This window comes from Planotetraspora sp. A-T 1434, from assembly GCF_025420585.1.
Lineage (GTDB): Bacteria > Actinomycetota > Actinomycetes > Streptosporangiales > Streptosporangiaceae > JAOEGB01.
This window is the reverse complement of sequence record NZ_JAOEGB010000028.1, coordinates 1-57,671: the sequence shown is the minus strand read 5'-3', so window position 1 is coordinate 57,671 and position 57,671 is coordinate 1. Positions and strand designations below refer to the sequence as shown.

Here is a 57,671-nt window from a genome sequence, read left to right as displayed (position 1 = left end):
CCGGCGGCCATGTCGCGTGATCAGAAGGGGCGGCATGGGAAGGAGCGGCTAAACGGTTCGCCGTTTCCGGTCGGTACGGCATAGCTTTGTCCTTTGTGGAAATTCGTGACCTGACGACCGACGACCTTGACGCGGTGCTCGACAACCGGAAGCGCGCCTTCGGCCCCATCTCAGCGGCCGACGCGGAGACCTGGCGCAAGATGATCGTGCCGGTCCTGACCGAGGGTCGATACCTGGGCGTCTTTGACGGAACCAGGCTCATCGCGACCGCGCGGATCAATCAGTACACCCAGTGGTGGCACGGACGTCCCATGTCCATGGGCGGCGTCGCCAGTGTGACCGTCGCGCCCGAGGAACGAGGCCGCGGCGTGGGCCGGGCGCTCATGGCCGGCGTCATCGACCGCAGCGCGGAGTTGGGTCACGTCGTGTCCGCGCTCTACCCGGCGACCACGCCGCTCTACCGCAGCATGGGGTGGGAACACGGCGGAGCACAGCTCAAGGCCGTTCTGCCGACGGAGGCCCTCCGCACCCTCGGAGCCCGTGACAGCGCGGCCGCCGCGGTGAAGCTCCGCCGGATGGGCCCCGACGACGCGCCGGAAGTGATGGCCCTGCTGGAGCGCGTCTACGCCTCGACACGCGCCTCCGGGCCGCTCTGCTGGGACGAGCGGACCTGGCGACTCTGGCTCGAGGACGAGGACGACTTCTGCTACCTCGCCGACGATGGCTACGTGATCTACCGCTGGAGCGGCGGGGACATCGAGGTCGACAACCTCGTGGCGGGCTCGGAGGCCACCGCACGGGCGCTGTGGTCGCTCGTCGGCACGGCGTCGTCCATCGCCAAGTCGGTCAAGGCCTGCGTGGAGCCCCACGACCCGGTGCTGTGGCTCCTGCGCGAGCGATCGTCCGACGAGGTCAAGCAGGTCAGGTGGATGTTCCGTCTGATCGACCTCCCGTCCGCCATCCAGCAGCGCGGCTTTCCCATCGGCGTCTCGCTCGACACGGTCGTCGAGGTCGACGACCCGCAGCGCCCCGCTAACTCCGGCACGTGGCGGCTCCAGGTCGCTTTAGGCTCCTGTACGGCTTCCGCCGCAGGTTCTGCTGCGGAACTCCCGCCGGGACAGGGAGCGCCGTCCCGGTTCACCATCGGCGCCCTGTCCGCACTTTTCGCGGGCGTGCCCGCTGCCACACTCCGCCGGTCCGGACGGCTCACGGGCGGGTCGGCCGAGACCGACGACGCCCTCGACGCCGCCTTCAACTCCGCGGCTTACATGATCGATCACTTCTGACGCGAGCGGACGCCGACTGATCACGGTAGAGTTCGGTGCCGAACAGATGTTCGGCGGTCGCGGATGCCGCTGGGCGAGCGGGCCATAGGCGCCCAACGAGCGGATCGGAGGCCGGCCGGTGCGGTTGCCCGAGCTGCGGGTGTTGGGGGTCGATCCGGGGCTGACCCGATGCGGTCTCGGGGCCGTGGAAGGCCGCCCAGGGGCGCCGCTGAGCCTGGTGGCCGTCGGGGTCGTCCGCACACCGGCGGAGGACGACATCGGCTCCCGCCTGGTGGTGATCGAGGCCGAGATCGAGCGGTGGCTCGATGAGGTCAGACCCGACGCGGTGGCCGTTGAGAGGGTCTTCGCCCAGCACAACGTACGGACCGTCATGGGCACCGCGCAGGCCTCCGCCGTCGCCATCGTGTGCGCGGCAAGGCGGGGGCTGCCCGTGGCCATGCACACCCCGAGCGAGGTCAAGGCCGCGATCACGGGGAACGGCAACGCCGACAAGAAGCAGATCGGCGCCATGGTGACCCGGCTCCTGCGGCTCGACGCCATGCCGAAACCCGCCGACGCCGCCGACGCTCTCGCTCTGGCGATCTGCCACGTCTGGCGGGGTGGCGTCCAGAACCGTCTTGCCGAGGCCCTGTCCAAAGCCCGCGGCTCTGCCGGCTCTGTCACGCTTAACCCTGGTTATCGCCATTCGCCCGGTGCCGGCCGTACCGGCGACCTGGCGAATCCATGACCGCATGACCGCCGGATCGCCGTGCCTGCCTGACCACCGCACCGACCGGATCGCCGGAGACCCGCGACTGCGCTGCCGTACGGCTGCCGCGGTGCCGAGGGGAGCCCCATGCTTGCATCGGCTCGAGCCTCCGCGTATGCCGGGCCTCCGCGTCTGGTGGGTCGTCGCCGGATCGCCGGACAGGGCGGCGGATCGTCGGGGCGCTCTGGTAGGACTGAGGTCGGCACGCCGGCTGGGGCGTCGGACGGGCCTCGATGAGACTGGTTGTCCGGACCGTATGAGACTGGTGATCCGGACCATGGTGGGACTGGTTATGCGGGCCGTGGTGGGCGAAGGGAGCGCGGAGTGATCGCATCCGTGGCGGGGCAGGTGACGGCCATCGCGCCGGACGCCGCCGTCATCGAGGTCGGCGGAGTGGGTGTGCTCGTTCATTGCACGCCGGGCACGCTCGCCACCCTCCGCGTAGGTGAGCCCGGCCGCCTCGCGACCTCACTCGTCGTGCGCGAGGAGTCGCTCACGCTGTACGGCTTCGCCTCCGACGACGAGCGGACCGTCTTCGAGCTGCTGCAGACGGCGAGCGGCGTGGGGCCGCGCATCGCCCTCGCGATGCTGGCCGTGCACACGCCCAACGCGCTCCGCGTCGCGGTGGCCAGCGCCGATCTCAAGGCGCTGACCATGGTCCCCGGCATCGGGCAGAAGGGCGCTCAGCGCATCGTGCTGGAGCTCAAGGACAAGCTGGGCACTCCTGATCAGGCGGTGAACGCCGCCCTCAACGGTACGGCGAAGGCGCCGGTGTGGCGTGATCAGGTGCATTCGGGCTTGGTCGGCCTCGGCTACTCCGCTCGGGACGCCGACGAGGCGGTGGCGGCCGTCACTCCCGAAGCCGACGCGGAGGTGGCCGCGGGACGGACTCCCCAGGTGGCCCTGCTGCTCAAGTCGGCCCTGCGCGCGCTGAGCGTCCGATGACCCCGGCGCGCCCAGGGTGTCCGCAGGCAGCCGGCGGGTTCCGCCCGGTGGAGACGAGAGTCGGCTTGGGTGGCGGGGAGCGCCTGTGAGCTTTGAGCGGGAGTTGGTGTCGCCGGAACCGGAGGGCGACGAGCAGGCGATCGAGGCGGCACTGCGGCCCAAGCGCCTGGACGAGTTCATCGGCCAGGGGCGGGTCCGGGAGCAGCTCTCCCTCGTGCTGGAGAGCGCCCTTCGCAGGAACCGGCCGCCCGACCATGTGCTGATGAGCGGTGGCCCTGGGCTTGGAAAGACCACGCTTGCCATGATCATCGCCGCTGAGCTGGGAGCGCCTCTCCGGGTGACCTCGGGCCCCGCTCTGGAACGGGCGGGTGATCTGGCCGCGATCCTCTCGACACTGTCGGAGGGCGAGGTCCTGTTCATCGACGAGATCCACCGGATGGCCCGCCCGGCCGAAGAGATGCTCTATCTGGCGATGGAGGACTTCCGCGTCGACATCGTCGTCGGCAAGGGCCCCGGAGCCACCTCGATCCCGCTCGACATCGCGCCGTTCACCCTGGTCGGGGCCACGACCAGGGCCGGTCTGCTCCCGGCGCCGCTACGCGACCGGTTCGGCTTCACCGCGCACATGGACTTCTACGACGTCGCCGAGTTGGAGCAGGTGCTCTACCGCTCCGCCAGGCTGATGTCGGTGGACCTTCCCACGGAGGGCGCCCATGAGATCGCCCGCCGCTCGCGGGGCACGCCCCGGATCGCGAACCGGCTGCTCCGGCGGGTTCGCGACTTCTCCGAGGTCCGGGCGGAGGGCGTGATCACCAGGGAGATCGCGTCGGCCGCGCTGAACCTCTACGAGGTTGACGCCGAGGGGCTCGACCGGCTCGACCGGGCGGTGCTCGGCGTGCTGCTGCGAAAGTTCGGCGGCGGGCCGGTGGGCCTGTCCACGCTCGCCGTGGCCGTGGGGGAGGAGCCCGAGACCGTGGAGGTCGTCGCGGAACCCTTCCTCGTCCGGCAGGGGCTGCTCGCCCGGACGCCGCGCGGCCGGGTGGCGACCGCGTCCGCCTGGGCGCACCTCGGCCTGACTCCGCCTCCTGACGCCTTCGGGGCGTCGCCCATCCCCACCCTTTTCGACGGGGACTGAGATCCCCGATGGTTCGGCTTCGCCGTCGCGCATGTGAGGGGGCGGTCGTGAGATGGGCCGCCGGTCCCCGATGCTTCCCCGCGCCAGAGCCGAAAGGCGGGCGACACGTCGGAGTTCGCCCAGCCGGTCTTTTGTCGTCCGTGCATACGTGGCTGGGCCAATGCCGCGCGGCCACAGCCCGTTTCGTTGCCGGGCAGGCGTTTGTGAGTGGCCGCATTCCGGGGACGGCTCTTGCCGCCCCCACGGATTCGCGCTGAACAAGGATCGTCGTATGGATTTGTTGCTGTACGAAAACCGCGATGAATGAGAATCGCCGAATATGATTGCCTATGCGATCGCCGTTCGCGATCGCCGTACGGAACATCTCGCGTGGTGCTCGGGAGAAGGGCTCCGGTTTGCCTGATGGGCGGCGACGCGGAACAAGAGGCGGCCCGCTTCCGGGCTCGGATTGGTCCCCGGATCTCTGGCTCCGGCGGGCGGGGCAGTTCTTTCGTCAGGTGCCAGGGCGGCGATGCCGGCGCCGCAACATGTGACTTTCGGGCCACTGACCGCAGGATATGAGTGCTCGCTCGCGATGCGGTGAGGTCGGCGACGTCTGCGGGCTTCACCGGTCCGCCGCGCCGCCGGCCCGCCGCCCCAGTCCGCGCCGAGGCGCCGTCCGACCCGTCTGCCTCGCCGGGAGGGGTGCTTCCACATGCCCGCCCGCCCTCCGCGCTGGTTGCCCGTCCTCTCCGTCGTCTCCGTGCCCGTGCCCGCGCTCCCGCGTGCTTTCAGGTGGTTCGTCCGCGCAGATGACGGCGGAGGTCTTGATTGCGCTCCATAGTGAAGCCATCTGCGATGTGGAGGCCCCCGGGATTGTCCCGGGCGGCCATGCGGCGACACGAATTCACCCTCGACACTCCGTAACGCAATCTGCCCAGGCTTGCCTATGGGCGCCATTGAGGCTGTTTCTCGCCAACACGTGAGAAAAGTTCGGATCATATGGCAGAAAGGGCTTGCGTTAATCCACGCCCCGGACCGGGCCGTCCCTCGCCGCGGCGGCCGCCGCGCGCATGGCGGTGTGGTCCGCGCGCCCGCGGCCGTTCACCTGACGGGCTGAAGCGCTCGCCGGGAAGAACCCTTCCGGAACGCCCGCACCCTGAGCAGCCCCCATGTCCCGCTGCCGCGTCCCCGGTCACGATCGACCGCGAGCGCCGGTGTGAAGCAGTTGATCCCCACGTGTGATCCCCAGTGTGATCCCCATGTGCCCACGCCAGACATGCCAAGGCAAGCGGACCCAACGGGCCGGCCCAGGTTTGGGGAGTACCGTCAATTCTTTCCCAGCCTTCGTAATCCGCTTGGGAGCGGACGCCGTAGGCTTCGTTCTCCGTTAATTCCTCGCCGCTTCGGGCGGAGGTCATGAGGCCACGTGCGCTCGCCGTACGGGCTGATGGGCCGCCGCGATCTGACGCGCCACCGAGATGCCGGCCTATCGAGGCCTATCCAGATCGGGGTCTATCCAGCCTGCCGGCGGGGCCTCCCAACGCACGCATGGCGAGTCCTTGAGCGAACCCGGCCGTGTCGCGCTTCCGGGCGTCCTGGATGCCTTGCCGGGATGTCGTAGGGTTTAGCCAGGTCACAGAACCGTTTCAATACCGCGAAATAGGAAAGTTTCCCGCGTGCCAGATCGTGGGTTCGTTGCCGGGCTTCGAACGGCTCGCATACACTGCGTGGCTTGACTGGCCGCTTACGCTGACCCGCTCAGCGCCGCGGCGGGCGCGCGCACAGCGCACAAGACCTCCGGCGTCAGGCCGGTTCATCACGTAACGGAAGGGTGGCCCCCGTGGGTAACAACCCGCTTGGGACGTTCCTGCCACTGATCTTGCTGGTAGTGGTGTTCTACTTCCTCCTGATTCGCCCGCAGCGCAAGCGGCAGCAGGAAGCGCTCCAGATGCAGAGCTCCCTGACCCCTGGCGCCCGGGTCATGACGACCACGGGCCTCTTCGCGACCGTGGTCGGTTTCGAGGACGACGACGTCCTCCTCGAGATCGCACCCGGTGTGCAGACCAAGTGGGTGAAGGGGGCGATCGGGCGCGTGGTGACTCCCACCGAGGGCGCCTCGGAGGAGCCGGCCGACGACAACCCGGTGGCCGACGGTCCTGACACCACGGACGGTGATGATTCGAGTACCAAGCAGTCCTGAGTAGGCTGATCGCATACCCTTTGACGAAAGAACTGACCACCAGTGGCCCCACCGACCAGTAGCCAGAGCAAGCCGGGACGTACGCTCCTGGTGCTCCTTGCGCTCATCCTCGCCATGGGCGCGACGGTCGCCCTGCAGAAGGCGTTCGTCCCCAAGTTCGGCCTCGACCTCGCGGGTGGCACCACGGTGACGCTGACGCCGGTCCCGCCCGACGGCAAGACTCCGTCCCAGGAGAGCCTTGATCGAGCCGTCACCATCATCCGCGCTCGCGTGAACGGCACGGGCATCTCGGACGCCGAGGTCGCGAGGTCGAACGAGAACATCGTGATCTCGGTCCCCGGAGCCGGTCGGGAGGAGGCTCTCGGGCTCATCTCCACCACCGCTGAGCTGCGCATGCGCCAGGTGCTCGCGGTGGCCGCCTCAAAGGCCCAGCCTGTGCAGATGCCGACGGCGGCGCCGACGCCCAGTGGTTCCGGCGCGCCCAGTGCGACGCCGAGTGGGGCCGCAGGCGCCACTCCGGGGGCCACGGCGAGCGCGGCGCCCAGCGCCACGCCCGCAGGAAGGGCACTGTCCTCCGCGCTGACCGCTCCCTCTCCGACGCCGACCGCCAAGGCCGGCGACGCGAACGGCGCGAGCGGTGCGAACGGCGGTAAGAAGGGCCACAAAGCGGGAGCCAAGGCCGCACCTTCCCCCACACCGTCGGCATCCGCGTCGCCGACGGCCCCGCCGGCCTCGCAGGCGAGTGACGACCCGCTGGCCGGTCAGGACACCAGCGGCATCGACCCGGCGCTGCTGACGAAGTTCCGCGAGATCGACTGCTCCGCGAAAAAGCGCGGCCAGGGCGCGCAGGACGACCCGAACAAGCAGATCGTGGCCTGCAGCGACGACGGCTCCGCCCGGTACATCCTGGACAAGGCCGCCGTGCAGGGCACCGAGATCAGCGGCGCCCAGGCGGGGACCGACCCCACGACCGGCGAGTGGATCGTCCAGATCAGCTTCAAGTCCAAGGGCGCCTCGCAGTTCGCCGACATCACCCGGCGGATCACCAGCCTCTCGCCGCCGCGCAACCAGCTCGCCAACGTCCTCGACGGCGTCGTCATCGTGGCGCCGACCATCCAGGAGGCCATCCCCGGCGGAAGCGCCCGGATCTCCGGCAGCTTCAACCAGGCGAGCGCCACCGAGCTGGCGGATCAGCTCAAGTACGGCGCGCTGCCGCTGAAGTTCAACCAGAGCTCGGTGGTGTCGGTCTCCTCGACGCTCGGCCAGGACCAGCTCCGCGGCGGCCTGATCTCCGGCGCCTTGGGCCTGCTGGTGGTCGTGCTCTACCTGCTGCTCTACTACCGGGGCCTCGGCCTGATCGGTGTGGCGAGCCTCGCCGTGGCGACCGTGGTGACCTACCTCACGGTGGTCATCCTCAGCCACAACGCGGGCTTCCGGCTCTCGCTGCCGCACATCATCGGCCTCGTGGTCTCGATCGGCATCACCGCGGACTCGTTCATCGTCTACTTCGAACGAATCCGTGACGAGATCAAGGAAGGCCGCCGCACGCTGCGCGCGGCCGTGGAGGTCGCCTGGCGGCGCGCCCGGCGGACGATCCTGGTCGCCGACGCCGTCATGTTCATCGCCGCGGTGGTGCTGTTCTTCCTCGCGGTGGGCGGCGTGGCCGGATTCGCCTTCGCGATGGGCCTGACCACGCTGATCGACATCGTCGTGGTGTTCCTCTTCACCAAGCCGTTCATGTCTCTCGCGGCGCGGCTGAAGTTCTTCTCCAAGGGCCACAAGCTGTCCGGACTCGACGCGGAGCGCATGGGCCGTACGAGCCCCGCCGAGCAGACCCTGCAGGAGGCGTGATGCCGGGTGTTATCAGCCGCCTCTACCGCGGCGACATCAACATCGACTTCGTCGGCAAGCGCAAGATCTGGTACGGCCTGTCGGCCTTCCTGCTGGCCGTCTCCATCCTCGGGCTCGTGATCCACGGCCTGAACCTCGGCGTGGAGTTCAAGGGCGGGTCGGTCTTCGACTTCACCCGGACGCCGGGTTCGAGCGTGGAGAGCGTCCGGTCGGCCGTCCAGGACGCGGGTCCGCACCAGGTCATCGTGCAACAGGCTGGGCCCAACTGGCGGGTCACCACCGAGAGCCTCGACGCCAACGAGGCCACCCTGGTCCAGGGGGCGGTGGCCAAGCGGTTCGGCGTCCCGGAGAACCAGGTCAGCTCGCAGGTCATCGGCGCCACCTGGGGCGGCGAGGTCTCCCAGAAGGCATGGATCGGCCTCGCGGTCTTCATGATCGCGATCATGCTGTACCTGTCCGTGGCCTTCGAGTGGCGGATGGCGCTCGCCGCCATCGTCGCCCTCGTCCACGACCTGGTGATCACGGCCGGCGTCTACGCCTGGTCGGGCTTCGAGGTCACCCCGGCGACCATGCTGGGCTTCCTCACGATCCTCGGTTACTCGCTGTACGACGCGGTCGTCGTCTTCGACATGATCAAGGAAGTGACCGGCAAGCTCGGCACGAGCGCCAAGATGACCTACACGCAGGCGGCGAACAACGCGCTCAGCCACACCCTCATCCGGTCGCTGAACACCTCGCTCGTCGCGATCCTGCCCGTCGCGGCGATCCTGTTCATCGGCACGACGCTGCTCGGCGCCGGCACGCTGAAGGACCTGTCGCTGGCGCTCTTCGTCGGCATGATCGTCGGCACCTACTCCTCGCTGTGCGTCGCGACGCCGATCCTGGTGACGCTCAAGGAGCGGGAGCCGCATTGGCAGGCGCTCGCCAAGCGGGTGGCTCTGAAGCAGACGTCCGCCGCCAAGGCGGCCGCCACCGCGGGCGGGAGCCGTACCGTGAAGGAGACCGTCCCGGCGGCCTCCCAGAGCACGTCCCAAAGCGCGTCCCAGAGCACATCGCCCACCGTGTCGCAGAACGGCGCGGTCACGGGCGACGGCAAGCGTAAGAAGCGTTAGGCGGCCTCGCGCCGCATGGAGCGCCCCCGTGATCGGAGACGGTCACGGGGGCGTCCTGCTTTCCACGTATCGCCGGGCCGGGGGCTTCCCGCGCGGGGTGCTCTAAGGTTGGCCTCGTGACTGACTGGACCGCCCTGATCAGGGACGTACCCGACTATCCGAAGCCCGGGATCCTGTTCAAGGACATCACCCCGCTCCTGGGCGATCACGCGGCCTTCACGCAGGTCGTGGACGAGCTCGCGGACGGCCTGGTGTTCGACAAGGTCGTCGGCATCGAGGCGCGGGGCTTCATCCTCGCCGCTCCGGTGGCCTACCGCAGTGGCGCGGGATTCGTCCCGGTGCGCAAGAAGGGCAAACTGCCTGCGGAGACGCTGGAGGCGTCCTATGATCTGGAGTACGGCTCCGCGACCATCGAGGTGCACGCCGATGCCTTCGCCCCGGGCGACCGGGTTCTGATCGTGGACGACGTGCTCGCCACGGGCGGCACGGCCCACGCGACGGTGGAGCTGGTCAGGAGGGCCGGCGCCGAAGTGACCGCCGTGTCCGTACTGATGGAGCTGTCCTTCCTCTCCGGCCGTGACCGTCTACCCGGTTTGGACGTCCGTGCCCTGGTAAGCGTGTAAGCGTTGCTGGTTCCGTGGCTGTGCCGTCCCCTGTGGCGGCCGGGCGCGTGACGAGGCGACTCGGCGGAGAGTGCTGGGGCGGCGCGGATACACTGAGGAATCTGGACTCGACGTAAGGAGTCTGTGTGCCCCGTGATGTGGTCGTGCCCGACAGCGCGAGGGCTGGTCGCGGAACCGACCCGCGCGAGGCCCCCGAGCCGGTCGACGTGCCCGTTGACGCGGCGCCCGACTCATCGGGGGGTGCGGACGAAAGACCGGCGCCGGCCTCGCGAAGGAGGCTGGCCCGGTTCGGGGGGCAGTGGGGGGCTATGAATCCGGTTCTGGAGCCGCTTTTCAAGACGGTCCGGGCGACGCATCCCAAGGCCGATCTGCGCCTCATCGAGCGTGCCTACGACGTGGCGGCCTTCCACCACCGCGATCAGAAGCGCAAGAGCGGCGATCCGTACATCACGCATCCCCTCGCCGTCGCGACGATCCTGGCCGAGCTGGGCACCGACGACGAGACGCTGTGCGCCGCCCTGCTGCACGACACGGTCGAGGACACCGCCTACAGCCTCGACGAGTTACGGGCCGACTTCGGCGACAACATCGCCCTGCTGGTCGACGGCGTGACCAAGCTGGACAAGGTCAAGTTCGGCGACGCCGCGCAGGCGGAGACCGTCAGGAAGATGGTCGTCGCGATGTCCCGGGACATCCGGGTCCTGGTCATCAAGCTGGCCGACCGGCTGCACAACATGCGGACGATGCGGTACATGCCTGAGCACAAGCGGCAGCAGAAGTCCCGCGAGACGCTGGAGATCTTCGCGCCGCTGGCCCATCGGCTCGGCATGAACACCATCAAGTGGGAGCTGGAGGACCTCGCGTTCGCCATGCTGTACCCGAAGCGGTACGACGAGATCGCGCGGATGGTGTCGGAGCGGGCGCCGCGGCGCGACCTGTTCCTCCAGGACGTCATCGAGAAGGTCTCCGGCGAGCTACGCGAGGCCAAGATCAAGGCGACCGTGCGGGGGCGGCCGAAGCACTACTACTCGATCTACCAGAAGATGATCGCCAAGGACGTGGCCTTCGACGACATCTACGACCTCGTCGGCATCCGCGTGCTCGTCGACACGGTCCGCGACTGCTACGCCGCGCTCGGAACGATCCACGCCCAGTGGAGGCCGGTGCCGGGGCGGTTCAAGGACTACATCGCGATGCCCAAGTTCAACATGTACCAGTCGCTGCACACGACGGTGATGGGTCCCGAGGGCAAGACGATCGAGCTGCAGATCCGCACGCGCGCGATGCACAACCGGGCCGAGTACGGCGTGGCCGCCCACTGGAAGTACAAGGAGGAGACCACCTCGGGCGCCGCCAAGGTCAAGCAGGTCAATGACATGGCCTGGCTGCGGCAGCTGCTCGACTGGCAGAAGGAGACGTCCGACCCCGGGGAGTTCCTGGAGTCGCTCCGCTTCGACCTGTCCGTCTCCGAGGTGTTCGTCTTCACCCCCCGCGGGCAGGTGATCGCCCTGCCGGAGGGCGCGACCCCCGTGGACTTCGCGTACGCCGTGCACACCGAGGTCGGCCACCGATGTATCGGCGCCCGGGTGAACGGCAGGCTGGTCCCGCTCGAGTCACGTCTCGGCAACGGCGACACGGTGGAGATCTTCACCTCGAAGTCGCCGGACGCCGGGCCGTCCCGTGACTGGCTCAAGTTCGTCAAGAGCGGCCGCGCCCGGAACAAGATCCGCCAGTGGTTCTCCAAGGAGCGCCGCGAGACCGCGATCGAGGCCGGCAAGGAGGCCATCGGCCGGGCGATGCGCAAGCAGGGCCTGCCGCTTCAGCGCCTGATGTCGGGCGAGGCCCTTCTCGCGCTCGCGCGGGATCTGCGCTACCCGGACGTGTCCGCTCTGTACGCCGCGGTCGGCGAGGGCCACGTGGCCGCCCAGTCGGTCGTCCAGAAGCTCGTACAGGCCCTTGGCGGCGTCGAGGGGGCCGAGGAGGACATCGCCGAGGCGGCGGTCCCCACGCGGCTCAAGGGGCGTCCCAGGGCCAACTCCAACGCCGGGGTCATGGTGGCCGGCGACCCCGACGTCTGGGTACGGCTCTCGCGCTGCTGCACCCCCGTCCCGGGTGACGACATCGTCGGATTCGTCACCCGAGGGCATGGAGTCTCCGTACATCGCACGAACTGTCCCAATGTCGAGCAGTTGAACGCGCAGCCGGATCGTCTCGTCCAGGTGGCGTGGTCTCCGGGGGACGACTCGGTCTTCCTCGTCGCGATCCAGGTCGAGGCGCTTGACCGGCCCCGCCTGCTGTCGGACGTGACGCGGACGCTGTCCGACCACCACGTGAACATCCTGTCCGCGTCGGTGGCGACCACCCGGGACCGGGTGGCCGTCAGCAAGTTCACCTTCGAGATGGGCGACCCGAAGCACCTTGGGCACGTCCTCAAGGCCGTACGGACCGTCCAGGGCGTCTACGACGTCTACCGCGTGACGAACTGACCTCCTCCCCCCCCGGCGTGATCATGCACGGGTTCCGGGAGATGGCCTCTGTCCAGCCCTCATGCCATACGTGATCATGCACAGGTTCCCCGGGAGGCCGGCTGACCCGCGCCGCCTCAGTCGGTGATCATGCACCGGGCGGTGGAAGCTCGTGCATGATCACGAACAACGTTTGGGCAGATCAGTGAGAGCCTTCGGGAATCTGTGCATGATCACACATGGAGTTTGGGCAGGTCAACGCCATTCCCGGGAACTCGTGCATGATCACGCCGATGCGGGGGAGGGGTCAGGAGAACTCGGCGAGGGTGCGCTCGGCCTCCTCCAGCCACGACCGGCGGGCGGCCAGGGCCTCCTCGGCCTCCTTGACGTCCTTGTCCTTCCCGGCGGCCTGAGCCTTGGAAAGGCGCGTCTCCAGCTGCTCGATGGACTTGCGGAGCTGGTTGACCGTGTCCTGGGCGCGGGCCCGGGCCTCCGGGTTCGACCGCTTCCACTCGTTCTCCTCGGCCTTGCGGACCGCGTCGTCGACCTTCCGCAGGCCGCCCTCGAGCTTGTCCCGCATCTCGCGGGGCACCGGACCGGCCGCCTCCCAGCGCTCCAGGATGGCCCGCAGCGCGGCCCGGGCCGTCCGGGCGTCGGTCACGGGCAGCAGCCGCTCCGCCTCGGCGAGCAGCGCCTCCTTGGCCTCCGCGTTGGCCGCGAACGACGCGTCCCGCTCGGCGAAGACGGCAGACCGGGCCTGGAAGAACTGGTCCTGCGCGGCCTTGAAGCGGCCCCACAGCTCGTCCTCGGCCTCCCGGGAGGCCCGCCCGGCCGTCTTCCACTGGCGCATGAGCTCCCGGTAGGCGGCGGCCGTGGCGTTCCAGTCGGTCGAGGACGACAGCGCCTCGGCCTCGTTCACGATCCGCTCCTTGGCGCCGCGCACCGCGTCACGCTGCTCGTCCAGCGACGAAAAGTACGCCTTGCGCCGCTTGGCGAAAGCCGTACGGGCGGCCGACAGGCGCTTCCACAGCGTGGCCTCGGTGGTGCGGTCGATTCGCTCGGCCGCCTTCCACTCGTCCACGAGCTGACGCAGCCGCTCGCCGCCCGACTTCCAGTGGGTGGCGTCCTCGGCGATCCGCTCGGCCTCGGCGACGATCCGCTCCTTGGTCTCGCGCGCCTGCGCGCGGGCCTGGTCGCGGGCGGCCCTGACCTCCTCGCGGCGCTTGCCGACGAGGTCGGTCAGCGCGGCGAGGCGGTCCTGGAGGGAGCCCAGGTCGCCGATGGCGTGCGCCTCGGTGACCGCCTCCCGCAGCTTCGTGATGCTCGCCTCGGCCTGTGCGGGCGCCAGGTCGGTGCCCCTCACCCGCTGTTCGAGGAGCTGGACCTGCCCGGCCAGCTCGTCGAACTTGCGGCGGAAGTAGGCGAGCGCCTCCTCCGGCTCACCGGCCTGCCAGGACCCGACGGCCCGTTCTCCCTCAGCCGTACGCACGTAGACGGTGCCGTCATCGTCTACCCGGCCCCACGGGTCGGTGGTCACCGTGTCCTCCCGCACTTGAATCAGCCTCCAGGGCCCGATATGCCCTTGGTTGTATTACGTCAGCTCTTGCCGGTGATTGTCACGTGTTTGATTTCCACGGGCTGCTTGGGCGCACCCGTGCCGTCCCCTGTTCCGCCGGGAAGGACGCCCTGCTTGGCGACCTTGTCCAGGATTTCCAGCCCTTTGGTCACCGTACCGAAAGGTGTGTAGTCGGGGCTCAGCCCGGTGTCCCCGAACACGATGAAGAACTGGCTGCCGTTGGTGTCCGGGCCGCTGTTGGCCATGGCCAGCACGCCCCGGGTGTACTTCGCGCCCGCGAGGTTCTCGTTGACGAAGCGGTAGCCGGGTCCGCCCTGGCCGTCGGTCGGGTTCTTGCCGTCGGCCTTCGCCAGCGGGTCGCCGCACTGCAGGATCGGGAAGGTCGCCGGCCCCATCCGGTGGCACTTGCTGCCGTCGAAGTAGTTCTTCGACGCCAGGTACCGGAACGAGTTGACCGTGCACGGCGCCTTGGCGGAGTCCAGCGTGGCGACGATGTCCCCGAGGTTCGTCTTGATGGTCATCGTGGCCGGATCCGTGCTCACCTTCGCGGGCGGCAGGCCGACGTCCTTGACCTGGCCGCTGCCCTTGTCGGCGACGTAGCCGCACAGCCCCGTCGCCGGGTCGTACGGCTTGGGCTGCTCGGCCGCCGCCGCGCTGGCCGCGGCGCTCGCGGACGGCGCCGCGGACGTGGTGGCGTTGCCGTCCTCGCCGCCCAGGATGGCCGTCGCGGCCACGATGCCGCCGATCACGACCACGACCGCCGCGCTGGTCCCGACGATCGCGGCGCGCCGGGCCTTCTGCTGGCGCTCGGCGCGCGCCTGAATCTGCCGCTGGTAGTGCTCCCGGGCCAGCTGCTTCTGACGGTCTTTGCCGGTGACCACTTCGCCCTCCCGACTGTCCTGTTTTCCGATGGTCGTTCCCACGGTCGTTTCCATGGGGCGGCCGGATGCCGGCGTCGCACAGGCGGGCGGCCGCGCCGGAGAAGTGCACCGAAACGGCAGCTCGCTCTATAGCATCCGGCTCGACTGCTCCAAGAATGACTATTGAGGTGGGCGAATCGTATCGGCACACGGGTATTGGTTCGCAGCCCGCCGACCCGCACCGGTACCCTTCGGTTACATTCGCTCGCGTAATCCTTGATACATCCGCAGAGACGCAGAGGCCGCTTCCGTGCTCGTCGCCGGGTTTCCCGCAGGGTCGTTCCAGACCAACTGCTATGTCGTCGCTCCCGCCGCAGGCGAGGAGTGTGTGGTCGTCGACCCTGGTCAGGACGCTGTCGAGGGCATCGACGACCTGCTCCGCGAGCATCGGCTGAAGCCCGTCGCGGTGCTGCTCACCCATGGTCACATCGACCACATGTGGTCGGTCGTGCCGGTCTGCGGCGCCCGCGACGTTCCCGCGTGGATCCATGCCGACGACCGCGACTTGCTGTCGGACCCCGGCAAGGGGCTCTCGCTGCAGGCCCGGCAGATGCTGTTCGGCGGCCTGGAGTTCAGCGAGCCCGACGACGTGCGGGAGCTGACCGACGGCGCCACGCTGAAGCTCGCCGGTCTCGACATCACGGTCGATCACACTCCCGGCCATACCAGGGGGTCGGTGACGTTCCGGACGCCCTACGAGGACTCACAGGTCCTGTTCGCGGGCGACCTGCTGTTCGCCGGCTCCATCGGCCGCACCGATCTTCCGGGCGGAGACTACGCCACGATGCTGCGCAGCCTCGCGAAGACGCTGAGGCTGCCGGACGAGACGACGGTCCTGCCCGGCCACGGACCACAGACGACCATCGGCCACGAGCGGGCCACCAACCCCTACCTGAGGGAAGTGGCGCCGCACGAGGGCCCTAGCAGGGGACTGTAATGAGCTTTCAGGCGCCCAAGGGCACCTTCGACTGGTTGCCGCCGCGATCGGAGTGGGCACTCCTCGTGCGCGACGCGCTGTCCGCGCCCGCCCGCCGCGCGGGCTACGGCTACATCGAGACGCCGGCATTCGAGGACACCGCCCTGTTCTCGCGCGGGGTCGGCGAGTCGACAGACATTGTGACCAAAGAGATGTACACGTTCGAGAGCAGGGGCGGCCAGTCGCTCACGCTGCGCCCCGAGGGCACGGCCAGCGTGGTGCGCGCCGTCATCGAGCACGGCCTGTACGGCGGGGCCCTCCCGATCAAGCTCTGGTACTCCGGGAGCTACTTCCGCTACGAGCGCGCCCAGGCCGGCCGCTACCGTCACTTCTCGCAGGTGGGCGCGGAGGCCCTCGGAGCCGAGGACCCGGCGCTCGACGCCGAGCTGATCGTGCTGGCCGCCGACGGCTACGCCTCGCTGGGCCTGAAGAACGTGCGGCTGCTGCTGAACTCGCTCGGGTGCAAGGAGTGCCGCCCCGCCTATCGGGCGGCGTTGCAGGACTTCCTGCGCGGGCTCGACCTCGACGAGACGACCCGGCAGCGCATCGAGATCAACCCGCTGCGGGTCCTCGACGACAAGCGCCCCGAGGTGAGGGCGCAGCTCGTCGGCGCGCCCCTCGTGACCGACCACCTCTGCGGGGCCTGCAAGGCCTACCACGAGGAGGTGCGCGGCCTGCTCGGGGCGGCCGGGGTGGCCTACACCGACGACCCGAGGCTCGTCCGGGGGCTCGACTACTACACGCGGACGACGTTCGAGTTCGTCCACGACGGCCTGGGCGCCCAGTCCGCGGTCGGCGGGGGAGGCCGCTACGACGGTCTCAGCGAGATGATCGGCGGCCCGCCGCTGCCCAGCGTCGGATGGGCCCTCGGGGTCGACCGGACGGTCCTCGCGATGGAGGCCGAGGGGCTGATCACCGAGCGGGCCGGGCACGTCGACGTGTTCGCCATCCCGCTGGGCGAGGAGGCCAGGCGGCGGATCTTCCCGCTGGTCAGTGAGCTGCGCCGGGCCGGCCTCGCGGTCGATATGGCCTTCGGCGGCCGGGGCGTCAAGGGCGCCATGAAGGCCGCCGACCGCAGTGGCGCCCGCTACGCCCTGATCCTCGGCGAGCGAGATCTCGAGGCGGGAGCCGTACAAGTGAAGGACCTGACCACAGCCGACCAGACCGCGGTGCCGCTCGCCGAGGTCGTCGAAGTCTTGAAGGGGAAACTCTCGTGATCCGCACTCACGAAGCAGGGACGCTTCGTAAGGAGCATGCAGGACAGCGTGTGACGCTGGCGGGCTGGGTGGCGCGCCGGCGCGACCACGGTGGCGTGGTCTTCATCGACCTGCGCGACGCCTCCGGCTCGGCCCAGGTCGTCTTCCGCGAGGAGGACCATGCTCACGACCTGCGCTCGGAGTATTGCGTCAAGGTGACGGGAGAGGTCCGCGTCCGGCCCGAGGGCAACGAGAACCCCGACCTGCCGACCGGCGAGATCGAGGTCGTCGCCTCCGAGGTGGAGGTGCTGAGCGAGTCGGCGCCGCTGCCGTTCCCGATCGAGGGCAGCACAGGCGTGTCGGAGGAGGCGCGGCTGAAGTACCGCTACCTCGACATCCGGCGGCAGCAGATCGCCGAGGCGCTGCGGACCCGCTCGCAGGCGACCTACCTGGCGAACGAGGTCATGCGGGAGCGCGGCTTCGTCTACGTCGAGACGCCGAACCTCACCCGGTCCACGCCCGAGGGCGCCCGTGACTTCCTGGTCCCGGTGCGCCTCCAGCCGGGCAACTGGTACGCCCTGCCGCAGTCGCCGCAGCTCTTCAAGCAACTCCTCATGGTCTCGGGTCTGGAGCGCTACTACCAGCTCGCCCGCTGCTTCCGCGACGAAGACCTGCGGGCCGACCGGCAGCCCGAGTTCACCCAGATCGACATCGAGATGTCGTTCGTCGACCAGGACGACGTGATCGAGCTGGGCGAGGCCCTGATCGGGCGCATCTGGAAGGAGACGATCGGCTACGAGCTGCCGTCGCCGCTGCCGCGGATCACCTACGCCGAGGCGATGGCCCGGTACGGCTCGGACAAGCCCGACCTGCGGTTCGGCGTCGAGCTGGTCGACCTGACGAAGTACTTCGCGAACACCACCTTCCGCGTGTTCCAGGCGCCGTACGTCGGGGCCGTCGTCATGCCGGGCGGCGGGTCGCAGACCCGCAAGGAGCTCGACGGCTGGCAGGACTGGGCCAAGGCCCGGGGCGCCCGGGGGCTGGCGTACGTGCTCGTCCAGGAGGACGGTTTCGGCGGCCCGGTGGCGAAGAACCTGTCCGAGGCCGAGACCGCCGGCCTGGCGGAGGCGACCGGCGCCAAGCCCGGCGACGCGATCTTCTTCGCCGCTGGTGCGCTCGGCCCCTCGCGGGAGCTGCTCGGCGCGGCCCGGCTGGAGATCGGCCGCCGCTGCGGCCTGATCGACGAGTCGCAGTGGTCGTTCCTGTGGATCGTCGACGCCCCGATGTTCGAGCCTGTCTTCGATGAGGTCGGCCGCGAGATCGGCTGGACCGCCGTCCACCACCCCTTTACCGGCCCGAAGCCCGAGTGGGCCGACAACTTCCAGGACAAGCCCGGCGAAGCCCTGGCGTACGCGTACGACATGGTCTGCAACGGCATGGAGATCGGCGGCGGCTCGATCCGTATCCACCGGGCCGAGATGCAGCAGCGCGTCTTCGACGTGCTCGGCATCTCCAAGGAGGAGGCCGAGAGCAAGTTCGGCTTCCTGCTCGAGGCGTTCAAGTACGGCCCGCCGCCGCACGGGGGCATCGCCTACGGCTGGGACCGGGTCTGCATGCTGCTCGCGGGCGGCGAGTCGATCCGGGACGTCATCGCGTTTCCGAAGACCGCGTCCGGCTACGACCCGCTGACGGGCGCGCCGACCCCGATCACGGGTGACCAGCGCAAGGAGGCCGGCGTGGACGCCAAGCCCAAGGCCGAGACCACCGGCCAGGCCTGATCGCCAACGGCGCCGTCAACGGCTCTGTCACGGCCCTCCCGAGCCACAACGGGAGGGCCGTGATCATGCACACATTCCCGGGGAGGGCCGTCTGCCAGCCCGCATCCGATTCGTGATCATGCGCGCTTTCCCCGCAACCCGCCTTAACATGCCGTGACCGCATCCGTGATCATGCAGGCAGTCGCCAAGTGCATGATCACGTACGGCGAAGCGGCAGGTCGTAGGCTTGCGCGGGAATGCCCGCATGATCACGCGCGATGAAACGGCGGCGTGGCGGTCTCAAGCGGGAATCCCTGCATGATCACGCGGGAGTCGTGATCATGCGGGAGCGTTTCAGGAGACCGCGAGGTCCTTGATCAGCACGCGGATCTTGGGGGCGTTGGAGCCGCCCTCGTCGCTGGTGATGTCCTTGCCGTCCTTGGCGGTCTTCACGCCGCCCTTGACGATCTTGTCGACGATGTCCATGCCCTTCCGCACGATGCCGAACGGCGTGTACGCCTGCGGAAGCTGGGCGTTCTCGTCCGTGTAGGAGATCGCGAACTGGCTTCCGTTGGAGTTGGCGTCCTCACCGCCCTGGGCCATGAAGACGACGCCCCGGGTGTACTGCGGGCCGAGGTTCTCATCGTTGAACAGGTAGCCGGGGCCGCCCGTGCCGTCGGTCGGGTTCTCGGCGTCGCCCTTCGCCTGCGGGTCGCCGCACTGCAGCAGGCCCAGGCCGTTCGTCTGAACGGTGGTGAGACGGTGGCAGACCGTGTTGTCGAAGTAGTTCTTCTTCGCGAGGAACGCGAAGGAGTTCACCGTGCACGGGGTCTGCCCCGGAGCCAGGTCGATGACGATCGCGCCGAGGTTGGTCTTGATCGTCATCGTCGTCGCCTTGATGACCTGGGCGCTCAGCTTCTTGGGCGGGAAGCCCACGAATTTGGCCGGGCTTCCCGAGTCGTCCTTGCGATACTCGCAGGTGACCTTCCGCAGGTCCGAGGGCACCGCGGTCACGGTCGGGGCCGGAAGCGCCGACTGGGTCGCCGACGGACCCGCCGCCGAGGGAGAGGCGGACGGGGCGGAGGGGCTCGCCTGTGCCCCGTTCTTAGCACCGCCACCGCAGGCCGCGAGACCACCCGCCATCACGAGGACACCAAGCCCCACGCCGAGGGTGGTGGTGCGCTTGGCCGTCCTCACACGCGAAGCCGGTTGCTTCTGCCGATCAGTGTCGGTCACCGCTGTGCCTTCCCTTTTGCCGTCGATTTGGCCGTCGATTGACCACCGCGATGCGTCACTCTATCCGCGATCCCGTTGAGTCCGTATAAAGCAGACGCCCCATGGGTATCAATGACCTTCTGCGGCATCACCGGCACAGCCTTCATCTCCCTTTCAGATCTTCCTGGGAACCTCCTGCTGACCGAATCCGTATGAGGGTGAAGCGCCTCGCCTTTTCCGGAGCGCCCGCTCGAACCCCCGTCACAGGAGCGATGAACCATGTTCGACCAGATCTTCGGCCTCCCCGCCCATCCGCTGATCATCCACCTGGCGGTGATGGTGACTCCGCTGCTCGCGGTGCTCGCCATCGGTTACGTCGTGCTGCCCCGGTTCCGCCAGAAGCTCGACTGGGCGGTCGTGCTGAGCGCGCTGGCCGCGCCCGTCTCGGTGTTCGCGGCGCAGGAGAGCGGCGACGCCCTCAAGGAGCGGCTGTTCCACGGGCAGACGCCCACGCCGGTCGCCACGCACGAGGAGTTCGCCGACCCCCTGCTGTTCCTCACGCTCGGGCTGGCCGTCGTCACGCTGGTGCTGGTCTACGTCACCCGGACGCGCCGGGACCCGGGAGCCGCCGCCTCCTCCTCCGCCAGGGCGGTCACGCTCGTGCTGTCCGCCGCCACGGTCCTGCTGGCCCTGGTCGTCGGCTACTACGTCGTGCGGACGGGCCACAGCGGCGCGACCGCGGTCTGGGGCGCCTGACGGTAGGGTCGGCGTTGTGGAGAGCCTGTTCGATTCGGCGGCCGAGGAGGCCCACAGGAGCCAGGAGCCGCTGGCCGTGCGCATGCGGCCACGAGGGCTCGACGAGGTGATCGGCCAGCGGCATCTGCTCGGGCCCGGCACGCCCCTGCGCCGGCTGGTCGAGAGCGAGGCCCCGATGTCGCTGTTCCTCTGGGGGCCGCCGGGAACGGGCAAGACGACGCTGGCTTACGTCGTCTCCAACGCCACCAAGCGCCGGTTCGTCGAGGTGTCGGCCGTCTCGGCGGGCGTCAAGGACGTCCGCGCCGCCATCGACCAGGCCCGCCGCGAGCTCGGCATGACCGGCCGCCAGACCGTGCTGTTCGTCGACGAGGTCCACCGGTTCAACAAGGCCCAGCAGGACGCGCTGCTGCCGGCCGTCGAGAACCGGTGGGTCACGTTCATCGGCGCCACCACGGAGAACCCGTTCTTCTCCGTCATCTCGCCCCTGCTGTCCCGCTCGCTGCTGCTCACCCTCGAGTCGCTGACGGACGACGACGTCCGCGCGGTCCTGGAGCGCGCCGTCGCCGACCCGCGCGGCCTGGACGGGCGCGTCGTCCTCCACCCCGAGGCCCTCGACCAGCTCGTACGGCTCGCCGGAGGGGACGCCCGCCGGTCGCTGACCTACCTGGAGGCCGCGGCGCTGCTGGCCGGCGACGTCACGGTCGAGGTGGTGGAGAAGGCCGTCGACAAGGCGGCCGTCCGCTACGACCGCCAGGGCGACCAGCACTACGACGTGATCAGCGCGTTCATCAAGAGCATGCGGGGCTCCGACGCGGACGCCGCGCTGCACTACCTGGCCCGGATGGTCGAGGCCGGGGAGGACCCCCGGTTCATCGCCCGCCGCATCGTCATCTTCGCGTCCGAGGACGTCGGCATGGCCGACCCCACGTGCCTGCAGATCGCGGTGGCGGCCGCCCAGGCGGTCGAGTTCATCGGCCTCCCCGAAGGGCGGATCAACCTGGCCCAGGCGGTGATCCACTGCGCCCTGGCGCCCAAGTCCAACGCGGTCGTCAAGGCCATCGGCGCCGCCTCCGACGACGTACGGCGCGGCCTCATCGGGCAGGTCCCCGGTCACCTGCGCGACGGCCACTACCCGGGGGCCAAGAAGCTCGGCCACGGCAAGGGCTACCAGTACCCGCACGACTTCGAGCACGGCCTGGTCCGGCAGGACTACGCCCCCGAGGAGCTCCGGGACCGGCGCTACTACGAGCCGACCCGGCACGGCGCCGAGGGCCACTTCGGGGAGAGATGGGCCAAGATCCGCGGCTTTCTGCGGGGCGACAAGACCACGTAGCACCCGCCGTACGGGTTCCGGAGGCGTGTGGCAGGCATCGGCGGGCAGAGCGTTCGCGATAGGGTCTTGCCATTCCAGCTCCGGTGATCTAGGGAGATCGGCACATGCTTACCGCGGGAGAGGTCGCGGGCCTGATCGTCGCCATGTTCTGGGCGATCCTGGTCTGCTTCATGGCCGTCGTGCTGGTGAGGCTGGCGCGCCTGCTGGCCGAGACCACCAAGACGGTGGCGGAGCTGACCGACCGGGTCGTGCCGCTGCTAGAGGACGTGAGCCAGACGGTCTCCGAGACCAACCGCCAGCTCGTCACGGTCGACGCCATCACCCACAACATGCGCGACGTGAGCGGCAACATGGTGAAGATCACCGGCGTCGCCTCCGTGCTGCTGGCCGGTCCCGTGATCAAAATCTCCGCGCTCGGCCACGGCATCCGCGCCGCGATCGCCGGGCGCCGGGGGCGCCCCGCCCGGAGCGCGCCCGTCACGCCCGTCACACAGGGGGCCGAACGGCCCGCCGTTCCCAGGATGCGCGCTCCGTCCGAGCGGCGCGGCGCCGGCGCCGGGAGGCGGCGCGGGTGATCCGGCGGCTCTTTTACATGGCCCTCGGCGCGTACCTGGCGGTCTGGGTGATGCGTAAGCTTCAGTCATTGCGCCCGGACCACGTGGCGAGGCGCGCGGCCGATCGCGCGGTGACGTTCGCCGACCAGCTCAGGGGCTTCGCCGAGGACGTGCGTCGCCTCTCGGCGAGCAGGGAAACCGAGTTGCGGGCCGGCTTCGGCCTCGACAGTGTTGAACGAACCAGTGCTGAACGAACCAGTGCTGATGCAACCACTCTCAGCAGACACGACGACGTAAAGGATGGCCGCTGAAATGGAGTCGGCAGAGATCGCCCGCCGCTTCCTGCGCTTCTTCGAGGAGCGCGGGCACACCGTCGTGCCCTCGGCCAGCCTGGTCGCCGAGGACCCGACGCTCCTCCTGGTCAACGCGGGCATGGTCCCGTTCAAGCCCTACTTCCTGGGCCAGCAGAAGCCGCCGTACAAGCGGGCGACCAGCGCGCAGAAGGTCATGCGGACGTTGGACATCGACGAGGTCGGCAAGACGACCCGGCACGCGAGCTTCTTCCAGATGCTGGGCAACTTCTCGTTCGGCGACTACTTCAAGGACGACGCGATCCCGTTCGCGTGGGAGCTGCTCACCCGGCCCGAGTCCCAGGGCGGCTTCGGCTTCCCCGAGGACCGGCTGTGGGCGACCGTCTTCTTCGACGACGACGAGGCCTTCGACATCTGGCACAAGAAGGTCGGCCTCCCCGCCGAGCGCATCCAGCGCCGCGGTCTCGCGGACAACTACTGGCACATGGGCGTGCCGGGCCCGGGCGGCCCCTGCACCGAGATCTACTACGACCGCGGCCCCGAGTACGGCAAGGAGGGCGGCCCGGTCGCCGACGAGACCCGCTACCTCGAGGTCTGGAACAACGTCTTCATGCAGTTCCAGCTCAGCGCGGTCCGCAGCAAGGTCGACTTCGACGTCTCCGGCGATCTGCCCGCCAAGAGCGTGGACACCGGCATGGGCCTGGAGCGCATGGCGGCGATCCTGCAGGGTGTCGACAACATCTACGAGATCGACACCACCTACAAGATCCTCGACAGGGCGGCGGAGCTGACCAAGTCGCGGTACGGCCGCGACCACCGCTCCGACGTCTCGCTCCGCGTCGTGGCCGACCACATGCGCGCGGGCGTGATGCTCGTGGGCGACGGCGTGCTGCCGTCCAACGAGGGCCGGGGCTACGTGCTGCGCCGCATGCTGCGCCGCGCGATCCGCAACCTCCGCCTGCTCGGCGCGGGCGAGGAGCGGTACATGCACGAGCTCACCGCCGTGACCATCGACGTCATGGGTCAGCAGTACCCCGAGCTCAAGGCGGACGCGGCCAACATCCACACGGTGATCGACGCGGAGGAGACGTCCTTCATCGGCACGCTCCGCACCGGCACGGCGATCTTCGACGCGGCCGTGGAGGAGACCAAGCGCAAGGGCGCGCCGACCCTCAGCGGGGCCGAGGCGTTCCAGCTCCACGACACGTACGGCTTCCCGATCGACCTCACCCTGGAGATGGCGTCCGAGCAGGGCCTCCAGGTCGACGAGGAGGGCTTCCGCCGGCTCATGAAGGAGCAGCGGGACCGGGCCAAGGCGGACGCGGCGGCCAAGAAGACCGGCAACGCCGACATCTCCGTCTTCAGCAACATCCTGGAGAAGGCCGGCAAGGTCGACTTCCTGGGCTACGACCACACCACCGCCGAGGCGGGCGTCATCGGCCTGCTCGTGGACGGCGGGGCCGTCCCGGCGGCGGGCGCGGGCACCACGGTGGAGGTCGTCCTGGACCGCACCCCGTTCTACGCCGAGGGCGGCGGCCAGCTCTCCGACCAGGGCGTCATCCGCACGGACGGCGCGGAGGTCGAGGTCGTGGACGTCCAGTCGCCGGTGGCCGGGCTCATCGTGCACCGGGGCAAGGTCCGCACGGGCGAGATCCGGGTCGGCGACCAGGCGCACGCCGAGATCGACCTGGAGCGGCGCCGCGCGATCTCGCGCAGCCACACCGCCACCCACCTGGTCCACCGGGGTTTCCGCAACGCGCTCGGCGAGTCGGCGGCCCAGGCGGGCTCGGAGAACTCGCCCGGCCGCTTCCGGTTCGACTTCACGGCGGCCGGGGCGGTCTCGCACACCGTCCTGCGCGACGTCGAGGACGAGGTGAACGCAGTCCTGATCAACGACCTCAAGGTCAACGCGTACTACACCTCCCAGGCGGAGGCCCGGGCGATGGGCGCGCTCGCGCTCTTCGGCGAGAAATACGGCAACGAGGTCCGCGTCGTCGAGGTGGGCGACTACTCCCGCGAGCTGTGCGGCGGCACGCACGTCGCCAGCTCGGGCCAGCTCGGCCTGGTCAAGGTGCTCGGGGAGGCGTCGATCGGCGCGGGCGTGCGCCGGGTCGAGGCGCTCGTCGGCCTCGACGCGTTCCGCTTCCTCGCTCGCGAGAGCGTGCTGGTCGCCCAGCTCAGCGAGCAGCTCAAGACCCGCCGCGAGGAGCTTCCGGAGCGCATCGAGGGCATCGTCACCCGGCTGCGCACCGCGGAGAAGGAGCTCGACAAGCTGCGGTCGGCGCAGGTGCTCGCCGTCGCCGGGGAGCTGGCGGGCGGGGCCCGCGACATCCAGGGCGTTTCCGTGGTGACGCACCGCGCGCCTGATGGCACCTCCCCGGACGACCTGCGTAAACTCGCCCTCGATGTGCGCGGCCGGTTCCCGAGCGACCGCGCCGCGGTTGTCGTCGTGTCCGGCGTGCCCTCAGACCGGCCGGTCGTCGTCGCCGCGGTCAACGAGGCGGGACGCGCGCGCGGTCTGAAGGCCGGGCAGCTTGTCGGCGTCGCCGCCAGGACGCTTGGGGGTGGCGGTGGCGGCAAGGACGATGTGGCGCAGGGCGGCGGAGCCCGGCCGGAGGCGATCGGCGACGCGCTGCGCGCGGTCGAGGAGACGATCTCCTCTTCTCTCGCCTGACGGCTCCCCGACAGGTGGAGATCGCGCCATGAGGCACGGCGTCAGGCTGGGCGTCGACGTCGGATCGGTCCGGATCGGCGTGGCCCGCAGCGACCCTTCGGGGCTGCTGGCCACGCCCGTCGAGACCGTGAAGCGGGGCCGGGGCGACCTGGACAGGATCGCGGCCATCGCCGCGGAGCACGAGACGATCGAGATCCTCGTCGGGCTCCCCACGTCCCTGTCGGGGCGGGAGAGCCACGCCGCCGCGGCCGCGCGGGCCTTCGCCGCCCAGCTCGCCGTACGGCTGTCGCCCACCCCGGTCCGGATGGTGGATGAGCGGCTGAGCACGGTGACGGCCCAGCAGGGGCTGCGGTCCAGCGGAGTGAAGGCGCGCAACCAGCGCGGCGTCATCGACCAGGCTGCTGCCGTCGTGCTGCTCCAGGCCGCGCTCGACGGAGAGCGAGCCACGGGCAGACCGCCCGGTCAACCGGTGCGACCGCCGGGCGGCGTGCCCGGCGAGGAAGCGAGCGGCGGGACCGGCAGGTGAGCCGCGCACCGGCCGTCGTGGCCGGAGGCGCCGCGCTGCTGACGGCCGCGGTCGTGTTCGGCGTCTACTCCTTCATGCGGCCGGCTCCGGGTCCCCAGGACTTCGAGGGCGCCGGCTCGGACGCCGTCACGGTGGAGATCAGCCCCGGAGCCAGCGCCGGTGAGATCGCCGAGACCCTCAAGCGGGCGGGCGTGGTGGCGAGCGCCCAGTCGTTCGTCCAGGCGGTCGTCGAGCGGTCGAAGGAGGGCAGCCTCCGCCCCGGCCGCTATCGCCTGAAGCGGCGCATGGCGGCCTCCTCGGCCCTCGATCTCCTGCTGGCCCCGAAATCACGGGTGGTGCGCAGGGTCACGGTCCCGGAGGGCCTGCGGACGTCCGAGGTGCTGACCACCCTCTCGGCCGGATCCGGCATCCCGCTGGCGGACTTCACCAAGGCGGTCGCCGAGCCCGCCGGCCTGAGCCTGCCGTCCTACGCCGACGGCAAGGTGGAGGGCTTCCTGTTCCCGGCGACCTACGAGGTCGAGCCCGGGGCGACGGCTCGCGACCTGCTGAAGAACATGATCGCCCGGTTCGGCGCGGCCGCCCGGCACGTCGGCCTCGGGAAGGTCGCACCCGAGCGGGGTCTGACGCCCCTGGAGGTGGTGACCGTGGCCAGCATCATCCAGGCGGAGGGCGGGCAGGAGTCCGAGTTCCCGAAGATCGCTAGAGTGATCTACAACCGGCTCCAGCGTGGCGCGAAGCTGGAGATGGACAGCACGGTCAACTACGCCCTCCGAAGGCACACGCTCAAGGTCTCACAGCGGGACACCGAGGTCGCCTCGCCGTACAACACCTACGCGCGCGCGGGGCTGCCGCCGGGGCCGATCGCGAACCCGGGGGAGAGTGCGCTGATGGCGGCGCTTCGTCCCGCCAAAGGTGATTGGTACTGGTTTGTCACCACGGATCCACGCCATAGAATCACCAAATTCACTGACAAAGAGACGGAGTTCCTGAAATATCGGGAAGAGCTGAACAGGCATCTCGGGGCGAACTGAGTTGGACGCCCCGGGACCAGCGACTCCGCGACGCCGGAACACCCCTCGGTTTGGCGCACTCGCTTGACGCGGGGCCAGTCGTACCGGGAGATTGGCCAGCGCACTATGAATGATCTGGACATGGACTTCCTGCTGGGCGCCGAGGACGACGACGGACCTCCGCGCCGGACCCGTGGCAGCCGCAGCCAGCAGCGCCGCAGCCGCAGGCGGCGCAAGCGGCAGCGCCGGAAGGGGTTCGCCGCGACGCTGTTCGCCATCGTGGTGATCATCGGCGTCCTCGGCGGCGTGGGCTACCTGGGGTTCAACTGGGTCCGCGACGTGATGATCCCCAAGGACTTCACCGGCGAGGGGGCCGGGGAGGTCGTGATCGAGATCAAGGATGGGGCCTCCGCCTCCGAGGTGGCCCAGACCCTTGAGGAGCAGGGCGTCGTCGCCAGCGCGCGGGCGTTCGTCAACGCCATCGGCGCGGCGGGCAAGAGTTCCTCGCTCCAGCCGGGCGAGTACACCATGCACAAGGGCATGTCGGCGGCCTCCGCCGTGGCCCTGCTCGACCCGAAGAACCGGGTGCTCAACCGGCTGACGATCCGCGAGGGCCTGCGGCTCAGCAAGATTTTCACCGAGCTCTCCACCGCCACCGGCAAGCCGGTAGAGGAGTTCAAGCAGGCGGCCCGGGGCGACATCGGGCTGCCGAAGTACGCCAAGGGACGGCTGGAGGGCTTCGCCTTCCCGGCGACCTACGAGGTGAGCCCCAAGCAGACCCCGGCCCAGATCCTCACGGCGATGGTGGACCGGTTCAACCAGACCGCCGAGAAGATCGATCTCGAGGGCCAGGCCAAGCAGATCGGCCGGACCCCCCGGGAGATCATCACCATCGCGAGCATCGTCCAGGCCGAGTCCGGCAACCAGGGCGACATGGCGAAGGTCGCGCGGGTCATCTACAACCGGCTGTCCCGCAACCCGCAGATGAAGCTGGAGATGGACAGCACGCTCATGTACGGCCTCGGCAAGTACGGCATCGCCGCGTCGAACGCCGACCTGCAGAGCAACTCGTCGTACAACACCTACAAGCGCCTCGGCCTGCCTCCCGGCCCGATCACCAACCCCGGCGACCACGCCATCGAGGCCGCGCTGCACCCGGCCGACGGCACCTGGCTCTGGTTCGTGACCGTCGACCCCCAGAAGGGGATCACCAAGTTCACCGACAAGGAGTCGGAGTTCTGGAAGCTCCGCCAGGAGTTCAACAGGAACCACGGATGACCGGCCCGCACCTCGGCACCACGCCCGATCCCGGCCGCCGGGGCGCCGTCCTCGGCTCGCCGGTCGCCCACTCGCTCTCCCCGATCCTGCACCGCACGGCGTACGCCGGACTTGGACTCGCGGACTGGCGCTACGACGCGATCGAATGCGCCGAGGGGGACCTGGCCGCGCTGGTGGAGTCAATGGGCTCCGAATGGGCGGGCCTGTCGCTCACGATGCCGCTCAAGCGGGCGGTCCTTCCCCTGCTGGACACGGTGTCCGACCTGGCGGTCGAGGTCGGAGGCGCCAACACGGTGGTCTTCCGCGACGGCGCCCGCCACGGGGAGAACACCGACGTCTACGGGATCGTCCAGGCGCTCGCCGAGGCCGGGGTCGCCGCGCCCTCGGCGGCCACGATCCTCGGCGGCGGCGCGACGGCCGCCTCCGCCCTGGCGGCCCTCCGCGAGATGGGGCTGGCCGAGGTCACCATGGTCGTCCGGAACGCCTCCCGCGCGGGGGAGACCCTGGACGTCGCGGAGCGGCTCGGGGTGGCGGTGGCCGTACGGACCCTGGACGGGTTCGACGGAACGTACGTGGACGGCGACCTGGTGATCTCCACCCTGCCCTCGGGCGCGGCGGACGGCCTCGCCGGCGAGATCGCCGCGGCCCTGCCGGACAAGGGCGCCCTGTTCGACGTGGTCTACTCGCCGTGGCCCACCGCGCTGGCGAGAGCCGTACAGGACCGGGGCGGGGCCGTCGTCGGCGGCTTCCCGATGCTCCTCCACCAGGCGGTCAAGCAGGTCGAGCTCATGACGGGCCGCGCCGACGTCCCCGTGGAGGCCATGCGCGCCGCCGGTGAGGCCGAGATCGCCCGCCGCGCGGCCCAGGAATAGTTCGTAGCCCGGTGAGGTTGTGGTAACGTAAGTCATCGATCGGTCCGGCATGCCAGCTGGACGCGCAAGCGGAGGTCCTCCTCCCACCTGCTTCCGCCGAAAGGCGGACGGGTCAAGGATCACACCGGAGTTTTCGGTACGAGAGCTCAGTGACCCCGCATGCGTGACGTGCGGGGTTTTCTGTGTTTCCCGCACGGTCGAGCATCTAGAGCGGAAGTCTTTTGGAGGTCCCATCAGCACCGAGCCCCGCATCAACGATCGTATTCGTGTGCCGGAGGTCCGCCTCGTCGGCCCGAACGGCGAACAGGTCGGCATCGTGTCCATCGGTGATGCGCTGAAGCTGGCCCAGGAGGCCGACCTCGACCTGGTCGAGGTCGCGGCGACGGCCAGGCCTCCCGTGTGCAAGCTCATGGACTACGGCAAGTTCAAGTACGAGTCGGCCATGAAGGCGCGCGAGGCCCGTCGCAACCAGGCGCACACGATCATCAAGGAGATCAAGCTCCGGCCGAAGATCGACCCGCACGACTACGAGACCAAGAAGGGTCACGTCGTGCGCTTCCTCAAGGCAGGGGACAAGGTCAAGGTCACGATCATGTTCCGGGGTCGCGAGCAGTCCCGGCCGGAGCTCGGTTTCCGGCTGTTGCAGCGGCTCGCGGAGGACGTCACCGAACTCGGCTTCGTCGAGTCGCAGCCCAAGCAGGACGGGCGCAACATGATCATGGTGATCGGACCGCACAAGAAGAAGGCCGAGGCCAAGGCCGAGAAGGCCGCGGCGAAGGCCGCGCGCGGCGGCGACCCGGCGGCGGAGGGATCCGTCGTGGAGGAGCACGCCGAGCAACCCGCCCAGGCGGAGTGACGCATTCCGTCTGAGCCACCAGACGACGCTTACGGAAATCCGAGACCGGGACGGTCTCGCGGAGTCAGGCATGCCGCCGGCTCGGGTACCGGCCCGGGGCGTCGGCACGGACAAACGAGGGAGAGACGGCTGACATGCCGAAGATGAAGACGCACAGCGGTGCGAAGAAGCGGTTCCGGCTCACCGGTTCCGGCAAGATCGTTCGCCGCCGTGCCAGCCGTGCGCACTACAACGAGTGGAAGTCGTCCACCTTGACGCGTCGTCTCGAGGGTCTCGTCGTCATGTCCGACGCCGACACCAAGAAGATCAAGAAGCTGCTCGCGAAGTAACGACCCCGGGGAGATAGAACAACATGGCACGCGTGAAGCGGGCGCTCAACGCCAAGAAGAAGCGCAGGGTCGTCCTCGAGCGGGCGAGCGGCTACCGGGGTCAGCGGTCGCGGCTGTACCGCAAGGCCAAGGAGCAGATGCTCCACTCGATGACCTATGCGTACCGGGACCGCAAGGACAAGAAGGGCACCTTCCGGCGCCTGTGGATCCAGCGCATCAACGCCGCGGCCCGCCTGAACGGCATGACCTACAACCGGTTCATCCAGGGCCTGCGCCTCGCCGGCATCGAGGTGGACCGCAAGATCCTCGCCGACCTCGCGGTGAACGACGCCCAGACCTTCGCCACGCTGGTCGAGTCCGCCAAGAAGGCGCTCCCGTCCGACGTGAACGCGCCGGTCGCGTAACACTGCTTCAATGAGGGCCCACCGACATCCGGTGGGCCCTCATTCATCTTTCAGGGGTCGTCCGTTTCAGGGGTCGTCCCGCGAGGGGGAATGGGGAAGGCATGGCGGAGCTCACCAACATCAGGTCGCCGCGGGTCAAGGCCGCCCGGAGGCTGACCAAGCGGGCCTTCCGCGACCGGGACAGGGCGTTCCTGGCCGAGGGGCCCCAAGCCGTGCGCGAGGCCCTCGCAATCAAGGACGTCACGGTCGAGCTGTTCGCCACCGTCGAGGCCGAGACGCGGCACGCCGACATCGTGGCCGCCGCCACGGCCGCGGGCGTCCCCGTGTTCCGCGCCAGCGGCGAGGTCATGGCCGAGCTGACCCAGACGGTCACGCCCCAGGGGCTCCTGGCCGTCTGCCGGTTCGTCCACGTCCCGCTGGCCGAGGCCGTGCCGCCCGGCTCCCGGCTGGTCGCCCTGCTCGCCCACGTCCGCGACCCCGGCAACGCCGGCACGGTCCTCCGTACGGCCGACGCCGCCGGGGCCGACGCCGTCGTGTTCACCGACGCGTCGGTGGACCCCTACAACGGCAAGTGCGTCAGGGCCAGCGCGGGAAGCCTCTTCCACCTGCCGGTGGTCACCGGCACCCCCGTGGCTCAGGCCGTACGGCAGGCGCGCGAGGCCGGGCTGACGATCCTCGCCGCCGACGGGGCGGGCACCCGGACCCTCGACGACGTCGATCTGGGCCGCCCGACCGCGTGGCTGTTCGGCAACGAGGCGTGGGGCCTTCCGCCCGAGCTCCTCGAACTGGCCGACGAGGTGGTCCGCGTGCCGATCTACGGACGGGCCGAAAGCCTCAATCTGGCCACCGCCGCGGCGGTCTGCCTCTACGCTTCCGCGCGGGTTCAACGGCAGACCTTACATTCCGTGGAAGAACCCACCACCCCGGCCGGCTGAGGCTGCTGAAGGTCCCGGGAAACCCGCTATTGTCGGCGATGGAGTCGCGCGACCGGGGGTTGGCGCGGGTCCGGCTCCGCGGGGTTTCCAAGGGTCTCCGCGGGGTTCCCAAGGGTCGAGGAGGCAGTCTCGTGCGAGGTGACGACACCCCCGGCGGCGCCCTTCCCGAGGCGCCCGGCGGGAGTGCGCGCATCGACGTGGACGAGCTTCCCGACGGGCTCGTCACCGCCGACCACGACGGCACCGTCCTGCTCGTCAACCGGGCCGCCGAGCGGCTGACCGGGGTGAGCGGGGCGGCCGCGATCGGCAGGCACATCAACGACGTCCTGCCGTTCCGCGACCCCGACGGCCGCGACTGGTGGAAGTCGCTCGACCCGCGCGGCGGCCTGCCGACCCGCAGCCGGCAGCCGGAGCGCCCGGTGCACCTGCCCGGCCGCCAGGAGCTGCTCGTCGCCGTCAGGTTCGTCCGCAGGCCGGAGCGCGGCGGCCCGGTCGTCCGGGTCGTGATGACGCTCAGGGACGCCTCGGCCCGGGCCCGCGTCGAGCGCAGCCGCGCCGACCTCGTCTCCACCGTCGCGCACGAGCTCCGATCCCCGCTGACCAGCGTCAAGGGGTTCACCGCGACGCTGCTCGCGAAATGGGACCGGTTCACCGACGCCCAGAAGCTCGTCATGCTGCAGACGGTCAACGCCGACGCCGACCGGGTCACCCGGCTGATCACCGAACTTCTCGACGTGTCCCGGATCGAGTCCGGCCGGCTGGAGGTCCACCGCCAGGTCGTCGACATGCCGGCGCGGGCCCGCAGGATCATCGCGGGCCGGGTGGCCGCGGGGGAGCCCGAGGACCGGTTCCACCTGGAGGTCCGCGGCGAGCTGCCCGAGACCTGGCTCGACCAGGACAAGATCGACCAGATCCTGGCCAACCTCGTGGAAAACGGAGTGCGGCACGGACGCGGTACGGTGACCATAGTGATGGAGCCGGTCGAGTGGGGAGTAGCCGTGTCGGTGCGTGACCAGGGTGAGGGCGTGGCACCCGAGCTGGTCACCCGTGTCTTCCGCCAGTTCTGGCGGGGCAACGGGCGCCGCAGGGGCGGCACCGGGCTCGGCCTGTTCATCGTCAAGGGCCTGGTCGAGGCCCACGGCGGCACGATCAGCGTGCAGCGCGCGCCCGGCGGCGGCGCGGAGTTCCGATTTATCCTGCCCACCGGCACCCCTGACTTCGCCTGAGCTCGCCGAGCTCACTTCGCGCGGATGACGGCCCGGTGGGCTGATCGGACAGTGCCGCGACCGGCGAGATTTGCCCAGGCAAAGATTGACGGGAGGGGCACTAGACTCGACCCGCTGAGCGCCCTGCGCTCGCATGCCCTGGATACGGAGCTCTCTCTTGTCGAACACCTATGACCCGGTCGAGGTGACGCCGTTGCACGCCGACGAAGTCGAGCGGGCGCAGGCGGACGCCCTCGCCGCGATCGCCGCGGCGCGCGACCTCGACGATTTGAAGCAGGCGCGGCTCGCCCACGCCGGTGACCGCTCGCCGATCGCGCTGGCCAACCGCGAGATCGGCGCGCTCCCGCCCGCGGCCCGCGCCGAGGCGGGCAAGCGGATCGGCGCGGCCCGCAAGGCCATCGGCGAGGCGCTCGCCGCCCGCCAGGCCGAGCTCGAAGCCGAGCGCGACGCGCGCGTCCTCATCGAGGAGTCGGTCGACGTCACGCTGCCCTGGGACCGGGCGCCCCGCGGCGCCAGGCACCCGCTCACCACCCTGCAGGAACGCGTCGCCGACGCGTTCGTCGCGATGGGTTACGAGGTGGCGGAGGGTCCCGAGCTCGAGGGCGAGTGGTTCAACTTTGACGCGCTGAACATCGCGCCCGACCACCCGGCCCGGTCCGACCACGACACGTTCTTCGTGGAGAGCACCGACTCCGGCAAGGTGCTGCGCACCCAGACCTCCCCGGTGCAGATCCGCGCCCTGCTGTCGCGTCCGCTGCCCGTCTACGTGATCTCGCCGGGCAAGGTCTTCAGGACCGACGAGCTCGACGCCACCCACACCCCGGTCTTCCACCAGGTCGAGGGCCTCGCGGTGGACAAGGGCCTGACGATGGCCCACCTCAAGGGCACGCTGGACCGGTTCGCGGAGGTGATGTTCGGCGAGGGCATCACGACCCGCTTCCGGCCGAACTACTTCCCGTTCACCGAGCCGTCGGCCGAGATGGACCTGCGCTGCTTCGTCTGCCGCGGCTCCTCGGCCGTCCCCGGCAACCCGCCCTGCCGCACGTGCAAGTCCGAGGGCTGGATCGAGTGGGGCGGCTGCGGCATGGTCAACCCGCGCGTGCTGATCGCCTGCGGCGTCGACCCGGCGGTCTACTCCGGCTTCGCCTTCGGCATGGGCATCGAGCGGACGCTGATGTTCCGCCACAACGCCGAGGACATGCGCGACATGGTCGAGGGCGACATCCGCTTCACCCTGCCGTTCGGAATGGAGGTCTGATGAAGGTCCCGCTTTCATGGCTGCGGGAGTACGTCGATCTCCCCGCCGTCACGGCGCAGGAGGTCGCGGACAAGCTCACCGCCGCCGGCCTGAAGCTCGAAGCGATCACCTCGCACGGCCACGAGATCAAGAACGTGGTCGTCGGCCGGGTCCTCGAGATCGAGGAGCTGGCCGGGTTCAAGAAACCCGTCCGGCACTGCCGGGTCGAGGTCGGGGAGGCCACGCCGCGCGAGATCGTGTGCGGGGCCACCAACTTCGCCGTGGGCGCCGTGGTCCCGGTGGCGCTGCCGGGCGCCGTCCTCCCCGGAGGCTTCGAGATCGGCTCCCGCAAGACGTACGGCCGGCTGTCGGACGGCATGATCTGCTCGGAGGCCGAGCTGGGCATCGCCGACTCCTCGCCCGGCATCCTCCTGCTGCCGGACCACACGCCCATCGGCGCGGACGTGGTCGAGCTGCTCGGCCTGCGCGACGACGTGCTGGAGCTGGAGATCACTCCGGACATCGGCTATGCCCTGTCGGTCCGCGGCGTCGCCCGTGAGGCGGCCACCGCGTTCGGCGTGCCGTTCCGCGACCCCGCGGCGGTCGAGCTCCCCGCCGCGGCCGGTGAGTCGTGGCCGGCGTCGATCGCCGACCCGACCGCCTGCGACCGCTTCGTGCTGCGCTCGGTCTCCGGTTTCGACCCCGCCGCCGAGAGCCCGCTCTGGATGCGGGTACGGCTGGCCCGCGCCGGCATGCGGCCGGTCTCGCTGGCCGTGGACATCACGAACTACGTGATGCTGGAGCTCGGCCAGCCGCTCCACGCCTTCGACCGGTCCCGCCTGTCCGGCGGGATCGTCGTACGGCGGGCCCTTCCGGGCGAGACGCTGGAGACGCTGGACCACGTGGTCAGGAAGCTCCACGAGGACGACATCCTGATCACCGACGACTCGGGCCCGATCTCGATGGCGGGCACGATGGGCGGCCTGCACACCGAGATCTCCGGCGCCTCCACCGACATCGTGATCGAGGCGGCGCACTTCTCGGCCACCGGCATCGCGCGGGAGTCCCGCAGGCACAACCTGGTGAGCGAGGCGTCCAAGCGGTTCGAGCGCGGCGTCGACCGGGAGCTGCCGCCGGTCGCGTCGTGGCGTGCCGTACAGCTCCTCGTCGAGCTGGGCGGGGCCACGGCCGAGCCGGGGGTGACGCACGCCGAGGCCGACGTGGCTCCCGTGCGGATCACCATCCCGGCCGACCACCCCGACCGCGTCGCGGGCGTGCCGTACGGGCGGGAGACCGTGATCCGCCGGCTGGAGCAGGTCGGCTGCACGGTGGTGGACGGCGCGGTCGCGTCTTCCGGAGGCGGCCACGGCGTCGCGGCCACCGGAGTGGTGTCGAGCGGCGACCTGGCCGACAAGCTGGCCGTTCGCGGCGACGACCTGATCACGGTCACGCCGCCGAGCTGGCGGCCGGACCTGACCGACCCGAACGACCTCGCCGAGGAGGTCATCCGCCTCGAAGGGTACGAGCGGCTGCCGTCGGTCCTCCCCGCCGCTCCGGCCGGGGCCGGGCTGACGGAGGGGCAGCGGCTGCGCCTCCGGGTGGGCCGGGCGCTGGCGCTTTCCGGGTACGTCGAGGTGCTGTCGTATCCGTTCATCGGCGTCCGCGACCTCGACAACCTGCAACTCCCCGAGGGAGACCCCCGCAGGAGGGCGACCCGGCTGGTCAACCCGCTGAGCGAGGACGAGCCGTACATGCGGACCACGCTGCTGCCCGGCCTGCTGAAGACTCTGGTCCGCAACGTGGGCCGCGGCTTCGCCGACGTGGCGCTGTTCGAGACCGGGCTGGTCTACCGGCCCGAGCCGGACGCTCCGGCGAAGGCCCCGGTGCTGCCGGTCGATCGCGTGCCGACGCCGGAGGAGCTCGCCGAGATCGAGACCGCGCTGCCCAGGCAGCCGGTCCGGGTCGCGGTCGTGCTCGCCGGCGAGTTCGAGCGGTCCGGCTGGTGGGGCGGGGGCCGCCAGGCGTCGTGGGCGGACGCCATCGAGGCCGCCCGCACCATCGCCCGCGAGGCCGGGGTGGAGCTCGGGACCCGGGCGGACCAGCACGAGCCGTGGCACCCCGGCCGGTGCGCCGCGCTGTACGCCGGGGAGACCCTGCTCGGCCATGCGGGAGAGCTGCACCCGCGGGTCGTCGAGGCGTACGGCCTGCCTCCGCGCACGGCCGCCATGGAGCTGGAGCTGTCGCTTCTCGTGCCGTCCGGACCGGTGCAGACCCCGGCCGTGTCCGCCTACCCGGTGGCCACGCAGGACGTCGCGTTGATCGTCCCGGCTGAGACGCCCGTCGCGCTCGTGGAGGTGGCGCTCCGCGAAGGAGCGGGAGAGCTGCTGGAGTCGATCCGGCTGTTCGACGTCTACACCGGGGAGCAGGTGGGTGAGGGCAACAAGTCCCTGGCCTACACGCTGCGCTTCCGGGCGCCCGACCGGACGCTCACGGTCGAGGAGACCACCGCGGCCCGGGACGCCGCGGTGGCCCTCGCGGGTTCGCGCACCGGAGCCCAGCTCCGCGGCGCCTGACCACCCCTCGCGCGTGATCTGCCCCCTCGCGCATGATCTGCCCCCTCGCGCGTGATCATGCACAGGTTCCGCGCGGGGCATGGTGACCAGGCCGGACCCCGGGCGTGATCATGCACAGGTTCCGCCCTTGTGCGGTCGACCAGGGCACCGTTCTTTGGTGATCATGCACTGCTGCCAGTGCATGATCACCGAGTGTAAAGGGCCAGTTAGCGAGGGCCGGTGCGGAACCTGTGCATGATCACGACACGAGATCATGCTGGTGGGGCCGGCAATCAGGGAACCTATGCATGATCACACCCTGTTGGGGTTCTTGGGTTTCAGGGGGTGTAGAGCTCGAACTCGTACAGCGAGTAGCCGTACGAGGTGCCGCGCTTGACCCCTTGCATGCGGACGTAGCGGGCGTTGACCGGCGTGAATGTCAGGTTGTCCACGCCGCCGTTGCCGGTCGTCGTGGCGTACACCGTCGTCCAGGTGCTCCCGTCGGGCGATGTCTGGATCTTGTACGACGAGCCGTACGCCGCCTCCCAGCGGAGGATCGCCCGCCCGACCGTCTTCGCCGTCCCGAGATCGACCTGCAGGTACTGGCTGTCGCTCCAGCCGCTCGCCCAGCGGGTCGTGGGGTCACCGTCCACCGCCTTGTCCGGCGTGTAGGAGCCCTGCGTGCTGGACGCGCTCGCCGTACGGGTGAGCGCCAGGTTCGCGATCGCGTCCCCGCGGTGGGCGGGGAAGGACACGACCTGCTGGTAGGTCGGCCGGTTCTGCCACGAGATCAGCGAGTGCTTGATGCCGCCGAGCGGCGACTGCCGGATGGCGTCCGCGCACCACTGGTCGCCCGCCGAGCAGGCGTCGTCGGCCGGGTAGGTGGTGGTCGCCGCCTCGCCCAGCGCCGCCGACAGGCTGTCCAGCAGGACCGTGCGGCAGGCCGCCACGGTGTCGCCGCAGAACTTGGCCGGCAGTGGCGCGCCCACCGGGTCGCCCAGCACGGCCCGGATGTCCTTGTCGACGTAGCCCCACCAGCCGTACTGGAACGACGAGCCCTTGTGGGTCTGCGCCTCGTTGGCCGAGGTGGCCAGGTTGGACTTGTCACCCTCCTGGTGCCCCGAGGGCGACTCGTTGATCTGCAGCGTGTTGATCAGCGACTGGTAGAGCCCGTCGCCGAGGCCGGGCTTGAATTCGGCCCTCACGAGCTTCGGCCACCAGGCGTCGAAGATCCGGATGGCGTCGGCGTTCGCGTAGGTCTTGCTGCCGGGGGAGGTCTCGGCCCGCCTGGCTCCGGCCGACGCCCACGCGGAGAGCTTGGACACCGCCGAGGCGATGGCCGGGTCGGCCACCGCGCTGCTGTTGATCACCCGCAGGAGGTTGGGCAGCACCTTCCAGCCGCGCAGGTCCGTCGTGGCGGCCGATGCCATGATCTTGACGACTCCGGAGCGGTCGAGCGTCCCCGAGTTCAGCGCCGCCTTGACGGGGGCGTCGAGCAGGTCGCCGCGGTGAACCGGCCCGAAGCTGAAGTTACCGTCGGCCGCGCCGTAGTCCTTGGCCTGCTTGTTGTTCCAGCTGACGAAGTAGTCCTGGTTGACCGCCTGCGGGTGGGTGCCCGGAGCCGCGTAGGTCGCCGTGTTGGTCGACGGGTCGAATCCGGCCCACTCGTGGGCGGCGTCACCGGCCATCGGGAGGTTCGGGTCGGAGACCGCCGACCTGACCGGCTCGTTGCCGGACATGAAGTACGCCGTGTCGGCCGAGTTGACATAGAACCAGTTGAAGGCGAACCCGATCTTGGATGCCGAGCTCTGGAACGCCGCGGCCGATCCCATCTCGCCGGGGTCGTTGAACATCTGGAACCCGACCGCCGAGTCCGCCTCGTGCTGGTAGGTCGAGCGGAGCGTGGTGAAGGCCGTCGGGACCCCGCCGACCGTGCCGCGCCACGTCACCAGGCCGTACTTCGTCCGTTTGATCACCAGGTCGTAGGAGCCCGCACCAGTGGAGTCGGCCGTGTTCGGCTTCCACGAGTTGGTCTTCTTCAGCGTCTCCATGGCGGTGCAGGCGCCGTGGTAGAGGTAGTGGTCCGAGGCCGTTGTCGGCGTTCCGCCGTTCGGGTCGCAGAGGGTGACGGCGTAGGTGTCGGTGATGTCCTGCAGGCTGGAGGTGGCGCTCCAGGCGTAGTCGGTGCCCCGGCCGAGCAGCACGTAGAGGTTGAGCCCGGAGAACGCGGCCCCGCGTGCCCGGATGCCCGGTCCCGAGATCTCCTCCAGCATCAGCAGCTGCGGCGAGAAGTAGCCGGTCTGCGGGCCGAAGACCGCGATCGGATGCCCGCCCGCCGACTTCGCGGCCGAGACCACGATCGCGTTCGACATGCTCGGCTGTGAGTTGTCGACCGTCAGGCCGGTCAGCGCGCTCCTGCCGGCCGTGGTGGCGGAGGCCGCCGTCCCCGACTCGTTCTCGGTGATGTCGACGGGTGTGGTGGTGGCGTCGGGCAGGACCACCCCGGTGGCGCCGGCGGGCGTGGCCCCCGACGGGAAGCTCTGCCCGTTGTGCAGCGTCAGCACGGTCTCCGGGTCGTTCTGCTGACGGAGGGCCGCCCACATCTGGTCGCCCGCCGCCGTGCCGTACTTGGCCCGGGCGGCGACCCGGACGAGGGCCGACTGCATCTCGGCGCCGCCACCGCCGCCGAACAGGCCGCCGATCACCCCGGCGATCGCGATGAGGTCGGTCATGGTGAAGCCGACCGGCCCGCCCGCGTTGGTGATCGAGTCGAGATGCCCGGTCAGCACGTACTCACCGGGGCAGTTGCGGCCCGCCATGCAGACGTCGATGTACGCGTTGATCCCGGCGACGTAGTTCTGGACGTCGGAGTAGAGTTGCGCGCCCTTCGGCCCGGAGTTCTTGATGCGGTCGATCTGCGCCTGGAGGTCGGCCTCGGTGTAGGGGGAGTTGCGCCAGACGCTCTGCTCCAGGTCCCTGTTGCCCTTGGCTCCTCCCGCGAACGGCGTCAGCTCGCCCCGGCCGACGTGCCGCATGAGGTCCATCAGCCAGAGGCGGTCCTGCCCGCCCGCGTAGCCCGCGCCGTACATCGTGCCCGCGCGGGTCGTGCCGGTGATGTGCGGGACGCCGGTCGCCTTGTCGCGGACGATCGTGACGTCCGAGCGCGGGGTGACCGTGCTCTCCACCTGGCCGGCGGGAACGCCGAAACCGCTGTCGTTGAAGAACGCGGTGATCTGGTCGTCGGTCAGGCCGGTGTACCCGGAGATCAGGCCGGCGTACTTGCCGAGCTGGTCGGCGCTGTGGCCGGGGTAGGTGCCGAAGCCCTGGTTGCCCAGGATGTCGACGAGGGTGGCGTTGCCGTTCTGGCCGGGCGGCAGCACGTCGGCGCACTGGCCGAGGCAGTAGTCGTCGGGCGGGTAGTAGGGGGCGGCCGCGGCAGGCTGAGCCGGCAAACCGGCGGTGAGGAGGACGAGCGCGGCGGCGGCGGTGACCGCTCGCCTGGCCGTCCGGCGAAGGCGCGCGTGCATGGGGGAACTTCCCTTCGCGAGATCGGGGGGTGAAGGGACGGGTAGGGATGTTCACGCGCGTGAATATGAGCCATGCTCAACTCCGGACGATACTTGGCGGTAACCAGGGGAGCAATGGGCAATGTGAAGCCGCCTCTGCGGCCGTCTCGGTCCTGATCTCAGTGTGATCTCCGGCGCCGTCTCAGCGCCGTCGAAACGCCGCCTCTGCCGCCGGCGAGGCCTGCGTTGCGCACGCCCGAGCGGCGGGATATTCGGCGGGGATGGGTTCGTCGGCGCGGCGGGCGCGTTCTGCGAGGGCGTATTCGTCCATCCGTGCGCCGTTTGCTGCCTCCGGGGCTGCCCTGTGTACGGCGCGGAAACGGCGGCCGCACGGACGCGGAAATGGTGCGGCAACAGTGCGAAATGGGGGAGCGGAGCCGTACGAAAGGTCAGGCGGGGGTGGGTTCGTCGGCGCGGCGGGCGCGTTCGGCGAGGGCGTACTCGTCGGTCCGGGCGTCGTAGCTCCGGAACCTCGGCAGGATGGTCGCCATCAGCGCGACCGCGCCCACGCAGAGCAGGCCGCCCGCGCCCAGTGAGAAGCGGGTGCCTCCGAACTGGGCCATCAGGCTCGCGCGGGCGTCACCCAGCATCGGGCCGGTCGAGTAGGACAGCAGCTCGATGCCGGCCAGCCGGCCGCGGTACTCGTCGGGAATCGTCTGGTTCCAGATCGTGCCGCGGAAGAGGCCGCTGACCATGTCGGCCCCGCCGGCGATCGCCAGGAAGAGGAACACCAGCCAGACGTTCGGCATGACGGCCGCGAGCGCCACCGCCACGCCCCACCCCGTCGCGGAGACGATCACGGCGAGACCGTGCCGGTGGACGTGGCTCGTCCAGCCTGACGTGAGGGACGCGACGACCGAGCCGACCCCTCCGGCGGCGTACAGCAGGCCGAGGGCCTTGGGCGCGTTCAGGTCGTCGGCCAGGAAGGGGAACAGCGCGGTCGAGCTGGCGAACGCCATGGCCGCGATGTCGACGAGGTAGGTGCCCATCAGGTCGGGCCGCCGCAATGCGTAGCGGACGCCCTCCACCATGGACCCCAGCGAGGCCGGCGTGGCCTCCTCGGACCGGGCGACCCTGCGGACCCTGACCAGCAGCGCGAGCGAGACGAGGAACGTCCCCACGTCGAGGCCGTAGGAGGCGGCGGGCCCGAGCGAGGTGACCACCAGACCGCCCACGGCGGGCCCGGCGATCATCGCCGTGTTCCGGGTGAGCCCCTGGATGGCGAAGGCGGCGGTCATCTGGTCGAGCCTGAGCACCCGGTTGATGATCGCCTGCTCGCTCGGCGTGCGGACGCTGCCGAGCCCGGCGGAGACGGCGCCCACCACATAGAGCACCCACAGCTGCGGCCTGGGCAGCAGCGCGTTGACCAGCAGGAGGACCGAGGTGAGGCAGAGGCCGGCCTCCGTGACGATCACGATCCTCCGGCGGTCGAGCGCGTCGGCGATGGCCCCGCCCCACAGCCCGAAGACCACCATCGGGACGAACTCGGCCAGGCTCACCAGGCCGACCGCGATGTACGACCCCGTGAGCTGTTTCACCTGGTACGGCACGGCGACCATGGTGATGATCGTGCCGACCATCGTGATCAGGCCCGATCCGAGGAGCAGGCGGAAGTCCCGGGACTCGCGGAGCGGGCTCAGGTCCAGGCGGAGGCGGCGGGCCAGGGATCCGGGCGACCGATCAGGGGATTCCGACACGGTCGGCCATTGTCATCGGACTGCGCCGGGGTCGGCAAACGGTTTTCCGCCCCCTCGCTTCTCTTCGAGAGATCCTGGCGTTGATAGGTCGGAGCTTTACTGGCCCTTGACAGTCAAAAGCCTCACTTCTTACGGTCGTGAGTCGTGATAGATCGGAGTTCTTGCTCGAACCGACGCGAACGCTCCACGACGCTGACCTGGGGGCGCGAGCGATGAAGCTGAGACGTCCTCTGACCGCCGCCGTCCTGGCGGTGATCACCCTGCTCGCCGGCACGATCGTGGCCTCGCCCGCGCGTGCCGACCTGTTCCACCCGCGCCAGACCTGGCTGCGCAACTCGGCGGCGGGCCTGTTCTTGCACTGGGGCATGCGCACGTCCCCCGGTTACGCGACCTGCGAGGCGTGGGAGAAGGCCGTCACCGACGGCGGCTGGGATCCCGCCTACTGGGTCGACGAGGCCCGCAAGCTGCACGCGAGCTACCTCGTCCTCGCGTCGTTCCACAGCCGGCTGGGCTACTCCCGGCCGTGGCCGTCCGCGATCCCGGGAAGCTGCAGCACCAAGCGCGACTTCCTCGGCGAGCTGATCAAGGCCGCCAAGGACAAGGGCGAGCACGTCATCCTCTACATGACCGACGACCCACAGTGGCACGCCGAGGGCGGCCACGAGTGGCTCGACTCGGCGGCGTACTCCGCCTACAAGGGCAAGACTGTCGATCTGACCACCCGGCCCGGCTTCGGCGAGTTCAGCTACGACAACTTCGTCGAGATCATGAAGAACTACCCGGACCTGGCCGGCTTCTGGATCGACAACGACAACCAGTACTGGGAGCAGAACGGGCTCTACGAGCGGATCCGCGCCGAGCGCCCCGACATGCTGCTGAGCAACAACAACGAAGACACCCCGATCATGGACACGGTCAGCAACGAGCAGAAGACCGGCATGGTCCCGGCGTACGACTACCCGGCCGCCGTCTGGACGCCGATGCCGCGCCTGACCGAGGCCGACTTCAAGCTCCCCAGCAAGGGCGCGTGGTGGTTCGACGGCTCCAACCCGCCGGTCGACTACCGCCTCACGCTCGGCCGATACGTCGCCAACGCAGGCTCCTCGATCAAGAACCTGATGGCCGAGACCGCGATGGTGAACGGCAGGTTCCCCTCCAACCAGGAGGCGTTCAACAACTTCGCCGAGGGCTGGCTCGACGACATCTGGGAGTCGATCCACCTCACCGAGGGCGGCGGCTACATGTACGGCGGCCTTCAGCCGGGCGCGTGGAACGACGGCGCGTTCGGCTACGTCACCGTGAAGAAGGACGACCCCCAGCTCGAGTACGTCCACGTCGTGACCAAGCCCGCCACGGCGACCGAAGTGAAGCTCAGGGACAACGGGTACAAGATCGTCCGGGTGACCGACGAACGCACCGGCGAGCGGACGCCCTTCGAGCAGTCCGGCGGCTATCTCACGATCAAGGGCATCACGAACTGGGACCAGTACGACACGGTGTTCCGCGTTCAGACGGCCGACCGGCAGGGCGTCTACCCGTCGGAGTCGATCACCGCGACGGCGACCGCCGCCAAGGCCGGGTTCCCCGCGAGCAACCTCACCGACGGCGACTACACGACGTACTGGGACGCCGACGGCACCTTCCCCGTGTCGATCACCCTGGACCTCGGTGACAAGAACAAGGCGGAGTATCTGGCGATCAACCAACGGGAGTGGTCGCCCACCCACAACCGGGAGACCTTCGGCCGCAAGGAGGACTCCGCCCGGATCAAGGACTACAAGCTCTACGTGAGCGACGACGGCGTGACCTGGGGTGAACCCCTCAGGGCCGGCGTTATGGAGAGCGCGCGGGCGGCACGCTACATCGACCTGGGGGTGAAGACCCGGTACATCAAGCTGGAGGTCGACAGCACCTGGGCCGCGCCCACGGTGCCGGCGTACTACCACAAGCTCAGGATCGACGAGATGCGCGTCGGCTGGCGGACTCCGGTCGGCCACGACAACCACTGAGCCACGACAACCACTGAGCCACGACAACCACTGAGCCACGACAACCACTGAGCCACGACAACCACTGAGCCACGACAACCACTGAGCTACGACACCCGCTGAAACCATCCCGTACGGCTCGCGCCCGGCCCACCGGGGCGCGAGCCGGTACGGGAGGGGGGCTCAGAGGCCGAGGATCTCCTTCCGGAGATGGGTCTTAAGGATCTTGCCTCCCGGGTTGCGCGGCAGCTCGGCCTCGCGGAACCACACCTGGACCGGCACCTTGAACGCCGCGATCCGGCCGCGCAGGAAGTCCCGCAGCTCCTCCGCCGTGGCCGTGGCCTCCGGCTTGAGCCGTACGACGGCTCCGACCTGCTCGCCCAGCTCGTCGTCGGGGATGCCGATCACGGCGGCGTCGTCCACGGCGGGGTGCTCGAACAGGGCGGCCTCGACCTCGGCGCAGTACACGTTCTCGCCGCCGCGGATGACCATGTCCTTAGCCCGGTCGACGATGTAGACGAAGCCCTCGTCGTCCACACGGGCGAGGTCGCCGGTGTGCAGCCAGCCGTTCACGAACGTCTCGGCGGTGGCGTCCGGCCGGTTCCAGTAGCCCATGATCACGATGGGTCCGCGCATGCAGAGCTCCCCGACCTCGCCGGTCGGCACCTCGGCCCCGAGCGGGTCGCAGATCTTCACGTCCACGACCGCGAGCGGCAGGCCGATGCTGTCGGGCTTGGCGACGTAGTCCGGGCCGGTGTTGCAGATCGCGAGCGCCGTGGTCTCGGTCATGCCGTACCCGTTGGCGGGCGTCCGGTTCGGCAGCAGCTCGCTGATCCGCTCCAGCAGCTTGGGCGGGGCGGGGGCGCCGCCGTAGGAGATGGACTCCAGCGACGAGATGTCATGATCGCGGAAGGAGGGGTGGGAGATGAGCTGCCAGGCGTTGGTCGGCACGCCGCTCATCCCGGTGATCCTCTCGCGCTCGATCAGCTCCAGGGCGCGGAGCGGGTCCCACTTGTACATGAGCACGAGGCAGCCGCCGCTGAAGATCGTGCCCATGAGGACGGCGAAGCAGCCGGTCACGTGGAAGAGGGGGACGGTGAGGAGCGTCGCGCGCCGCCCTCCGGCGGCCGCGGCGGGGTCCTTCCCGGCGAGGGCGAGGCCGCGCAGGAGCGCGTAGGCCACGGTCATCGGCGCCTGGCCGAGGTTGCGATGGCTGCCGAGCGCGCCCTTCGACCGCCCCGTGGTCCCGGAGGTGTAGAAGATCGTGGCCGGGTCGTCCGGCCCGATCTCGACGGCGGGAAGGGTCACGTCGGCGCTGACCTCGCCCAGCACCTCCGCCCAGTTCGCCCCTCCGGCCCGCGTGACGATCGTCGGAACGCCGCTGCCGGACAGGCGCTCGGCCCGCTCGCCGTCGGCGATCAGCACCGTCGCCCCCGAGTCGGCCATGCCGTACTCCAGCTCCGGCGCGGTCCACCAGGCGTTCAGCGGTACGGCCACGGCCCCGGCGGCCAGCACGGCGGAGAAGGAGACGATCCACTCGGGGTAGTTGCGCATGGCGATGGCGACGCGGTCGCCCTTGCGGACGCCGTAGTCGGTCACGAGACGGTTGGCCAGCGTGGCCGCCAGGCGGAAGTGCTCCTCGTAGGTGATCCGCTCGTCCTCGTAGACGATGAAGTCCTTGTCGCCGTGGAACCGGCTCGTTTCCAGGATGACCCGGAAGTTTGCCGGGGCGTGCTTCCACGCGCGGATCTTGTTGCCGCCGGCCTCGACCTCTTCCATTTCGAAGAGCTGGCCGGGTGCGGTCAGCTTGGCCTGGACCTGTTCGTTCGTGATCGTCATGCTGGCGCACACTCCCGAGACGTCGTTAACCCGGGCGTAACAATACCGACCGGTAGGTACGGGTGCCAGACGTCCACACGTCGGACCGCCACTTGCATGACCATGCCGCACGATGCATACTCCTACTAAAGCAAGATTATGAGCTTGGCCGTATGGACATGCAGGTATGGATACGCGAGGCCCGGGAGGCCGGATGAAGGCGGCGATCGCCGGAGCCAGTGGGTACGCGGGGGGCGAGCTCCTCCGGCTGCTGCTCGGCCACCCCTTGGAGATCGGCGCACTGACCGCCGGTTCGAGCGCCGGGAGCAGGCTCGGAGACCACCAGCCGCACCTCGTGCCGCTGGCGGACCGCGTCATCGAGGAGACGACGCCCGAGGTCCTGCGCGGCCACGACGTCGTCTTCCTGGCCCTTCCGCACGGGCAGTCGGCCGCGGTCGCCGCCGAGCTGGGCGAGGGCACCCTGGTCGTCGACTGCGGGGCCGACTTCCGGCTCGCGGACGCGGCCGACTGGGAGCACTTCTACGGCGGCACGCACGCGGGCACCTGGCCCTACGGCCTGCCGGAGCTGCCCGGCCAGCGGGAACTACTGCGGGATGCCCGCCGGATCGCGGTGCCCGGCTGCTATCCCACCGCCGCGACGCTCGCCCTTTTCCCGGCCTTCGCCGCCGGCCTGGCCGAGCCGGACGTCGTCGTCGTGGCCGCCAGCGGCACCTCCGGCGCGGGCAGGTCGCCGAAGACGAGCCTCCTGGGCAGCGAGGTCATGGGATCCGTCAGCGCCTACGGCGTCGGCGGCGTCCACCGGCACACCCCGGAGATGGAGCAGAACCTCACGGCCGTGGCGGGCCGCCAGGTCCGGGTCTCCTTCACGCCCACCCTCGCGCCGATGAGCCGCGGCATCCTCGCGACCTGTACGGCTCCCGCCACGCCCGGCCTCACGGCCGCCACGCTCCGGGAGGCGTACGAGACGGCGGTGAAGGACGAGCCGTTCCTCCACCTGCTGCCCGAGGGGGCCTGGCCCGCGACCGCGATGACGGTCGGCGCCAACACGGCGGTCCTCCAGGTCGCCCTCGACGAGCGGGCCGGACGCGTCGTCGCCGTCGTCGCCATCGACAACCTCACCAAGGGCACGGCGGGCGGTGCCATCCAGAGCGCCAACCTCGCCCTCGGCCTCCCCGAAGAAGTCGGCCTTCCCCTCAATGGAGTCGCCCCGTGAGCCAGCACATCAGAATCACGCCTCCCACGGGGGTGGCGGGCGTGAGAGAGCGCAGCGAACGAACCAGTAGGCACGCGTCACGCGAACGCGTCACCGAGCCGCTAGGCGAGGTGGGCGTATGAGCGTCACCGCTCCTTTGGGATTCCGGGCGGCGGGGGTGGCCGCCGGGATCAAGTCCGGCGGCTCCCGCGACCTCGCCCTCGTCGTCAACGACGGTCCGTCGCGAGCGGCGGCGGGCGTGTTCACCGCCAACCGCGTCAAGGCCGCGCCCGTGCTGTGGTCGGCGCAGGTCCTGAGCGGCGGCCGGGTCAAGGCCGTGATCCTCAACTCGGGCGGGGCCAACGCCTGCACGGGCCCGCTCGGCTTCCAGGACACCCACGCCACCGCGGAGAAGGTGGCCGAGGTCCTGGGCGACTCCGCCGGCGAGGTCGCGGTCTGCTCCACCGGCCTGATCGGGGAGCGGCTGCCGATGGACCCGCTGCTCGCCGGGGTCGGCGCGGTGGCGGCCCAGCTCTCGCGGGACGGCGGCCTGGCCGCGGCCGACGCCATCCGGACCACCGACACGGTGAGCAAGATCGCTTTCCGCCGGGGCGAGGGCGGCTACATGGTCGGCGGCATGGCCAAGGGCGCGGGCATGCTCGCCCCCGCACTTGCCACCATGCTGTGCGTGCTGACCACGGACGCCGACGTGACCTCGGAGGACCTGGACGCGGTGCTGCGGAGGGCGACCCGCGTGACCTTCGACCGGCTCGACGCCGACGGCTGCATGTCCACCAACGACACCGTGCTGCTGCTCGCCAGCGGCGCGTCCGGCGTCCGGCCCGATCTCGCCGAGTTCGAGAAGGTCGTCACCGCCGTCTGCGCCGACCTGGCCCGGCAACTGCTGGTCGACGCCGAGGGCGCCACCAAGGCCATCGCGATCGAGGTGGTCGGGGCGGCGTCGGAGGACGACGCGGTGACCGTGGGCCGGGCCGTCTCCCGGTCGAACCTGCTCAAGTGCGCCATCCACGGTGAGGACCCGAACTGGGGCCGGGTCGTCAGCGCCGTGGGCACGACGGACGCGGCCTTCGAGCCCGAGCGGCTGAACGTGGCGATCAACGGCATCTGGATCTGCCGCGGGGGCGCGGCGGGAGACGACCGCTCCAAGGTCGACCTGCGGCCCCGCGACGTGACTATCACCATCGACCTGTCCGCCGGGCCGCACTCCGCCACCGTTCACACGACGGACCTCACCGAGGCGTACGTCCACGAGAACTCGGCGTACTCGTCATGAGCGTCCGGAGGAACGGCGCGCTGGACAAGGCGTACACGCTGATCGAGGCGCTGCCGTGGCTGGCTCGCTTCCATGGGGCGACCGTCGTCATCAAGTACGGCGGCAACGCGATGACCGAAGAGCACCTGAGGGCGAAGTTCGCCGACGACGTGGTGTTCCTCCACTACGCGGGGCTGAAGCCGGTGATCGTGCACGGCGGCGGGCCGCAGATCCAGACCCACCTCGACCTGCTGGGGATCGACAGCCACTTCGTCTCCGGGCTGCGGGTGACCACGCCGGAGGCCATGAAGGTCGTCCGGATGGTCCTGGTCGGCCAGGTCAACCGCGACGTGGTCGGCCTGATCAACCGGCACGGCCCGTTCGCGGTCGGCATGTCGGGCGAGGACGCCCACCTCTTCACGGCCGAGCGCAAGCACGCCGTCGTAGACGGCGTCAAGGTCGACATCGGCCAGGTCGGGGAGATCGTCCGGGTCGAGGCGGGAGCCGTACAGGCCCTGCTGGACGACGGGCGGATCCCGGTGGTGTCGTCCATCGCCCGCGGCGACGAGGAGCCGGACGGGCCGGACGGGCTGAGCGGTGTCTACAACGTCAACGCGGACACCGCGGCCGCCGCGCTCGCCGTGGCGCTCAACGCCTCCAAGCTGATCGTCCTGACCGACGTCGAGGGTCTGTACGCCGACTGGCAGCCCGATTCCGCGGACTCGCAGGAGGTGATCAGCCGGATCACCGCGTCGGAGCTGGCCGGCCTGCTGCCGGCGCTCTCCAGCGGCATGGTGCCCAAGATGGAAGCGTGCCTGACGGCCGTCCAGGGCGGGGTGCCGCAGGCGCACGTGCTCGACGGGCGCGTGCCGCACGCCCTGCTTCTGGAGATCTTCACCGACCAGGGCATCGGGACGATGGTCCTGCCCGACGCGGACACCCAGACCAAGAACGGCACCAAGACCGAACCCAAGGGGGATTCGCGGTGAGCGGTCACGGAGACGCCCTGCGCGCGCGCTTCGAGTCGGCCTTCATGCCGAACTACGGGGTGCCGCCCGTGGCGCTGGCCAAGGGGGAGGGCTGCGCCGTCTGGGACGTGGACGGCAAGAGGTATCTCGACTTCATCGGCGGGATCGCGGTCAGCTCGCTCGGGCACGGCCATCCCGCCCTGGTCGAGGCCGTGTCCCGGCAGGTGGCGACGCTGGCCCACACCTCGAACCTGTTCCTGCACGAGCCCGAGGTCCTGCTCGCCGAGCGGCTGCTCGGCCTGCTGGGGGAGCCGGCCAAGGTCTTCCTCGCCAACTCGGGCACCGAGGCCAACGAGGCCGCCCTGAAGCTCGCCGTCAAGTACGGCAAGGCGCGCGGCCGGAGCTACTTCGTCGCCGCCGAGATGGGCTTCCACGGCCGCACCATGGGCGCGCTGGCGCTCACGGGCAAGCCGTCGATCCGCGACCAGTTCGGCCCGTTCCCAATCGACGTGCGGTTCGTCCCGTACGGCGACGCCGACGCGATGAAGAACGCGGTGACCGACGACTGCGCGGCCGTCTTCCTGGAGCCCGCCCAGGGCGAGGCCGGCGTCGTGCCGCCCCCGGAGGGATATTTCCGGGCCGCGCGGGAGATCTGCTCGGCGACCGGTGCTCTGCTCGTGGCCGACGAGATCCAGTCGGCGATCGGGCGGACCGGCCACTGGTTCGCCCACCAGGCCGAAGGCGTCGTCCCCGATGTGCTGACGCTGGCCAAGGGCCTCGGCGGCGGCATGCCGATCGGCGCATGCGTCGGGTTCGGTGAGGCCGGAACGATCTTCGAGAAGGGCGACCACGGCTCGACGTTCGGCGGCAACCCGGTCTCGTGCGCGGCGGCGCTCGCCGTACTGGACACGATCGAGCGTGACGGCCTGCTGGAGCACGTCAGGACGGTCGGGCGGCAGCTCAGCGAGGGAATCGCGGCCATCGAGCACCCGCTGCTCAAGGGTGTCCGAGGTCGCGGGCTCTGGCTGGCCGCCGTGCTGACCTCCGACCGGTCGGCCGGGGTCCAGGCCGCGGCCCAGGAGGCCGGGTTCCTGGTGAACGCCCTGCAGCCCGACGCCGTACGGCTCGCGCCGCCACTCGTGATCAGCTCTTCGGAGGTGCGTTCCCTCCTGGACGCGTTCCCCGGCATTCTGGAGGCCGTCAATGGCTAGACATTTCCTGCGGGACGACGACCTGTCGCCGGCGGAGCAGGCGCAGGTGCTCGACCTGGCCGAGGCGATGAAGAAGGACCGGCACGGATACCGGCCTTTCGAAGGCCCGAAGACCGTGGCCGTGCTCTTCGACAAGCCCTCGACGCGGACCCGGGTCTCGTTCGCGGTCGGCATCGGGGAGCTGGGAGGCCTGCCGCTCGTCATCGACGCCGCATCGTCCCAGATGGGCCGGGGCGAGCCGATCGAGGACACGGCCCGCGTCCTGTCCCGCCAGGTGGCGGCCATCGTGTGGCGGACCTCCGGCCAGTCGCGCATCGAGGCGATGGCCTCGGTCTCCGCCGTTCCGGTGGTGAACGCGCTGACCGACGAGTTCCACCCGTGCCAGATCCTGGCCGACCTGCAGACGATCCGGGAGCACAAGGGCTCGGCGCAGGGGCTGACCCTGGTCTACCTGGGAGACGGGGCCAACAACATGGCCCACTCCTACCTGCTCGGCGGGGCGACCGCCGGCATGCACGTGCGGATCGCCGCTCCGGCCGGCTACCTGCCCGACTCCCTGATCTTCGACCGCGCGGCCGAGATCGCCGCGTCGACGGGCGGCTCGGTGTCGGTGGTGACCGACCCGGAGGCGGCCGTCGCCGGCGCCCACGTGGTCGCCACGGACACGTGGGTCTCGATGGGGCAGGATGGCAAGGACGAGCGCGTCGCGGCGTTCACCCCCTACCAGGTGAGCGGTGAGCTGCTCGCACTGGCGGCCCCGGACGCGATCGTGCTGCACTGCCTGCCCGCCTACCGGGGGCTGGAGATCACCGCCGAGGTGATCGACGGCCCGCAGAGCGTCGTCTGGGACCAGGCCGAGAACCGGCTGCACGCCCAGAAGGCGCTCCTGCAGTGGCTGGCGACGCAGAACGCGGGGACGGCGTGACGATCCCGCTCACCAAGGCCGCGCGGCACGCCCGCATCGTCGAGCTGCTCACCCGGCACAAGGTCCGCTCGCAGCCCGAGCTGGCCAAGCTGCTGGCGGAGGGAGGCGTCGAAGTGACCCAGGCGACGCTGTCGCGCGACCTCGACGAGCTCGGCGCCCTCAAGCTGCGCGCCGACGACGGGACGCTGGTGTACGCGCTGCCGGGCGAGGGAGGCGGCCGGATCCCGCGATACCGGACCGGCGACGGGAACGGCTCCTCGGAGAACCCCGACGCCCGGCTCCGCAGGATCGCCGAGGAGCTCCTGGTGTCGGCCGAGGCGTCGGCAAACCTGGTGATCCTCCGTACGCCACCGGGGGCGGCCCAGTTCATGGCCTCGGCCATCGACCACGCCGGCTGGGACTCGATCCTCGGCACGGTGGCGGGCGACGACACGATCCTGGTGATCAGCAGAGACCCCGCGGGCGGCCAGGCCCTGGCCGCGTCCCTGCTCAACCTCACCACTCGCCGCCCATGAGGTGGTGATCATGCAGAGGTTCCCGCAGAGGGGCCCCAGCCTGGCACTTCGCACGTGGTGATCACGCACAAGTTCCCGGCAACCAGCGATGACCAGCGCAGATACAATTCGTGACCGTGCAACTGGAGAAGAGAGACCATGACTGACAGGGTTGTACTGGCATATTCCGGCGGCCTCGACACCTCCGTGGCCATCCCGTTCCTCGCCGACAAGACCGGCGCCGAGGTCATCGCCGTGGCGGTCGACGTCGGCCAGGGCGGCGAGAACATGGAAGTGATCCGGCAGCGGGCGCTCGACTGCGGCGCCATCGACTCGATCGTCGTGGACGCCCGCGAGGAGTTCGCCAGCGACTTCTGCGTTCCGGCGCTCCAGGCCAACGCGCTCTACATGGACCGCTACCCGCTCGTCAGCGCCCTGTCCCGGCCGCTGATCGTCAAGCACCTGGCCGCCGCCGCCAAGGCGTACAACGGCACCCACGTCTCCCACGGCTGCACCGGCAAGGGCAACGACCAGGTCCGCTTCGAGGCCGGCCTGGCCGCGCTCAACCCGGACCTGAAGGTCATCGCCCCGGCCCGCGACTTCGCCTGGACCCGTGACAAGGCCATCGCGTTCGCGGAGGAGAAGGGCCTGCCGATCGACGTCAACAAGAAGTCGCCCTACTCGATCGACCAGAACCTGTGGGGCCGGGCCGTCGAGACCGGCTTCCTCGAGGACATCTGGAACGCCCCCATCGAGGACGTCTACGACTACACCTCCGACCCGACCGTGCCGCGCGAGCCGGACGAGGTAGTCATCACCTTCTCCGAGGGCGTCCCGGTGGCCCTCGACGGGCGGTCGCTCACGCCGTACGGGATCATCGCGGAGCTGAACCTGCGCGCCGGAGCGCACGGCGTCGGCCGGCTCGACATGGTCGAGGACCGGCTCGTCGGCATCAAGTCACGCGAGGTCTACGAGGCGCCGGGCGCGATCGCGCTGATCACCGCCCACATGGAGCTGGAGAACGTCACCGTCGAGCGCGACCTGGCCAGGTTCAAGCGGTCGGTCGACCAGCGGTGGGGCGAGCTCGTCTACGACGGCCTGTGGTTCTCGCCGCTCAAGGGCGCCCTCGACGCGTTCATCGCCGACGCGCAGCGGCACGTGTCGGGAGACATCCGGCTGGTCCTGCACGGCGGCCGGGCCGTCGTGACCGGGCGGCGCTCCGACGCGTCGCTGTACGACTTCTCGCTGGCCACCTACGACACGGGCGACGCCTTCGACCAGTCGCTCGCCAAGGGGTTCGTCCAGCTCTGGTCGCTGCCCAGCAAGATCGCCGCGGCTCGCGACGCGCGCCAGGACTGAAACCGGCCGTATGCCCCGGTTCCTGTTCGGGACCGGGGCACACGTCGGCTAGGGTCGCGGATTGCGAGCGGATCAGTTCGGGTCCCAGATGCTGGGACAGTGGGATCGGAGGAGGACAGCGGTGGCGGACAACAAGCCGATGCGGCTCTGGGGCGGCAGGTTCGAGGGGGGACCCGCGGACGCGCTCACGCGCCTGTCGGTGAGCGTGCAGTTCGACTGGCGGCTCGCGCCGTACGACCTGCTGGCCTCGCGTGCGCACGCCCGCGTGCTGCACCGCGCCGGGCTGTTGACGCAGGAGGAGCTCGATCGGATGCTCGGCGCGCTCGACGACCTCGAACTGGCGTGCAAGGCGGGGGAGTTCCGCCCCACGGTCGCCGACGAGGACGTGCACACCGCCCTGGAACGCGGCCTGCTGGAGCGTCTCGGCACGCTCGGCGGCAAGCTCCGCGCCGGCCGCAGCCGCAACGACCAGGTCGCCACCGACCTGCGGCTCTACCTGCGTGACCACGTCCGCACGATCGTCTCCCGGCTCGTAGAGCTGGAGACCGCGCTGATGAGTCAGGCAGAGGAGCACGCCGCGACCGCCGCTCCCGGCATGACGCACCTGCAGCACGCCCAGCCGGTGTCCTTCGGCCACCAGCTCCTCGCCCACGTCCACCCGCTGACCAGGGACGTCGAGCGGCTGCGGGACTGGGACAGGCGCGCCGCCGTCTCCCCGCTCGGCTCGGGGGCCCTCGCGGGGTCGTCGCTGCCCCTCGACCCCGCCGCCGTCGCCGCGGAGCTGGGGTTCGACGCCGCCGCGCCGAACTCGATGGACGCGGTCGCCGACCGCGACTTCGCCGCCGAGTTCCTGTTCTGCGCGGCCATGATCGGAGTTCACCTGTCGCGGCTGGGCGAGGAGATCGTCCTGTGGGCCTCGCAGGAGTTCCGCTGGATCGAGGTGGACGACGCCTACTCCACCGGCTCGTCGATCATGCCGCAGAAGAAGAACCCTGACGTCGCCGAGCTGGCCAGGGGCAAGAGCGGGCGGCTCATCGGCTCCCTGATGTCGCTGCTCACGACGCTGAAGGGCCTTCCGCTCACCTACAACCGCGACCTGCAGGAGGACAAGGAGCCCGTGTTCGACGCGGTCGACACGCTGCTCCTGGTGCTCCCGGCCGTGTCCGGCATGGTGTCCACGATGCGGGTGAACACGGCGAAGCTCGAGTCGAGCGCGCCCGAGGGCTTCGCGCTAGCCACCGACCTCGCCGAGCTGCTCGTCCGCCGGGGAGTCGCCTTCCGCGACGCCCACGAGGCCGTCGGCCACCTCGTCGTGTGGTGCCAGGTCAACGACAAGGACCTCGGCGAGCTCACCGACGAGGAGCTGGCCAAGGTGTCCCCCCACTTCGCGGCCGGCCCGGCGGGAGCCTCCGACGGGACGCCCGGGGTTCGCGACGTGCTCAGCGTGCACGGCGCCCTCGCCGCGCGCAGCGCCTTCGGCGGCACCGCTCCCGACCGCGTGCGGGACCAGCTCGTCACCCTGGGGGAGATCGTCGACGGCCAGGCGGCATGGGCGAGCGGGAGCTGATCGGACCGCCCCTGGAACGGGCGTTCTTCGACCGCCCGTCCTACGAGGTCGCGCCCGACCTTCTCGGTCGCGTGATCGTCCACGGGCCCGTCGCCGTACGGCTGACCGAGGTGGAGGCATACGGCAAACCGGGCGAGGACCCCGCCTCGCACACGTACCGAGGGCGCACTGAGCGCAACTCGGTCATGTTCGGCGAGCCGGGGCACCTCTACGTCTACTTCACGTACGGCATGCACTTCTGCGCCAACCTCGTCTGCATGCCGGAGGGCGTCGGCTCCGCCGTACTCATGCGGGCAGGCGAGGTCGTCGACGGCTTCGCCGTGGCCCGCTCCCGGCGCACCGGTGCGGCCGCCTCCGCGGACGCCAAGCGCGTCGTCCCGGATCGGGACCTCGCCCGGGGGCCGGCCCGGCTGGCGGTCACCTTGGGCCTGGCCCGGCTGCACAACGGCTTCGACTGCTGCTCGGACGGGCCGATCCGGGTCTTCGAGGGCTCGCCGGCCGACCCGGGGGTGATCAGGGCGGGGCCGCGCACGGGCGTGTCGGCGGGCGCCGAGACCCCGTGGCGGTTCTGGATCGACGGAGACCCCACCGTCTCCCCGTACCGCGCGCACGTACGGCGTACGCGAAGGTAGCCACCCGGGCTCTCCGGCGACTCCGGCGATGTGGCGGGCGCGGCATCGAGTGGCGATAGGGTTTCGCGTCAGGCAGGCTTGCTGTACGGGCGCGAAAGCCGCCCCTCGAAACCCATCGAACCGCGGGCTTGCGCGGGGGCGAAAGCCGTACATCCATCGAGCCGTACATCCATCGATCAGTGAGAGCCAGGACCGTGACCGCTTCTTCAGGCAACCTCGTGCCGACGCCGGGGATCGACATCCTCGACGAGCTGGAATGGCGCGACGTCACCGCGCAGACCACCGACGCCGACGCGCTGCGCAAGGCACTGGCCGAGGGCCCGATCACCGTCTATGCGGGCTTCGACCCGACCGCGCCGTCACTCCACGCCGGGAACCTCGCCACCCTGCTGATCCTCACCCGGTTCCAGAGAGCGGGCCACCGCCCGATCGGCCTGGTCGGCGGGGCCACCGGCCTGATCGGCGACCCCAGCGGCCGCAGCACCGAGCGCTCGCTGAACTCGTCTGAGATCGTCGAGGAATGGGTCTCCCGGATCCGGGTGCAGGTGGAGAAGTTCCTGTCCTTCGACGAGGGGCCGACGGCGGCGACGCTGGTCAGCAACCTCGACTGGACGGCCGAGCTCTCGGCGATCGACTTCCTGCGCGACGTGGGCAAGCACTTCCCCGTCAACCGCATGCTGGCCAGGGAGTCCGTCTCCGCCCGGCTGGCCGGGGAGGGCCTCAGCTACACCGAGTTCAGCTACCAGATCCTGCAGGCCAACGACTACCTGGAGCTGTACCGGCGGCACGGCTGCACGCTGCAGTTGGGCGGCAGCGACCAGTGGGGCAACATCACGGCGGGCGTCGACCTGATCCGCCGGGTCGAGGGCGCCCACGTCCACGCGCTCACCGGGAAGCTGATCACCAAGGCCGACGGCACCAAGTTCGGCAAGACGGCCGGCGGGGCGGTCTGGCTGGATCCGGCGCTCACCTCTCCGTACGCGTTCTACCAGTACTGGCTGAACGCCGACGACCGTGACGTCGTGCGGTTCCTGAAGGTCTTCACCTTCCGGGAACGTGAGGAGATCGAGGAACTGGAGAAGGCCGTGGCGGACCGCCCCGCGGCCCGGGAGGCGCAGCGGGCGCTGGCCGGGGACCTCACCACGCTCGTCCACGGAGCCGACGAGCTGGCCCGGGTGATCGCCGCTTCGCGGGCCCTGTTCGGGCAGGGCTCGCTGGACGAGCTCGACGCCAGGACGTTGGAGTCGGCGCTGGCCGAGGTGCCCACGGCGACCGTCCCGTCGCTCGGCGCGCCGTACATCGACCTGCTGGCCGAGAGCGGCCTGGTGGAGTCGAAGTCGGCGGCCCGCCGGGCGGTCAAGGAGGGCGGGGCGTACCTCAACAACGTGAAGATCACCGACGAGGACTACGTGCCGTCGGCCGATGACCTGCTGTTTGGCCGCTTCCTCGTGCTGCGGCGCGGCAAGAAGACCATCGGCGGCGTCGAGGTCGTCTGACGGTCCAGTACGGCAGCCGCCCCTGGGGAGATAACACCCAGGGGCGGCTTTTTCATGGTCAAAAGTTACTGTGACTGGGGTAACAGTCTTGTAGCGAGGTGGCTGTATTCGGCCCGAATCATGCCTCTGACCTGGGTATACATCCGGATCGCCGCGATTTGACGGGGGCGCGGAGGTTGCCTAGTCTTTCCTTCGCCCCAGGGATGAGCGGGACGCTGAGAGGCGGCCGGGCCCGAGGGGTAAGCCACTTCGACAACCAACCTGATGCGGCGTCCGCGCCGGGTCCGGGTCGATCGTGACGTGCCCGGAACTCCGGGGTTGACACGAAGCGAACGGCATAGTAACTTGGAGTGGTTGCCCCGGAAGCGGGGCAGTCCTCTTCGGGAGGGCGCCGATCCGCGAACCGCCTCTGGGCGGTCGGCGAACCGGGTGCCACCGAAAGTGGGACACAGCGGAAGTCACAGCCCCGGAATCTCGGAACCGTTTGGGTTCGGGTGATGGTGTTCGCGTCCGTTTCTTGAGAACTCAACAGTGTGTTAAAAGCCAGTGCATGATGCACAACCCCGTCATTTTTGACGGATTCCTTTGGTTGGCATCCATGAGATGGATGCCTGCTGGGGTTCA

The 57,671-nt window shown here is 70.0% G+C and carries 45 protein-coding genes; 39 read left to right on the top strand and 6 right to left on the bottom strand.

The window, feature by feature from the left end; genetic code table 11:
- Positions 1–95: 95 nt before the first annotated feature.
- From eis to N5079_RS29325, 9 genes are all read left to right on the top strand, one after another.
- On the top strand, positions 96–1,286 hold the full coding sequence (eis, locus tag N5079_RS29365) for an enhanced intracellular survival protein Eis (RefSeq protein WP_261587394.1): 1,191 nt from the start codon (positions 96–98) through the stop codon (positions 1,284–1,286).
- A gap of 133 nt (positions 1,287–1,419) precedes the next feature.
- Entirely contained in the window at positions 1,420–2,013 is a 594-nt protein-coding gene (gene ruvC, locus N5079_RS29360; protein WP_261587432.1) for a crossover junction endodeoxyribonuclease RuvC, read from the top strand.
- Positions 2,014–2,358: 345 nt separating this feature from the next.
- Positions 2,359–2,979, top strand: a complete 621-nt coding sequence (gene ruvA / locus N5079_RS29355; protein WP_261587393.1) for a Holliday junction branch migration protein RuvA — start codon at positions 2,359–2,361, stop codon at positions 2,977–2,979.
- Between the two features lie 85 nt (positions 2,980–3,064).
- Positions 3,065–4,114: a Holliday junction branch migration DNA helicase RuvB gene (gene ruvB / locus N5079_RS29350; RefSeq protein WP_261587392.1), complete on the top strand. Its 1,050-nt coding sequence runs from the start codon at positions 3,065–3,067 to the stop codon at positions 4,112–4,114.
- A gap of 1,822 nt (positions 4,115–5,936) precedes the next feature.
- Positions 5,937–6,296 carry a preprotein translocase subunit YajC gene (gene yajC, locus N5079_RS29345; protein ID WP_261587391.1) on the top strand — a complete coding sequence of 120 codons (360 nt, stop codon included), beginning with the start codon at positions 5,937–5,939 and terminating at the stop codon, positions 6,294–6,296.
- 90 nt (positions 6,297–6,386) lie between these two features.
- Positions 6,387–8,147 carry a protein translocase subunit SecD gene (gene secD, locus N5079_RS29340; protein WP_315967897.1) on the top strand — a complete coding sequence of 587 codons (1,761 nt, stop codon included), beginning with the start codon at positions 6,387–6,389 and terminating at the stop codon, positions 8,145–8,147.
- Positions 8,147–9,259, top strand: a complete 1,113-nt coding sequence (gene secF / locus N5079_RS29335) for a protein translocase subunit SecF (protein WP_261587390.1) — start codon at positions 8,147–8,149, stop codon at positions 9,257–9,259. The genes secD and secF overlap by 1 nt, the downstream gene beginning before the upstream one ends.
- 116 nt (positions 9,260–9,375) lie before the next feature.
- Positions 9,376–9,882: an adenine phosphoribosyltransferase gene (locus tag N5079_RS29330; protein WP_261587389.1), complete on the top strand. Its 507-nt coding sequence runs from the start codon at positions 9,376–9,378 to the stop codon at positions 9,880–9,882.
- A gap of 308 nt (positions 9,883–10,190) precedes the next feature.
- A complete protein-coding gene (locus N5079_RS29325) occupies positions 10,191–12,368 on the top strand; it encodes a RelA/SpoT family protein (RefSeq protein ID WP_261587388.1) in 2,178 nt (725 codons plus the stop codon).
- Positions 12,369–12,654: 286 nt separating this feature from the next.
- Here N5079_RS29325 and N5079_RS29320 read toward each other — a convergent pair whose 3' ends face one another.
- Positions 12,655–13,899, bottom strand: a complete 1,245-nt coding sequence (locus tag N5079_RS29320; RefSeq protein WP_261587387.1) for a DUF349 domain-containing protein — start codon at positions 13,897–13,899, stop codon at positions 12,655–12,657.
- Positions 13,900–13,943: 44 nt separating this feature from the next.
- Positions 13,944–14,804, bottom strand: coding sequence for a peptidylprolyl isomerase (locus N5079_RS29315; RefSeq protein WP_261587386.1), 861 nt, complete (start codon positions 14,802–14,804; stop codon positions 13,944–13,946).
- Positions 14,805–15,093: 289 nt separating this feature from the next.
- On the opposite strand from N5079_RS29315, the gene N5079_RS29310 reads away from it, so the two are divergent.
- From N5079_RS29310 to aspS, 3 genes are read left to right on the top strand one after another with little or no spacing between them, the layout of a single operon-like run.
- Complete coding sequence (locus N5079_RS29310) at positions 15,094–15,780, top strand: MBL fold metallo-hydrolase (RefSeq protein WP_261587385.1); 687 nt, start codon at positions 15,094–15,096, stop codon at positions 15,778–15,780.
- Positions 15,780–17,036: a histidine--tRNA ligase gene (gene hisS / locus N5079_RS29305; RefSeq protein WP_261587384.1), complete on the top strand. Its 1,257-nt coding sequence runs from the start codon at positions 15,780–15,782 to the stop codon at positions 17,034–17,036. The genes N5079_RS29310 and hisS overlap by 1 nt, the downstream gene beginning before the upstream one ends.
- Positions 17,033–18,793, top strand: a complete 1,761-nt coding sequence (gene aspS / locus N5079_RS29300; RefSeq protein ID WP_261587383.1) for an aspartate--tRNA ligase — start codon at positions 17,033–17,035, stop codon at positions 18,791–18,793. The genes hisS and aspS overlap by 4 nt, the downstream gene beginning before the upstream one ends.
- Before the next feature lie 333 nt (positions 18,794–19,126).
- On the opposite strand, the gene N5079_RS29295 is transcribed toward aspS, so the two are convergent.
- Entirely contained in the window at positions 19,127–20,008 is an 882-nt protein-coding gene (locus tag N5079_RS29295; RefSeq protein ID WP_261587382.1) for a peptidylprolyl isomerase, read from the bottom strand.
- Positions 20,009–20,266: 258 nt separating this feature from the next.
- Between N5079_RS29295 and N5079_RS29290 the strand changes: the two genes are divergently transcribed.
- From N5079_RS29290 to N5079_RS29215, 16 genes are all read left to right on the top strand, one after another.
- The gene (locus N5079_RS29290) at positions 20,267–20,743 is read left to right on the top strand and encodes a DUF2231 domain-containing protein (protein WP_261587381.1); all 477 of its coding nucleotides are present in this window, start codon (positions 20,267–20,269) and stop codon (positions 20,741–20,743) included.
- Between the two features lie 16 nt (positions 20,744–20,759).
- Positions 20,760–22,076: a replication-associated recombination protein A gene (locus N5079_RS29285; protein WP_261587380.1), complete on the top strand. Its 1,317-nt coding sequence runs from the start codon at positions 20,760–20,762 to the stop codon at positions 22,074–22,076.
- 104 nt (positions 22,077–22,180) lie between these two features.
- On the top strand, positions 22,181–22,651 hold the full coding sequence (locus N5079_RS29280) for a DUF948 domain-containing protein (RefSeq protein WP_261587379.1): 471 nt from the start codon (positions 22,181–22,183) through the stop codon (positions 22,649–22,651).
- Positions 22,648–22,941, top strand: coding sequence for a hypothetical protein (locus tag N5079_RS29275; RefSeq protein WP_261587378.1), 294 nt, complete (start codon positions 22,648–22,650; stop codon positions 22,939–22,941). Before N5079_RS29280 ends, N5079_RS29275 begins: the two co-directional genes overlap by 4 nt.
- Position 22,942: 1 nt before the next feature.
- Entirely contained in the window at positions 22,943–25,615 is a 2,673-nt protein-coding gene (gene alaS, locus N5079_RS29270; protein WP_261587377.1) for an alanine--tRNA ligase, read from the top strand.
- Between the two features lie 28 nt (positions 25,616–25,643).
- A complete protein-coding gene (gene ruvX / locus N5079_RS29265) occupies positions 25,644–26,141 on the top strand; it encodes a Holliday junction resolvase RuvX (protein ID WP_261587376.1) in 498 nt (165 codons plus the stop codon).
- Positions 26,138–27,172, top strand: coding sequence for an endolytic transglycosylase MltG (gene mltG, locus N5079_RS29260; RefSeq protein WP_261587375.1), 1,035 nt, complete (start codon positions 26,138–26,140; stop codon positions 27,170–27,172). The genes ruvX and mltG (N5079_RS29260) overlap by 4 nt, the downstream gene beginning before the upstream one ends.
- A 105-nt stretch (positions 27,173–27,277) precedes the next feature.
- The gene (gene mltG / locus N5079_RS29255) at positions 27,278–28,429 is read left to right on the top strand and encodes an endolytic transglycosylase MltG (protein WP_261587374.1); all 1,152 of its coding nucleotides are present in this window, start codon (positions 27,278–27,280) and stop codon (positions 28,427–28,429) included.
- Positions 28,426–29,301, top strand: coding sequence for a shikimate dehydrogenase (locus N5079_RS29250; RefSeq protein ID WP_261587373.1), 876 nt, complete (start codon positions 28,426–28,428; stop codon positions 29,299–29,301). The genes mltG (N5079_RS29255) and N5079_RS29250 overlap by 4 nt, the downstream gene beginning before the upstream one ends.
- A 232-nt stretch (positions 29,302–29,533) precedes the next feature.
- On the top strand, positions 29,534–30,157 hold the full coding sequence (infC, locus tag N5079_RS29245) for a translation initiation factor IF-3 (protein ID WP_410007843.1): 624 nt from the start codon (positions 29,534–29,536) through the stop codon (positions 30,155–30,157).
- Between the two features lie 134 nt (positions 30,158–30,291).
- Positions 30,292–30,486 (top strand): 50S ribosomal protein L35, encoded by a 195-nt coding sequence (rpmI, locus tag N5079_RS29240; protein WP_261587371.1) that lies wholly within the window; start codon positions 30,292–30,294, stop codon positions 30,484–30,486.
- 23 nt (positions 30,487–30,509) lie between these two features.
- Complete coding sequence (gene rplT, locus N5079_RS29235; RefSeq protein ID WP_261587370.1) at positions 30,510–30,890, top strand: 50S ribosomal protein L20; 381 nt, start codon at positions 30,510–30,512, stop codon at positions 30,888–30,890.
- A gap of 101 nt (positions 30,891–30,991) precedes the next feature.
- A complete protein-coding gene (locus tag N5079_RS29230; protein WP_261587369.1) occupies positions 30,992–31,825 on the top strand; it encodes a TrmH family RNA methyltransferase in 834 nt (277 codons plus the stop codon).
- 131 nt (positions 31,826–31,956) lie between these two features.
- Positions 31,957–33,051 (top strand): ATP-binding protein, encoded by a 1,095-nt coding sequence (locus N5079_RS29225; protein ID WP_410007841.1) that lies wholly within the window; start codon positions 31,957–31,959, stop codon positions 33,049–33,051.
- A 157-nt stretch (positions 33,052–33,208) separates the two neighbouring features.
- On the top strand, positions 33,209–34,309 hold the full coding sequence (gene pheS / locus N5079_RS29220; protein ID WP_261587368.1) for a phenylalanine--tRNA ligase subunit alpha: 1,101 nt from the start codon (positions 33,209–33,211) through the stop codon (positions 34,307–34,309).
- Positions 34,309–36,861, top strand: coding sequence for a phenylalanine--tRNA ligase subunit beta (locus tag N5079_RS29215; protein ID WP_261587367.1), 2,553 nt, complete (start codon positions 34,309–34,311; stop codon positions 36,859–36,861). Before pheS ends, N5079_RS29215 begins: the two co-directional genes overlap by 1 nt.
- A 317-nt stretch (positions 36,862–37,178) precedes the next feature.
- On the opposite strand, the gene N5079_RS29210 is transcribed toward N5079_RS29215, so the two are convergent.
- Both N5079_RS29210 and N5079_RS29205 read right to left on the bottom strand, forming a co-directional pair.
- Positions 37,179–40,367, bottom strand: coding sequence for a penicillin acylase family protein (locus N5079_RS29210; RefSeq protein ID WP_261587366.1), 3,189 nt, complete (start codon positions 40,365–40,367; stop codon positions 37,179–37,181).
- A 428-nt stretch (positions 40,368–40,795) separates the two neighbouring features.
- The gene (locus N5079_RS29205; RefSeq protein WP_261587365.1) at positions 40,796–42,103 is read right to left on the bottom strand and encodes an MFS transporter; all 1,308 of its coding nucleotides are present in this window, start codon (positions 42,101–42,103) and stop codon (positions 40,796–40,798) included.
- Positions 42,104–42,315: 212 nt separating this feature from the next.
- Between N5079_RS29205 and N5079_RS29200 the strand changes: the two genes are divergently transcribed.
- A complete protein-coding gene (locus N5079_RS29200) occupies positions 42,316–44,112 on the top strand; it encodes a discoidin domain-containing protein (RefSeq protein ID WP_261587364.1) in 1,797 nt (598 codons plus the stop codon).
- 162 nt (positions 44,113–44,274) lie between these two features.
- Here the strand turns inward: N5079_RS29200 and N5079_RS29195 are convergent, their stop codons facing one another.
- Positions 44,275–45,930: a class I adenylate-forming enzyme family protein gene (locus tag N5079_RS29195; RefSeq protein WP_261587363.1), complete on the bottom strand. Its 1,656-nt coding sequence runs from the start codon at positions 45,928–45,930 to the stop codon at positions 44,275–44,277.
- Between the two features lie 193 nt (positions 45,931–46,123).
- On the opposite strand from N5079_RS29195, the gene argC reads away from it, so the two are divergent.
- The 10 genes from argC to tyrS all read left to right on the top strand — a co-directional run bounded on the left by argC (position 46,124) and on the right by tyrS (position 57,047).
- On the top strand, positions 46,124–47,143 hold the full coding sequence (gene argC, locus N5079_RS29190) for an N-acetyl-gamma-glutamyl-phosphate reductase (protein WP_261587362.1): 1,020 nt from the start codon (positions 46,124–46,126) through the stop codon (positions 47,141–47,143).
- A gap of 118 nt (positions 47,144–47,261) precedes the next feature.
- The gene (gene argJ / locus N5079_RS29185; protein WP_261587361.1) at positions 47,262–48,416 is read left to right on the top strand and encodes a bifunctional glutamate N-acetyltransferase/amino-acid acetyltransferase ArgJ; all 1,155 of its coding nucleotides are present in this window, start codon (positions 47,262–47,264) and stop codon (positions 48,414–48,416) included.
- A complete protein-coding gene (argB, locus tag N5079_RS29180; RefSeq protein WP_261587360.1) occupies positions 48,413–49,384 on the top strand; it encodes an acetylglutamate kinase in 972 nt (323 codons plus the stop codon). Before argJ ends, argB begins: the two co-directional genes overlap by 4 nt.
- Before the next feature lie 44 nt (positions 49,385–49,428).
- On the top strand, positions 49,429–50,574 hold the full coding sequence (locus N5079_RS29175; RefSeq protein ID WP_410007842.1) for an acetylornithine transaminase: 1,146 nt from the start codon (positions 49,429–49,431) through the stop codon (positions 50,572–50,574).
- On the top strand, positions 50,567–51,499 hold the full coding sequence (gene argF, locus N5079_RS29170; protein ID WP_261587358.1) for an ornithine carbamoyltransferase: 933 nt from the start codon (positions 50,567–50,569) through the stop codon (positions 51,497–51,499). Before N5079_RS29175 ends, argF begins: the two co-directional genes overlap by 8 nt.
- Positions 51,496–52,014, top strand: coding sequence for an arginine repressor (locus tag N5079_RS29165; protein ID WP_261587429.1), 519 nt, complete (start codon positions 51,496–51,498; stop codon positions 52,012–52,014). The genes argF and N5079_RS29165 overlap by 4 nt, the downstream gene beginning before the upstream one ends.
- A gap of 138 nt (positions 52,015–52,152) precedes the next feature.
- Positions 52,153–53,352, top strand: a complete 1,200-nt coding sequence (locus N5079_RS29160; protein ID WP_261587357.1) for an argininosuccinate synthase — start codon at positions 52,153–52,155, stop codon at positions 53,350–53,352.
- A 121-nt stretch (positions 53,353–53,473) separates the two neighbouring features.
- Complete coding sequence (gene argH, locus N5079_RS29155) at positions 53,474–54,919, top strand: argininosuccinate lyase (RefSeq protein ID WP_261587356.1); 1,446 nt, start codon at positions 53,474–53,476, stop codon at positions 54,917–54,919.
- Positions 54,901–55,551: a DNA-3-methyladenine glycosylase gene (locus N5079_RS29150; RefSeq protein WP_261587355.1), complete on the top strand. Its 651-nt coding sequence runs from the start codon at positions 54,901–54,903 to the stop codon at positions 55,549–55,551. Before argH ends, N5079_RS29150 begins: the two co-directional genes overlap by 19 nt.
- 194 nt (positions 55,552–55,745) lie before the next feature.
- Positions 55,746–57,047 carry a tyrosine--tRNA ligase gene (gene tyrS, locus N5079_RS29145; RefSeq protein ID WP_315967896.1) on the top strand — a complete coding sequence of 434 codons (1,302 nt, stop codon included), beginning with the start codon at positions 55,746–55,748 and terminating at the stop codon, positions 57,045–57,047.
- Positions 57,048–57,671: the final 624 nt, after the last annotated feature.

Excerpts from the sequence above, each read along its gene's own strand:
- alaS (WP_261587377.1), top strand. The coding sequence starts at position 22,943 with ATGGAGTCGGCAGAGATCGCCCGCCGCTTCCTGCGCTTCTTCGAGGAG.
- rpmI (WP_261587371.1), top strand. The coding sequence starts at position 30,292 with ATGCCGAAGATGAAGACGCACAGCGGTGCGAAGAAGCGGTTCCGGCTC.
- N5079_RS29175 (WP_410007842.1), top strand. The coding sequence starts at position 49,429 with ATGCCGAACTACGGGGTGCCGCCCGTGGCGCTGGCCAAGGGGGAGGGC.
- N5079_RS29195 (WP_261587363.1), bottom strand. The coding sequence starts at position 45,930 with ATGACGATCACGAACGAACAGGTCCAGGCCAAGCTGACCGCACCCGGC.
- N5079_RS29150 (WP_261587355.1), top strand. The coding sequence starts at position 54,901 with ATGGGCGAGCGGGAGCTGATCGGACCGCCCCTGGAACGGGCGTTCTTC.
- N5079_RS29250 (WP_261587373.1), top strand. The coding sequence starts at position 28,426 with ATGACCGGCCCGCACCTCGGCACCACGCCCGATCCCGGCCGCCGGGGC.
- argF (WP_261587358.1), top strand. The coding sequence starts at position 50,567 with ATGGCTAGACATTTCCTGCGGGACGACGACCTGTCGCCGGCGGAGCAG.
- N5079_RS29200 (WP_261587364.1), top strand. The coding sequence starts at position 42,316 with ATGAAGCTGAGACGTCCTCTGACCGCCGCCGTCCTGGCGGTGATCACC.
- N5079_RS29215 (WP_261587367.1), top strand. The coding sequence starts at position 34,309 with ATGAAGGTCCCGCTTTCATGGCTGCGGGAGTACGTCGATCTCCCCGCC.
- hisS (WP_261587384.1), top strand. The coding sequence starts at position 15,780 with ATGAGCTTTCAGGCGCCCAAGGGCACCTTCGACTGGTTGCCGCCGCGA.
- N5079_RS29210 (WP_261587366.1), bottom strand. The coding sequence starts at position 40,367 with ATGCACGCGCGCCTTCGCCGGACGGCCAGGCGAGCGGTCACCGCCGCC.
- argJ (WP_261587361.1), top strand. The coding sequence starts at position 47,262 with ATGAGCGTCACCGCTCCTTTGGGATTCCGGGCGGCGGGGGTGGCCGCC.
- N5079_RS29160 (WP_261587357.1), top strand. The coding sequence starts at position 52,153 with ATGACTGACAGGGTTGTACTGGCATATTCCGGCGGCCTCGACACCTCC.
- N5079_RS29230 (WP_261587369.1), top strand. The coding sequence starts at position 30,992 with ATGGCGGAGCTCACCAACATCAGGTCGCCGCGGGTCAAGGCCGCCCGG.
- argC (WP_261587362.1), top strand. The coding sequence starts at position 46,124 with ATGAAGGCGGCGATCGCCGGAGCCAGTGGGTACGCGGGGGGCGAGCTC.
- N5079_RS29290 (WP_261587381.1), top strand. The coding sequence starts at position 20,267 with ATGTTCGACCAGATCTTCGGCCTCCCCGCCCATCCGCTGATCATCCAC.
- ruvX (WP_261587376.1), top strand. The coding sequence starts at position 25,644 with ATGAGGCACGGCGTCAGGCTGGGCGTCGACGTCGGATCGGTCCGGATC.
- secF (WP_261587390.1), top strand. The coding sequence starts at position 8,147 with ATGCCGGGTGTTATCAGCCGCCTCTACCGCGGCGACATCAACATCGAC.
- N5079_RS29325 (WP_261587388.1), top strand. The coding sequence starts at position 10,191 with ATGAATCCGGTTCTGGAGCCGCTTTTCAAGACGGTCCGGGCGACGCAT.
- rplT (WP_261587370.1), top strand. The coding sequence starts at position 30,510 with ATGGCACGCGTGAAGCGGGCGCTCAACGCCAAGAAGAAGCGCAGGGTC.
- N5079_RS29280 (WP_261587379.1), top strand. The coding sequence starts at position 22,181 with ATGCTTACCGCGGGAGAGGTCGCGGGCCTGATCGTCGCCATGTTCTGG.
- argB (WP_261587360.1), top strand. The coding sequence starts at position 48,413 with ATGAGCGTCCGGAGGAACGGCGCGCTGGACAAGGCGTACACGCTGATC.
- mltG (WP_261587374.1), top strand. The coding sequence starts at position 27,278 with ATGAATGATCTGGACATGGACTTCCTGCTGGGCGCCGAGGACGACGAC.